Origin of the sequence: Actinomadura rayongensis (genome assembly GCF_009831215.1) — a bacterium.
Taxonomy (GTDB): domain Bacteria; phylum Actinomycetota; class Actinomycetes; order Streptosporangiales; family Streptosporangiaceae; genus Spirillospora; species Spirillospora rayongensis.
On sequence record NZ_WUTW01000004.1, the window covers coordinates 170,344 to 227,104 of the forward strand.

Below are 56,761 nucleotides of genomic sequence, written 5' to 3' on the forward strand. Positions count from 1 at the left end.
GCACGTCCACTGGTCGCAGGCCACCTCCCTGCATGCGGGCGGGGCCACCGCGTTCGTGGGCGCGCTCGTGTTCGCGTTCGCCGGCTTCGGGCTGGGCTGGACGAACATCGCCGCCGACTTCAGCCGCTACCTGCCCCGGTCGGCCTCCGGCCCGAAGGTGGTGGGCTGGACGACGCTCGGCGCCAGCATCGCGCCCGTCGTCCTCGTCCTGGACGGCCTGCTGCTCGTCGGTTCCAACCCCGACCTCAACGACAAGATCGCGGCGGACCCCATCGGCGGGCTGGCGGGGATCCTCCCGACCTGGTACCTCGTGCCGTTCGTGGTCGTCGCGCTGCTCGGGCTGATCGGCGGGTCGGTGCTGAACATCTACTCGTCCGGCCTGGCGATGCTGAGCATCGGCGTCCGGGTGCCGCGCCACGTCGCGGTGCTCATCGACACGGGGCTGATGGTCGTTGGAACGATCTATGTCGTGTGGTTCTCGTCCGGCTTCCTGCCGGTGTTCACGGCGTTCCTCATCACGCTCGGCGTCCCGATCGCGGCCTGGTCCGGGATCTTCCTGGCCGACCTGCTGCTGCGGCGCGGCCCGTACTCCGAGACCGACCTGTTCGACCGCGACGGCCGCTACGGCGCGGCCAACCCCGCCGCCCTCGCGATCCTCGCCGCCGGCGCGGCCGTCGGCTGGGGGCTCGTGGTCAACGCCGGGGCGTCCTGGCTGTCCTGGCAGGGCTACCTGCTCGGGCCGCTCGGCCTCGGCGGCACGTCCGGCACCTGGGCGCAGGCCAACGTCGGCGTGGTCGTCGCGCTCGCGATCGGGTTCCTCGGCTACCTGGCGCTGTGCGGACGGCGCGTGCGGCGGCAGCGCGCCTGAGCCCCCGGCCTCTCTGGAATCGATTCCACAACCGTTACCGAACGCTCCCACGAAAGGTGCGACGACCGTGACCCTCCGTTTCCCTGAAGGATTCCTGTGGGGCGCGTCGACCGCCGCGTACCAGATCGAGGGCGCCGCCGCCGAGGACGGCCGGCGGCCCTCGATCTGGGACGACTTCGTCCATGCCGGGCACGCCCGGCACGGCGAGACCGGCGACGTCGCCGCCGACCACTACCACCGGTCCGCGTCCGACCTCGACCTCATGGCCGACCTCGGCATGACGGCCTACCGCTTCTCCATCGCCTGGACCCGGACCATGGACGACGACGGCGCCGTCAACCAGAAGGGCCTGGACTTCTACCGGCGGCTCGCCGACGGGCTGCGCGAGCGCGGCATCGAGCCGTTCGCCACCCTGTACCACTTCGACCTCCCGCGCCGGCTCGGCGAGCGCGGCGGCTGGCTGGACCGCGACACGGCGTACCGGCTCGCCGACCACGCCGACCTCGTGTCCGGCGCGCTCGGCGACCGGATCGGGCACTGGATGACGGTGAACGAGCTGTTCGTCGAGACGTTCCTCGGCTACGCCACCGGCGACTCCCCGCCGGGCCGCGAGAGCACGGGCGAGGCCGTCGCGGCGTCGCACCACATGCTGCTCGGCCACGGGCTCGCGGCGCAGGCCGTCCGGGCGAACGGGGCGGGCGAGGTCGGGATCGTGACCTCGTTCTCCCCCGTCCGCCCGGCGACTGCCGACCCGCGCGACGCGGAAGCGGCGCGCCGGATCGACGGCCTCGTCAACCGCTTCTACCTGGACGCCCTGTTCCGGGGCGAATACCCGGCCGACCTCATGGCCCACTACGCCGACCTGAGGCCCGGGTTCACGGCCGTGCGCGACGGCGACCTCGACGTCATCTCGGCGCCGCTCGACTTCCTCGGCCTGAACTACTACTTCTCCCGGACGGTCGCCGCGTCCGGCCGCGACCTCGGCCCGGACTGGGTCGAGACCCCGCTGAGCACGCGAGTGGAGGCCGAACTCGGGGCGCGGGACGTCGTGCGCGCCGGAGAGACGCTCACCGCGATCGGCTGGCCCGTCGACCCCGGCGGCCTCACCGAGCTGCTGCTGCGGCTCCGCGCCGACTACGGCGACGTGCCGATCTACATCACCGAGAACGGGCTTCCGCTCGGCGACTACGTGACGCCGGACGGCCGCGTCCACGACCCCGAGCGGATCGAGTTCCTGCGCCGCCACCTGACGGCCCTGCACGCGGCCGTCGCGGCGGGCGTCGACGTGCGCGGCTACCTGACCTGGTCGCTGCTGGACAACTTCGAGTGGGGCAGCGGGTACGCGCCCCGGTTCGGGCTGACGTTCGTGGACTACGGCACCCAGCGCCGCATCCCGAAGGACAGCTTCCACTGGTACCGGGAGGTGATCGCCCGCAACGGGCTCTGAGTCCGTTCACTCAGGGGCGGTGCGGCCGGGCGCGAGCAGCGCGACGCCCACGCCCGCCGCGGAGACGGCGGCGGCGGCCCATTCGGCGGGGACGAACCCGGCGAGGAACCGGTCCGGCGAGCCGTAGCCTCCGTGCGCGGCGAAGACGGCCGCGACGAGCGCGATGCCGAAGACGCCCGCGACCTCGCCGACGGCGCTGTTGGTCCCGGCGGCGACGCCCGCCTCGTCCGGCGGCACCGCCGAGACGACGAGCCCGGCCACGGTCGGGAAGCACAGCGCGATGCCGATCCCGGCGACGATCAGCGGCAGCACGACCGTCCCGTACCCGGCGTCGGGCGCGGCGACGGCCGCCAGCCAGCCGAGCCCGGCCGCCTGGAGCGCCAGCCCGGCGGCCATGAACGGGCGGAACCCGAGCCGGTCGGCGAGCGCGCCCGCGACCGGCGCGACGAGCATCGGCATCGCCGTCCAGACGAGGATCCGCAGCCCCGCCTGCAACGGCGAGTAGCCCATGCCGGTCTGGAACAGCTGCGCGATGAGGAACAGCGACCCGATCAGCGACACGCGCTGGAAGAACGCCACCCCGTTGGCCGCGGCGAACCCCCGGTCGCGGAAGTACCGCAGCGGGAGCATCGGCTGCCGGGCGCGGCGCTCCCACGCCACGAACGCCGCCACCAGCGCGGTTCCGACCGCGAGCGCCCCGACGACCTGCACACTCCCCCACCCGGCGGACGGCGCCCGCACCGGCCCCCAGGTCAGCGCGAACAGCCCCGCGCCCGCGAGGACGAGCCCGGGCACGTCCAGGCGCGACCGCGGGCCGCGCGACTCGGTGAGCAGCAGCGCCGACAGCGGCATCAGCGCCAGCCCCACCGGCACGTTCAGCCAGAAGATCCACTCCCAGGACACGCCCTGCACGACCACGCCGCCGACCAGCGGCCCGGCCGCGACGCCGAGCCCGGTGACGCCGCCCCAGACGCCCACCGCCGCGCCCCGCTTCGCGGCCGGGAACGCGGCGGTGATCAGCGTGAGCGTCAGCGGGAGGACGACGGCGGCGCCCGCGCCCTGCGCGACCCGGGCGGCGATCAGCGCCCCGGCGGTCGGCGAGAGCGCGGCGGCGGCGGACGCGGCGGTGAACAGCCCGACGCCGGCGACGTACGCGCGGCGGCGCCCGAACCGGTCGCCGAGGGCCGCGCCGGTCGGGATCAGGCACGCGAAGACGAGGTTGTAGGCGTTGACGGTCCATTCCAGGTCCGCGAGGTCGGCGTCCAGCTCGACCCGCATGACCGGCAGCGCGGTCGCGACGACGACCACGTCGAGCGTGGTCAGGAACACCCCGAGGGACGCCAGCGCCAGCGTCCACCCCGGGCGGGACGGTCGATCGTCCATCACCCCTCCAAACATTTAGCCGATTGGCTGAACGATCGCATGGCCACTAACATTTCGCAATGTGGCTGAACAAGTTGAGGCGCTGGACCTGACCTACGCCGCGCTGGCCCACCCGACCCGCCGCGCGATCCTCGAACGCGTGCGCGCCGACCCGGTGCGCGTCACCGACGTCGCGCGGGAGTTCCCGATGGCCCTCGCGACCGTGTCCAAGCACATCCGCGTCCTGGAGCGCGCCGGGCTGGTGCGGCGCGACGTCCACGGCCGCGACCACTACCTCAGCGCCGCGCCCGGCCCGCTGGCCGAGGCCGAGGCGTGGATCGCCCGCTACACCGCGTTCTGGGAGCGGAGCGCGGACGCGCTCGCCCGCCATCTGGAGGAGGACGCATGACCGACGGGGCCGTCCGGGTCACCCGGACGCTCAGGGCCCGGCCGGACGACGTCTTCGCCGCCTGGACCGACCCCGACCGCCTCCGCCGCTGGCTGATGCCCGGCCCCGGCACGGTCGCCGCGGCCGTGACCGACCCGGTGCCCGGCGGGGGCTTCCGGTTCGCGAAGCTGTTCCCGTCCGGCGTGGACGAGGTCACCGGCGAGTACCTGGTCGTCGATCCGCCGCACCGGCTCGTGTTCACCTGGCGGTCCCCCGGCACGACCGGCGGCCGGGACTCGGTGGTGACCGTCACGCTCCGCCCGGACGGCGACGGCACCGCGATGACGATCCTCCACGAACGCCTCCCGGCCGAGTCCTTCCGAAGCGGCGCGCGCGGCGCCTGGACGGCCGTCGCGGCGAACCTCGACGCGCACCTGACCACGACCGGATGAGGCCATGACAGGGCCGCTGGGACGCGGTTAGGCTCTCGGCAAGTGAGCGTCTATCCCTGGATCGCTTGGTTCGCGTTGCGCCGGCAGGCCGCCTACCTCGCGATGGCGCTCGCCGAGGGGCTCACGAACGCGTTCTTCGGGCTGCTGCGGGCGTTCATCCTCATCGCGCTGTGGCGCGAGCGGCCCGCGCTCGGCGGCTGGGACGCGGCCGACGCCGTCACGTTCTCCTTCGTCACGCAGGCGCTCCTCGGGGCCGTCCAGGTGTTCGGCGGGCTGGACCTGACGGCCCGGATCCGCAGCGGCGACGTCGCCGTCGACCTGTACCGCCCGGTGAGCCTCCAGGGCTGGTGGCTGGCCGACGACCTCGGCCGCGCGACGGGCACGCTGCTGCTGCGGTCGGGTCCGCCGCTGCTGTGCGGGGCGCTCGTGTTCGGGCTGCGGGTGCCGGGGCCGGGCCGGATCGCGCTGTTCGCGGCGTCGTTCGTCCTCGCCGTGCTGGTCAGCTTCGGGCTCCGCTACCTGGTGGCGCTGTCGGTGTTCTGGCTGCACGACGACCGGGGAATCCAGCCGATCGCGCTCGTCCTGACCCTGTTCTTCTCCGGGATGACGGTGCCGCTCGTCGTGTTCCCCGACCCGCTGCGCGCGGTCGCCGGGACGCTGCCGTGGTCGGCGCTCGTCCAGGTCCCCGGCGAGGTGTTCCTCGGCCGCGGGAACGCCGCCGGGGCGCTCGCCTTCCAGGCCGCGTGGGCGGCGGCGCTGCTGCTGGCGGGCGCGGCCGTCACCGGCGCGGCGCGGCGGCGGCTGGTGGTGCAGGGTGGGTGACGCGCTGCGCGCCTACGGGACACTCGCCTGGGCCTGGCTGCGCGCCGCCGCCCAGTACCCGGTGTCGATGGTGCTGCTCGGGCTCGCGTCGGCCGCCGTCGCCGGGCTGGACGCGGCGGGGATCGGGCTGCTGTTCTCCCGCGTCCACCGGCTCGGCGGGTTCGGCGCCGCGCAGGTGCTGTTCCTGTACGCGACGTCGCAGCTCGCGTTCGTGCTGTCGGACGCGCTGCTCGGGAACGCCGACCTGCTCGCCCGGCACGTCCGGGAGGGGACGTTCGACGCGATGCTGCTGCGTCCGGTGAGCCCGCTCGTCCAGGTCGCGACCGAGGAGTACAGCCCGCGCCGGTTCGCCAAGCTGGTGCTGCCCGCGGTGCTGCTGGCGATCGTCCTGCCCCGGCTGGACACCTCCTGGACGGCGGGCCGCGTCGCGATGGTCCCGGTCATGGTCGCGTCCGGGACGGCGATCTTCTGCGGGCTCTGGGTGCTGGTGGCGTCGGTGCAGTTCGTCCTGCTGGAGAGCCACGGCGCGGGCAAGGCCCTGACGTTCGGGGGCTCGTTCCTCACCCAGTACCCGATGAGCGTGTTCGCGCGGGACTTCGTGCGCGGCGTGACGTTCGCCGTCCCGCTGGCGTTCGTGAACTGGCAGCCCGCCCTGTACGTCCTGGACCGTCCCGACCCGCTCGGGCTCCCTGCGGCGACGCGGCTGGCGTCCCCGGCGGTCGCGGTCGCGGTGTGCGGGCTCGCGGCGCTGGCGTGGCGGGCGGGGCTGCGCCGCTACCGATCGACGGGGAGCTGACGATGATCGAGGCCGGGGACGTCCGCAAGACCTTCACCGTCCGCGAGCGCACCGGACGGCTGCGCCGGACGCGGCGGCGCGTGAGCGCGGTGGACGGCGTGTCCTTCACGGTCGCGCCGGGCGAGTTCGTCGGCTACCTCGGCCCGAACGGCGCCGGGAAATCCACGACGATCAAGATGCTGACCGGGATCCTCACCCCGACGTCCGGGACGATCCGGGTCTGCGGCCTGGACCCGTCCCGCCAGCGGACCGCCCTGGCCCGCCGCCTCGGCGTCGTCTTCGGGCACCGCACGACGCTCTGGTGGGACCTTCCGCTGCGCGACAGCCTCGCGCTCGTGCGGCGGCTGTACCGGGTGGAGGCGGGCGCGCACCGGGAGCGGCTGGACGAGCTGACCGCGCTGCTCGACCTCGGCCCGTTCCTCGCGACGCCCGTCCGCCAGCTCAGCCTCGGCCAGCGGATGCGCGGCGACCTGGCCGCCGCGCTGCTGCACGCGCCCGACCTGCTGGTCCTGGACGAGCCGACGATCGGCCTGGACGTCGTCAGCAAGGCGACCGTCCGCGCGTTCCTGGAGCGGCTGAACACCGAGCGCGGAACGACGATCCTGCTGACCACGCACGACCTCGGCGACATCGAGCGGCTGTGCCGCCGCGTCATGATCGTCGACCACGGACGGCTGGCGTTCGACGGCTCGCTGGACGCCCTGCGCGCCACGGCCGGGTCGGGCCGGATCCTCGTGGTGGAGCTGGCGCGCCCGGAGCCGCCCGTCGCGGTGGACGGCGCAGCGGTCGAACGCGTCGAGGGCCCCCGCCAATGGCTGCGCCTGCCCGGCGACGCGAACGCCGCCTCCGTCGTCGCGGCCCTCGCCGCACGCCACGAGGTCCGCGACATCGCCCTGCGCGAACCCGACATCGAGGAGATCGTCGCGCGCCTCTACCAGGGCGAGATCCCCTACACGGCCGCACACTGACTCAGGCGCGGACGGCGGCGAAGCGCAGTTCGAGGCCGTCCAGCAGCGCGGTCAGGCCGGTCTCGAAGGCCGCGGCGTCGATCTCCTGCTGGCGCTCGGCGAGCAGGTGCGCCTGGTCGAGGCGGGGGTAGGCGCCCGCGTAGACGGCCGCGTCGTCGGGGAAGCCGCCCGCGAACGTGCCGAGCGCCGAGCCGGTGATGAAGTAGCGCAGCAGCGCGCCGACGCGGGTGGCCTCGCGGCGCGGCCAGCCCGCGTCCACCAGGCCGCCGAAGACGGCGTCGGCGAGGCGCAGCGCGTTGGGCCGACCGCCCCGGGGCTGGCCGATCGCGGGGACGACGTTCGGGTGGGCGGCGAGCGCGGCGCGGTAGGAGCGCGCCCACGCCTCCAGGGACGCCCGCCAGGACGGGCCGGGGAACATCGACAGGTCCACCTCGCCGAGGACGGCGTCCACGACGGCGTCCAGCAGGTCGTCCTTGGTGGCGACGTGGTTGTAGAGGGACGGCCCGCTGACGCCGAGTTCCGCCGCGAGCCGCCGGGTGGACAGCGCCTCCAGGCCCTCGGCGTCCACGAGGTCCAGCGCCGCCGCGACGATGCGGGCGCGGCTGAGCAGCGGTCGACGCGGCCGGGCCACGGGTCACCTCCGAACCGGAAACTTGCGGCGCTAGTTTAGCGTGCTAGCCTGCGACAAAACTCGCATTGCTAGTTTTCGGGAGCCGTCATGGACCTGGGACTGTCGGACGAGCAGGAGGCCCTGCGCCGCCTGGCCGCCGAGTTCGTGGACCGGGAGATCGTCCCGCACGCCGCCGCGTGGGACCGCGCCGAAGAGGTCGACCGGAGCATCGTCCCCCGGCTCGGCGACCTCGGGTTCCTCGGTATGACGCTGCCCGAGGAGCACGGCGGTTCCGGCGGCGACCACCTGTCCTACTGCCTGGTGCTGGAGGAGCTGGGCCGGGGCGACTCGGCGGTGCGCGGCATCGTGTCGGTGTCGCTCGGCCTGGTCGGCAAGTCCATCGCCGCCTACGGCACCGACGAGCAGAAGCGCGACTGGCTGCCCCGCCTGACGTCCGGCGACGCGCTCGGCTGCTTCGGCCTCACCGAGCCCGGCACCGGCTCGGACGCCGCGAACCTCACCACCCGGGCCGTCCGCGACGGCGGCGACTGGCTGCTCACCGGCACCAAGATGTTCATCACCAACGGCACCTGGGCCGACGTCGCGCTCGTGTTCGCCCGCACCGGCGGGCCTGGGCACCGGGGCGTGACGGCGTTCCTCGTCCCGACCGACGCCGACGGGTTCGACGCCCGCGTCATCCACGGCAAGCTCGGGCTGCGCGGCCAGGCGACCGCCGAGATCGTCCTGGACGGCGTGCGGGTCCCCGACGCGGCGCGGCTCGGCCCCGAGGGCAAGGGCTTCACGGTCGCGATGAGCGCGCTCGCCAAGGGCCGCATGTCGGTCGCGGCGGGCTGCGTCGGCATCGCGCAGGGCTGCCTGGACGCCGCCGTCGGCTACGCCAGGGAGCGCGACCAGTTCGGGAAGCCGATCGCGTCGTACCAGCTCGTCCAGGAGCTGCTGGCGCGGATCGCCCTGGACGTGGACGCCGCGCGGCTGCTGACCTGGCGCGTCGCCGACCTGATCGACCGGGGGCAGCCGTTCGCGACCGAGTCGTCCAAGGCCAAGCTGTTCGCCAGCGAGGCCGCGGTGCGCGCCGCCAACGACGCGCTCCAGGTGTTCGGCGGCTACGGGTACATCGACGAGTACCCCGTCGGCAAGTACCTGCGCGACGCCCGGGTGATGACGCTCTACGAGGGCACGAGCCAGATCCAGACCCTGCTGATCGGCCGCGCGCTGACCGGGGTGAGCGCGTTCTAGGGCCGTCTGGCACGATGGGGGCGTCGGCAGCCCGGCCGCCCTCCCCCGGAGACCGCCATGGACCGTGAACGCGTCATCGCCACCGACACCCCCGCCGAGACCCTTCCCGACATCGTCCCGGACGCCGGCCCGCCCGCCGGGCACCCGGCCGCGCGCGAGCTGACCGCGATCACGGCCGTCCAGGACGGCCCGCCGCACCGGCTGTGGCTGGACGAGGACGCCGGCCTGCTCCTCCACCTCGCCCCCGGCGCCCCGGCCTTACGGCGGATCCCGGTGCGCGACCCCGGCTGGAACCGCACCCTCGCCGCGCTGATGGAACGTCCGCTGGAACGGCTGGCCGCGCCCGGACGGAACTACCGCGGCCGGGCGCAGGCCGCCGCCGACCTCGGCGCGCTCGCCGACCTGTTCCGCGCCCGGCTCGTCCGGCTGCGGGCGGCCCGCGACGACCCGGCGGCGATCGTCCGGGCCGCGCTGGACCAGATCGCGCGGGCGCGCGACGAGGAGGACCGGGCCCGCCGCCGCGCGTTCCTCGGCTGGTACCTGCGGCACGCGTGCGGCGACGGCCCGGACGCCGTGGCCGCGGCGGCGGCCGTCGTCGGCGACGAGCCGGTCGGCGCGCTGCTGACGGCCTGGCCGGACTACTGCGCCGAGGTCAAGGCGATGGTGGCCGACGATGACGACGACCTGGACGAGTGGCCCGCCGCCCGGCGCCGCGCCCTCCGCCGGTACCACGAGTTCCGGACCGTCGGCCGGCGGCTGGACGGCGCCCGGGTCGCGGCGCTGCGCGCGGCCGTGCCGGACGCCGACGTCGGCCCCGGCCGCCTGCTGTTCGACCGGATGATCGACCCGGACCGCGAGGACCTCGGCTGGGACCCCGGCCGCGTCTTCGGCGACGGCTTCGACGCGGGCCTGTCGTTCGACCAGCGCGGCCCGCGCAGCGTGCGGTTCCGGCTGCCCGGCGCGCTCGCCCGGCGGGTCGAGCCGTACCGGATCCTGTTCGGCGTCGCGCTCGCGATGCGGGACGGCGACGTCCTCGTCGAACTCGAACGCTACGAGGAGGACCGGGAGACCGAGTACGCGGGCACCGACCCGGCGCCGTGGCTGGCCGAGCTGCTGCCGCTGCGCGCCGCGCTGCTGGACGGCGACCTGCGCGCGCTGCACCTGGCGTGGGCGCACGGCGCGCAGGAGGGCCACAACCGGGACCGGGCCGTCCGCCCGGCCGGCGCCCCGGCGCTGGACCCGGACGCGTTCACGCCCGAACTCCACGCGCTGGACCGCTTCCTCAACGCCGCTCCCTGACCGCCGCGACGATCAGTCGTCGCCCGTCCAGCGCAGGACGACGAAGGGCGCGTGGCGGGACGGATGGTGCACGCGCTCGCGCGTGATGCGGTACCGCGCCCGGCCGCCGAACGCCTCGGTGGGATCGGGGACCTCGACGGCGCCGACGTCCTGCTCCACCCGGACGAGCGCGCCGTGGTACGGCCCGTCGAGGCAGAGCGCGTTCCGCTCGCCGGTGATCACGTCGCGGTGCCGCCGGACGGAGACAGAGAAGGCTCACCCATGGCGTTAATTTACCCGCTCACCGGTGAGTCGCAGGACCCGGGGAAAGAATCAGGGGATCGACGGTGATTAGGCCGGATCGCGGCGCATGACGATCATCGCGACGTCGTCCTCGCGGTGCCCGAACTCGGCGATCACCCGGTCGCTGAACCGTTCCAGGTCCTCGTCCACGCCGACGGCCACGCCGCGCAGCCGTTCCAGGTTGTCGGCCAGCGAGACCCCGCGGTCCTCGATCAGCCCGTCGGTGATGAGCATGACCGTGCCGCCCGGCGGCACGACCGCCTCCTCGATCTCGATCCGCTCCGCCGGGAACCCGAGCAGCAGGCCGCCGCCCCGGCCGTAGCTGGCCGCGCCGTCGGCGACGAACAGCGGCGGGAGGTGCCCGGCGCTCGCCACCCGCAGCCGTCCCGTCGCGGGGTCCAGCGTCATGAGGCAGACGGTCGCGGTCTGGTCGTCGTGGTAGCGCTGCATCACGCCGTTGAGCAGCCGCAGGATCGTCTCGCCGTCGTGGCCCTCGTCGGCGAACGCCCGCAGCGCGTGCCGGATCTCGGCCATCACGGTCGCCGCGACCAGCGAGTGCCCCTGCACGTCCCCGATCGCGATGAGGACGTGGTCGCCGCGGTCCAGCACCTCGTAGAAGTCGCCGCCGACCTCGGCCTGGTCGCTCGCGGGCTCGTACCGGACGGCGAACTCCCACCCCGGCACCGACGGCCGCCGCGCGGGCAGCAGGCTGCGCTGGAGCGTCAGCGAGATCAGGTGCTGCTCGGTGAAGGACCGCATGGCCTCCATCGCGAGGGCGAGCGTCTGCCCGAGCTGGCGCAGCAGGTCCAGGTCCTCCTGGCCGGGGACGCCCTCGACGTGGATCGCCACGCAGATCGGCGGCCGGCCCCGCTTCACCCGCGACAGCACGAGCGCGACGTCGCCGTCCACCACCGTGTCGGGGACGAGGGCCTTCCAGCGCGGGCCGTCCAGCGGCAGCACCTTCGTCCCGGTGGCCTCGCCGAGGTCGGTCAGCGACGTGAGCCGCTCGAACCGCTCCGGCGAGCAGTGCCGGAACTCCGGGCCCGCGCGGTGCCCGACCGTCCGGCGGACGCGGCCGTCCGGCGGCATCAGGAACACCGACGCGGGCACGTCGAAGATGTCGTAGGCGCTGTCGGCCGCGACGAGCGCCAGCTCCTCGAACGTCTCGGCGGCGTTGACGGCCAGGGAGTGCCGGGTCAGCGCGGCCGTCCGCGCGGCCAGCCGCTCGGCGCGGCGCAGCGCCCCGTAGTACCGCAGCATCGCCTCGACGGTCGCGAGGAACTCGGTCGGGTCGATCGGGTCGGTGAGGTAGGCGTCGGCGCCGCGCCGCAGCCCGTGGGCGCGGTCGGTGGTCTCCACGGCCGTCGCGGAGATGTGGATGACGGGCGTGGACGCGGTCGCGGGATCGGAGCGGATCCGCTCGCAGACCTCGACGCCGCTCATGTCGGGCAGCCGGACGTCCAGCACGACGAGGTCCACGGCGTGCTCGGCCAGCCGCTTCCAGGTCTCGGCCGCCGACGCCGCCTCGACCACGGTGTGCCCGGCGCGGCGCAGCCAGCTTCCGATGATGTAGCGCTTGGTGTCGTTGTCGTCGACGACCAGCGCGGTGACCGATTCGTTCCGGCTCACGTCGCTCCTCCTCCTTCCGCGCGCGGCAGTACCAGTGTGACGGTCGTGCCCTCGCCGAGCACGCTGTCCAGCAGCAGGTCGCCGCCCAGGATCCGGGCGAGCCGCCGCGCGTACGCCAGCCCCAGGCCCGTGCCGCCGCCCCCGGCGCCCGGCACCTGGTAGAACTCCTCGAACACGCGCTCGCGGTCGGCCTCGGGGATGCCCCGGCCGGTGTCGGCGACGACGAAGACGACCCGTCCCGGCTCGGCCCGGACGGTCGCCCGCACCTCGCCCGCGTCGGTGAACTTCAGCCCGTTGGCCAGCACGTTCCGCAGCACGCGCGTCAGCATGGTCTCGTCGGTGACGAGGACGTCCGGCGCCCGCGCGGTGTCCACCACCAGCGCCACGCCCGACTGCTCGGCCATCGGCGCCAGCAGCCCGGCCAGCCGGTCGAGCAGCGCGGGCACGTCCACCAGGGCCGGATGCGGCTCCAGCAGCCCGCGCTCGGCCTTGGCCATGTCCAGCAGCTCGTTGACCAGCGACAACATTGTCGCACCCGCTTCGGTGATCAGGCCGAGCTGGTGCCGCTGCTCGGCGGTGAGCGGGTCGGCGGCCGGGTCCAGCAGCAGCCGGGCCAGCCCGATGATCCCGTTCACCGGCGTCCGCAGCTCGTGGCTGATCGTCGCCCAGAACCGGCTCTGGGCCTCGCTCGCGTCGACCAGCAGGTCGGACTTCTCCTCCAGCTCGGCGTACAGCGCGACGACGCCCCGGTTCGTCTCCTCCAGCTCGGCGGAGATCTCGTTGTAGAGCGCGAGCACGCCCCGGTTGGTGTCCTCCAGCTCGGCGTTCAGGGACCGCAGCTCCTCGCTCTGCCGCCGCACCTCCGCCAGCGCCTCGACCAGGTCGGCGTTGCGGGTGCGCAGTTCCTCCAGCGCCGGGAGCGGCACGAGCCGTTCCAGCCGGACGCGCAGCGGGCCGAGCACCGCCGGGCCGGGGCGGCGTGCGCCCGGCGGCAGGCGCTTGACGAGCCGGACGTTCGCGTCGTCCTCGACGACCTCGTCCATCAGCCGGACGCCCGCCCGGACGCCCGAGCCCGACGGCCCGCCGCCCGGCCCGCGCGCCAGGTCGATCACCAGCGCGCCGTCGTCGAGCCGGAACGTCACCGCCGCGCCGCCGCCGGACTGGAACAGGTCGCGGCCCATCTCGCTCAGCGCCGTCGCGACGCGGACCTGGTCCGGCGCGTCCAGCCCGACGGCGACGGCGACCGCCCGGCCCGCCTGGCGCAGCGCGACGACGCCCGCCTCGTCCACGACGTCGAACCGCAGGAGCACGACGGCCGTCATCGCCGCCTCGCCCCGATCACCAGCACCGAGCGGTCGTCGTGCCGCGTCCCGGCGTCGCGCAGCAGCGCCGCCGCCGCGAGCAGCGGGTCCCGGCCGAGCAGGTCCGGGCGGGACGACAGGTCCCACCGGTCGGTCAGCCCGTCGGAGTGCAGCACCACCGCCGCGCCCGTCGGCAGGTCGTACACGTGCTCGCGGAACCCGCGGCCCCGCACCCCGGCGATCCCGGGCGTCGAGATCATGCCCTGGCGGCGGCCCGGGGCGACGACCCAGCCCGCGACGTTCCCGAGGCCCGCGAACACCACGCGGCGCGCCGCCGGGTCGACGGTGACGGCCGCGACCGCGCCGCCGCGCGTCCCGGCCAGCGCCCGGTGGATCCGGTCCAGCAGCGCGCCCGGCGCGGTCGGCGCGTCGATCCCGCGCACCGCGCGGACCGCCTCGGCCGCCGCCCGCGCGGCGAGCGGCCCGTGCCCGAGGCCGTCGCACAGGATCGCGTGGACGACGCCGTCCAGCTCCCGCGCCGCGTAGGCGTCGCCGCACTCCTCCTCGCCGTCCAGCGGCCGGGTCAGCCCGGCGAACGGCGGGTCGGCCGGCGGCGCGCCGCCCGGCTGCCGGAACCGCGCGAACAGGATCGTGCCCTCGCCCGGACGGGACTGCAGGCCCGCGTCGTCGGCGAGCCGCCCGATCATGCCGAGGCCGATGCCGAGCGAGCCGCTGGTGGACACGCCGTCGCGCAGGGACTCGGGCACGTCGGCCATCCCGGGCCCCCGGTCGACGCTGACGAACTCCAGCGTGGCCCGCTCGCCGCCGCGCACCACGCGCACCAGCATCTCGCCGCGTCCGGCGTGCTTGACGAGGTTCGTCGCCGCCTCGGTCGCCGCGAGCCGCACGTGCTCCAGGCGCTCGTCGGCGAACCCGAGCCGCTCGGCCAGCGCCGTGGCCCGGCGCCGCACCCCGGCGGGCGCGCTCGTCTCCTCCACCCGCGCCCACACCGACTCGCCGGCGGACGGGCTGACCGACCAGCCGCCGGTCAGCGCGGCCACTTGGTCACCGTCACGGTCGTGCCCGCGCCGGGCTCGGTGCGCAGCTCGAACTCGTCCACCAGGCGGCGCGCGCCGGGCAGGCCGAGGCCGAGGCCGCCGCCGCTCGTCCAGCCCTCGGTGAGCGCCTGGTCGACGTCGGGGATGCCCGGACCGTCGTCGGTGAACGTGATGCGGACGCCGGGGCGGCGGCCCGCCCGCGCGGCCGACTCCACCCGCGCCGACCCGCCGCCGCCGTGGATGAGCGTGTTGCGGGCCAGCTCGCTCGCCGCGGTGACGATCTTGGTCTGGTCGACCAGCGACAGCCCGGCCGCCGCGGCGGCCGTCCGCACGAGCTGCCGGACGCGCACCACGTCGTCGTTGGACGCGATCGTGATCTCGCCGCCCGTCGTGTCGGGCGTCACCGGCCGTCCGCGCCGGGCACGGCCACGCCGAGCAGACGCATGCCCTTTTCCAGGTCCAGGGCGGTGCGCACACCGCCCAGCGACAGGCCGAGCTCGACCAGCGTGATCGCGACCGCCGGCCGCATCCCCACCACGACGGTCTCGGCGTCCATCAGCCGGGACATCGCGGCGATCGTGGCGAACATCCGCCCGATGAAGGAGTCCACGACGTCGACGGCGGTGATGTCGATGATCACGCCGCGCGCGCCGGTCCGGGTGATCCGGTCGGCCAGGTCCTCCTGGAGCGCGAGGACGGTCTGGTCCTCCAGGTCGATCTGGATCGAGACCAGCAGCACGGCGCCGATCTTGAGAATCGGCACGCGGTCCATCAGTCGCCGTCCTCGATGCGGACGCCGCGCCGGCGCAGCGTGTAGGCGAGCGCGTCCGCCAGCGTGGCCTTGGTGACGATGTCGCCGAACTCGATGCCGAGGCCGACGATCGTCTGGGCGATCTGCGGGCGGATGCCGGAGATCACGCAGTCGGTGCCCATCAGCCGCGCCGCCATCACGGTCTTGAGCAGGTGCTGGGCGACCTCGGTGTCCACGGCGGGCACGCCGGTGATGTCGATCACCGCGAACTCCGAGCCGGTGTCGACCAGCATCTGGAGCAGCGACTCCATGACGACCTGGGTGCGGGCCGAGTCCAGCGTGCCGACGAGCGGGACGCCGAGGATCCCGTCCCACAGCTTCACCACCGGCGTCGACAGCTCCAGGAGCTGCTCCGCCTGGTCGACGATCACCTGCTCGCGCTCGGCGGCGTAGGTCTCGAAGGTGACGAGGCCGAGGTCGTCCACGAACGCGGAGAACGGGACGAAGCCCGCATATCCGGCGCCGTCGGCCTCGATCGCCTCCAGCACGGCCTGCTTGAGCGCGAACACGCCGACGGCCGTCTCGGTCGGACTGAAGCCCTGCCGCGCCCGGCCGCGCGAGATCTCCGCCAGCGCGGCCCGCAGCTCGCCGCGCTCGGCGCCGTCCGCGTCGTCCAGGGCGCGGACGAGCAGGTCGAACAGCTCGGCCAGCTCGGCCCGCAGCTCCCGCTCGGTGATCCGGCCGCGCACGTTCCCTGCGACCAGTTCCACCCACCGGTCCAGGACGCGCCCGGCGTCGGCCCGCAGGAGCTTCGCCATCGGGGCCGTCGCACCCGCCGCCTCTGTCGCCAAACCCCGCTCCTCCGCCATTTCGTCCGTTCTGTCCGGACACGCTCTCCGGCGGGAAGCGTACCGCCCGCCGGAGACCGTCCGGTCCGACGTCCTTCTCTCCACCTCGTGCGTTTTCACACCTCTCGCCAGGGAACACTTCCCGATCCGCACGTCCCGGAAGCCTGCGGTTGCCCCGTGCGTCCCGAGGGCATCATCCGGACGGTCCCACCCCAGGGAAGGCGGGTCACGCCGTGATCGAGGAACAGGCGCCCCCGGACACCGTCGTGCCGCCGGGCGACAAGCGGTACCCGGCGCTCAGCCGGGGGTTCAACCAGCGCTGGATCGCCGCGCCGGAGTACGTCCGGCTCGTCCGGTCGCCGGAGGAGGTGCGCGTCGCGCTGGCCGACGCGCTGCGCGAACGCCCGCGCGACCCCCGGCGCACCCGGATCACCGTCCGGTCGGGCGGGCACTGCTACGAGGACTTCGTCTGCGGCGACGACGTCCGCGTCATCCTCGACGTCAGCCCGATGTGCGGGATCGCGCACGACCCCGTCATGGACGCCTACATGGTCGAGGCGGGCGCGACGAACTGGCACGTCTACAGCCATCTGTACCCGCTGAGCGGCACCGCGCTGCCGGGCGGGTCGTGCTACTCGGTCGGGCTCGGCGGGCACATCACCGGCGGCGGGTTCGGGCTGCTGTCCCGGCAGCACGGGCTCACGGTCGACTACCTGTACGCGGTGGAGGTCGCGGTCGTCGGGGCGGACCGGTCGGTCCAGCTCGTCACCGCCACCCGCGACGACGACGGCGACCTCGGCGAGCTGTTCTGGGCGCACACCGGAGGAGGCGGCGGGAACTTCGGGATCGTCACCCGGTTCTGGTTCCGGGACCTGCCCGAGCCGCCCGAGCGCGTCCTGCTCACCGGCCTCGCCTGGGACTGGGCCGACTTCACCGCCGAGGACTTCACCGCCCTGCTCACGGCGTACGGCGAGTACTTCCGCGACCACCAGGACCCGCGCGACGCGTCCGGACGGCTGTTCGCGCTGCTCAAGCTCAACCACGTCAGCAACGGGCAGATCGGGCTCATCGCCCAGGTCGACCTGGACGACGGCACCGGCGCGGACGCGATGACCGAGTTCCTGGAGGCCGTGGACGGCCGGATCCGTCCGCCCGCCGGGGCCATGTTCGCGCCGATGGGCGAGCACGCGCCGGTCGCGCACGCCGCGCTCCCCCGCGTCATGCCCTGGCTGACGGCCACGCAGGCGCTCAACGCCAGCGGGGAGAACCGCTGCGGGAAGTACAAGTCGGCGTACTTCCGCGAGCCGTTCGGCGAGGGGCACATCGCGGCCATGTGGGATTACCTCGGCCACGAGAAGTTCCGCGACTACCGCAATTCCCAGGCGCTCATCCAGGTGGACTCCTACGGGTCGGCGATCAACACGCCCCGGTACGACACGGCCGTCCGGCAGCGCGACTCGATCCTCAAGCTCCAGTACCAGGTGTACTGGACGCGCGGCGATCCCGCCGAGGCCCACCACGTCGACTGGATCCGGCAGACGTACCGGGCGACGTTCGGCGACACCGGCGGCGTCCCGGTCGTGGGGGACGTCACCGACGGCTGCTACATCAGCTACCCGGACGCCGACCTGAGCGACCCTTCGTGGAACGCCTCCGAGCAGCCTTGGTCGACGCTCTACTACAAGGACGGCTACCGGCGGCTGCAGCGCGTCAAGGAGCTGTGGGACCCGCTCGACGTGTTCCGGCATCGGCAGTCCGTCCGGCCCCGCGCCCGCTCCCCGCACGCCGCCGGACGGTAGGGTTGCGGGGTTTCGTTCGTCGGCGGGCGTCGTGCCGGGAGGGCCATGAGGCGGGAGTGGCTGCGGGTGCCGATCGGCCCGCAGGCCGCCCGGTGGGCCACCCGCCGCCCGGAGCGGACCGTTCTCGCGGTCGTCCACAACGTGACGTCGTTGACGCGGCTGCTGGACGTCCTCGACGTCTTTTCTCCCGATCCTCGGGTGCAGGTCGTCTTCACCTGGACGGGGTCGTCGCCTTTCACACACGACGTCTCGGGTTTTCTCGCCGATCTCGGTTCGCTGGTCGTCCCGTGGGACCAGGCGCTCGCCGAGACGTTCGACCTCGCGGTGACCGCGAGTTATGGCGGGGATCTGCACCTCGTCCATGCGCCGATCATCGCCGTTTCGCATGGAATTGGCTACAATAAAACGCTCGCCACAGAACACAGAACACAGAACACAGAACACAGAACACAGAACACAGAACACAGAATCCGGTGTTCGGCCTTTCGGCGGAATGGCTGCTGGCGGACGGGCGGCTCGTCCCGTCCTCGATCGTCCTGTCGCATCCCGAGCAGCGCGTCCGGCTCGCCCGCGCCTGCCCCGAGGCGGTGGACGCGGCCGTCGTCGCCGGGGACCCGTGCTTCGACCGCATCCTGGCGAGCCTGTCCCACCGCCGCGCCTACCGGGCCGCGCTCGGCGTCCCGGACGGCCGCCGGCTCGTCCTCGTCAGCTCCACCTGGGGCCCGCGCTCGCTGCTCGGCCGCGCGCCCGGGCTCGTCGCGCGGCTGCTCGCCGAGCTTCCGGCGGACGAGTACGCGGTCGCGGCGGCGCTGCACCCCAACATCTGGCACGGCCACGGCCCCTGGCAGGTCCGGGCGTGGCTCGCGGACGCCCTGCGCGCCGGGCTCCTGCTGCTCCCGCCGCGCGACGGCTGGCGGGCGGCGCTCGTCGCGGCCGACGCGGTCGTCGGGGACCACGGCTCGGTGACGTTCTACGGCGCGGCGCTGGACCGTCCCGTCCTGCTCGGCGCGTTCCCGCACGACGACCTGGACCCGGACTCGCCCGTCGCGGCGTTCGGCCGCACCGCCCCGGCTCTGGATGCGGACCGCCCGCTGCGCCCGCAGCTCGACCGCGCCGTCGCCGAGCACACGCCGGGCCGGTACGCCGAGGTCACCGCGTCCACGACGGCCGTGCCGGGACGCTCCGCCGCGCTCCTGCGCACCGAGATGTACCGATTGATGGCCCTGGACGAGCCCGCCGCGCCGCCGGTCGTCCGCCGCCTGGACGAGCCCGGACGCCCGGAGTCCGCCGACGTCACGGCGCTGCTCACCGAGGTCGCGTGGCGCGGCGCGACGGCCGTCCTGCGGCGCCTGCCCGCCGCCGTCGCGCTCGACCGCGCCGACGCGGCGAAGGGCCACCTCGCCACCGACCTGCGCGAGACCGACGAGCGGCTGCTGAAACTGGCCGACGTCCTGCACGGCGGCCCCGCCGACGACCCCGCCGACGTCCTCGCGGCGTTCCCCGGCTGCCATGTGGCGGCGTCGGGCCCGGTGGACGGCGCGTGCCGGATCCGGGTGCGCGACGCGCCGCCGCTGACCTGCCGCACGGACGCGCCGGGCCTCGCCGCGTCGGCCGTCTACGCCTGGCTGGCGGCGGGCCGCCCCCTCGCCGCGCTCCCGAAAACGGCCGTCCTCGTCACCGGGACGGAACGCCGCACGGCGACGTTCACCTGCTGAGAACGTCCAGCCGCACCCGGACGGCCTCCGCGCGCGGCTTCCCCGCCAGCAGCTCCAGCGCGGCTTCCAGCGCCGCGACGGCGGTCGCGCGGTCGCCGTCCCGCTCGGCGAGCGCGCTCAGCGTCTCCAGCACCGTCGCCCGCTCGGCCGCGTGCCGTTCGGCGGGCAGCAGCTCCAGCGCCGCGTCCAGTGCCGCGCGGGCCTCGGCGGACCGTCCGGCGCGCACCAGCGCCTGCCCGAGGTCCCCCAGCGCCTTGCCCGCGTTGTAGGTGTCGCCGAGCGCCGTGAGCAGGTCGTGCGCCCGCCGCAGATGCGCGACGGCCGCGTCGTGATCCCCGGTCGCGCCGAGCGCGCGGCCCCGGTGCCGCCAGGCCAGCGCGACGGCCCGGTCGTCGTCGGCCGCCTCGCTCATCGCGAGGTTCAGCCGCAGGTTGTCGGTGAGCAGGTCCAGGGCCTCGGCGGCGAGGTCCGGGCGCGTCGCCGTCAGCGCGGGCGGCTCCTCGGCCCCGCACCGCCGGAGCTGGAGCAGCCCCAGCGACTCGACGGCGGTGGCCTCGCCGCGCGCGTGCCCGGCGGCCCGGTCGGCGGCGCGGGCGGCGGTGAACGCGGCGGCGGCCTCGTCCGGACGGTCCAGCTCCAGGTAGGCGAAGCCGAGCTGGCAGCGGACCCGTCCCTCGAACCGGGCGTCGGACGCGTGCGGCGCGACCGCCGCGGCCCGCCGGTGCGTGTCGAGCCAGTGCTCGTAGTGCTTGCGCTGGAAGCACAGCGCCCACTGCGCCTCGACGAGCTGGACGGCGAGATCCGCCCACCCGCGGTCCGCCGCCGCCCGGACGGCCGCCCGCAGCTCGGCCCGGTGCCCCTCCAGCCACGCGCCCGCCGCGTCCGGGCCGAGTTCCGGCGGACGGCCGAGCAGCGGCGCGAACGCGGGACCGAGCCGCCACCGGCCCGGCATGAGCGCGTGGTCGGCGACGGCGGCGCGGTGCAGGTACCAGCCGAGGAGACGGCGCAGCGCCGCGTCCCGTTCGGCGGGCGCGGCGAGCGCGCGGGCGTGGTCGCGGGCCAGCTCGTGCAGCCGGTACCGGCCGGGGGCCGCCTCGGTGATCAGCCCGGCGCGGCGCAGGTCGTCCAGCAGCGGGACGGAGTCGGCCGCACCGGTCAGCGCGGCGGCCGTCTCCACCGTGACCTCGGCGCCGAACAGCACGCCGAGCGCCCGGTACAGCGCGGCGGACGGCTCCGGAAGCTCCTCGTACCCGGTCGACAGGACGGCGGTCACGGCGTCCCGTGTGCCCGGCCCGGCGGGCGTCAACCGCCGGATCTCGTGCGCGACGTCGGCGGCCGGGCGCGACGCGAGCCGGCTCCCCGCCGCGCACAGGCTGAGCGGACGGCCCGCGCACAGCTCGGCGAGCGCGTCGAAGGCCGCGTCGTCGGCGCTGGCGGGCTCACCGGCGAGGTCGCGCAGCAGGCTGCGGGCCGCGTCCCCCGCCAGTGGCGGCACCGGGACCTCCACCGCGCCGGGCAGGTTCGGCAGCGGCTCGCGCGCGGTCACCGCGAGGACGCTCCCCGGCGCGGCGGGCAGCAGGCTCCGCACCTGCGCCGCGACCGTGACGTTTTCCAGCAGGACGAGCGCGGGCTTTTCGCTGGTGCGCGTCCGGAAATGCCCGACCATCTCCGGGAAGGCGCGCGGAATGTCGGCGGCGGGCATCCCGAGCGCCCGCAGGAATCCGCGCACGACGTCGTCGGCGGTGCGCGGTCCGCCGAGCGCCATGTCGTCCCAGAAATGCGGGCCCTCGGCCGTTTTCCCGAGCGTTTTCAGCCACCGGTACGCCAGTTCGCTCTTGCCGATCCCGCCCGGCCCGGTGAGCACGACGACGAGCGGCGCCCCGGCCCGCACGGCCCGCTCGTGCGCCCGTTCCAGGCGGCGCAGCGGCTCCTCGCGGTCGGTGAAGTACAGCGTCGGCGCGGGCAGTTGGCGGGGCAGCGGGACGGCCGGGGCGAGGGAGCCGATGTTGATGTCGCGCCCTTGGATGACCAGATGGGCGGACGACGCGTCGATCCGGTTGTGCGTGCCGTCGCCGGGCTGGGACACGTCGACCTCCGCTTGAAGACACGAGCCGTCCCGCACGATACCGCGAAATACGGGGCCCGTTTCGGTCGTTGTTTCCGCTCGAATTACCGTCCGTCCCTTTTCCCGGCTACGCTCGGACGGCGATGACACCGGGAATGACGACGCGGACGCTCGGGCCGTACTTCGCGTTCGAGACGGACGGCCCGGAACCGGGCTGGCGGACGCTCGGCGCGCTGTTCGCCGACGTCCCGTGGACGGCGCGACGGGTCGCGGACGTCGCGGACGTTCTCGGCACCGAGGACCTGCGCGTCGCCGCGTCGATCTGGCAGCTCGGCATGGCCGCGCGGCTGTGGAGCCCGGTGGTCGGCGCGCTCGTCGCCGAGGGCGTGCTCCTGGACCTGGACCCTGGACGGGTGTGGTGGCGGCCCGTCGCGTCCGGGCCGCTGCCGCTGCGGATCCCCGCGCCGACGGTCCGCGCGGGGACGTCGACCGCCGACGTCGCCGACGTCATGACCGGCCTGCTGGACCCGCTGGCCGCGCTCACCGGACGCGTCGCGCGCCTCGCGCCGGGCCTGCTGCGCGGGAACGCCGCGTCCGCGCTCGCCGGGGCCGTCCGGACGGTGTCCGCCGCCCGCCCCGACCTCGCCCCCGCCGCGCACGACCTCGGCCGCCGACTGCTCGGCCACGGGACGCTGCGCGGCACGGGAACGTTCGCCGACGGGTCGTTCCGCCGCCGGAGCTGCTGCCTCTACTACCGCGTCCCGGGCGGCGGGACGTGCGGCGACTGCCCGCTGACGGGCCGTCCGGTCACGCGCGCCTGACGCCCACGCCGACGAGCCCGGCGAACCGCTCGGTGTCGGGCGGCCCCGGCTCGGGACGCCACGCGTTCGGCCCGACCAGCCCCGGTTCCAGCAGCTCGAACCCGGCGAAGAACGACAGGATCTCGGCGCGGGTGCGGGCGCCGAGCGGGACGTTCGTCCCCTGGTAGACCCGCTCGGCCCGCGCCATCTCGTCCGGGAAGGCGTCCGAGGCGAGGTGCGACAGGACGAGGTGGCTGCCGGGCGCGCACGCGTCGCGGCAGGTCGCGACGATCCGGGCCGTCTCGGCGGTGTCGGCGACGAAGTGCAGGACGGACACGAACAGGATCGCGACCGGCTCGCGCAGGTCCAGCAGCTCGTTCACGTCGGGGCGCGCGAGGATCGCCTCCGGCTCGCGCAGGTCCGCCTCGATGAACCGGACGCCCGGCGCCGTCGCCAGCAGCGCCCGCCCGTGGGCCGCGACCGCCGGGTCGTTGTCCACATAGACGACGCGGGCGCCGGGCCCTACCGCCTCGTGGACGTTCTCGCGCGTCGGCAGCCCGGACCCGAGGTCGAGGAACTGCCGGACCCCGGCCGCCGCGGCCGTCCGCACCGCGCGCCCGAGGAACGCCCGGTTCAGCCGCACGCCGCGCAGCACCTTCCCGCCGGAGATCCGGACGATCTCGTCCGCGCTCTCCCGGTCCGCCGCGAAGTGGTCCTTGCCGCCTAACCAGTAGTCGTACATACGGGCGATGTTGGGGGTGTCCATACCCGATTCCTACCGGACGGCCGCCCATTCCGCGTCCAAACGGGCGCGGTCGGCCGGATCCGCGCCGGGCCACATCCGCAGCACCTCCCGCAGGCTCCACGCGCGGACCTCGGCGAGCCGGGTCGGCGTGCCGTGGACGTCGTCCTGCTCGACCAGGCGGAGTTCGGGCGTCGCGCAGCGGATCCGGTCGAAGTCGAACGGCGGGACGATCTCGTCGCGGCGCGCGGTGACCATCGCCAGCGGGACGGTCAGCGAGCGCAGGTCGTCCTCGCCGAGCGGCCAGTCGCGCAGGTGCTCGAAGACCTCCTCGGCGGGCACGCGGGTCAGGTGCGCGAGCGTGTCGCGCGTGGAGCGCGGAATCTGCGCCTGCCAGACCGGGTCGGTGAAGAACGTGTCGACCGGCGGACCGTTCCCGACGACGCCCCGGATCCGGGGGTCGCGCAGCGCCGCGAGGATCGCCGCGTGCCCGGCGAACCCGGACGCGAGCAGGTACGTCTCGGCGGTCCGGGCGCGGTCGGCGAGCGCGTCGAGAATGGCCGAGAGCTGCCGGTGCGGGGTCTCCCAGTCGTAGCGCAGTGGGTTCTCCCCCACGCCGGGCAGCTCGGCGACGACGCCGGCCAGGCCGAGGTCCGCGACGCGCGGCAGGATCGGCGCCCACAGCTCCTTGGGGCTCTGCAGCCCGCCCACGACGACGAGCAGCGGCCGGGGCTCCGCGCGCGACAGCCCGGTCGTCCAGACGCGGACGTCCACGCCGTCGACCGCCACGGCCTCCGGCTCGATCCCGCGACCGCGCCGCCAGCGGTCGAACGCCTCGACGGCGCGGGTCTGGGCGCGCTTGCGGCCGGGGCCGTCCACGAACGGGAAGCGTCCGCGCAGGTAGCACTGGAGCGCGGCGAGCGGCTCGCCCGCCGCGTCGTAGGCCTCGCCCGCGCGGATCCACTCGTGCGGCCAGGAGCCCGGCTCGTCGCCCGCGTCGGCGACGATGCGGGCGAGCACGGGGCCGTCGCCGGTGTCCGGCTCGGTGACGACGGTGTGGCCCGTCACCAGGCGTTTCAGCTCGTCCAGGTCGTTCACCGGGGCCGTCCTTCCGCAAGCGCGCGGACGGCGCGCCCCGCCCGCGGTCCCGACGTCGCGCGACGTCCGGTCACGCTAGGCGGCCCATCTTAAGGAATTCTGAAGTGGATTGGTAGGAAATACTAGGGTGAGGGCATGTCCGACGTCTTCACCGTGCCCGTCACCGTCCGGGGCTACGAACTCGACACGCAGGGCCACCTCAACCAGGCCGTCTACCTCCAGTACGCCGAGCACGCCCGCTGGGAGTGCCTGCGCGCGGCGGGCGTCAGCCTGGACGCGCTCCGTGCGACCGGGGCCGGGCCGGTGGTGCTGGAGACGACGGTCAAGTACCGGCGGGAGCTGCGCGGCGGGGACGCGGTGACGGTGAGCTGCCGGTTCACCGCCGAAAACGGAAAGACGTTCCGGATCGTCCAGGAGATCGTCAAGGCGGACGGGACGCTCGCGGCCGAGGTGACCGGCGTCGGCGGCCTGCTCGACCTGACCGAGCGGCGGCTCGTCCCCGACCCGGCCGGACGGCTGCGGAGCCTCGCGTCCGATCCGGCGGTGCTCGGTCTGTAGCTCGGTCTGTAGCGGCCGTCCCGGACGGCGGACGTTCACCCGCCGACCGTAAGCTTTCCGTCATGTCCCCCGGCGGTCCGCCCTGCAACTGCGTGCTGTGCCACGACTACGGCGACCGGCACCGGATGGACACGTTCCTGCTCCGGACGATCGTGCACATCAGCGAGTACGGCTGGAGCGTCGTGCTCGTCCAGCCCGGGCGCGACCGCCCCGGCTGGGCGTACACGATCGGCCTGTGGCACAGCCACCGCACCCCCGAACTCGCGATGTTCGGCGCGGACGTCTACGAGACCGAGGAGATCCTGAACACGCTGGGCCGCGCGTCCGCCGCCGGCGCGGGCCCTCTGGACGGCGAGCGCCGCCCCGACACGGTCCGCGGCCACGACGCCGTCTTCCGCTCGGTGGACGCCCGCTGGTACCACCCGCTGTTCCCCGGCGCGGTGTCGTTCCACCGCCGCCCGCCGCTCCCCTTCCTCCAACTCGTCTGGCCCGACGAGTCGAACGCCTTCCCCTGGGACCCGGACGCCGAGCGCGACACCCAGCCCTGGACCTGGCTGCCCCCGGCCCACCACCCCCCGTCCCCCTGGCTCCCCTGACGGCGTCAGGTGCGGACGGCGGTGGCGAGGACCAGGACGAGGGTCAGGGCGGCGCCGAGGCCGTGGACGAGGACGGCGGCGGCCGGGAACGGCGCGCCGCGCGCGTGGCGGCCGTCGGGGCCGACCAGCCAGCGCGTGAACAGGACGAAGCCCTGGAGAGCGGTCGCGACGAGGACGGCGAAGGCCGCCCAGGCGCACCAGCGCGTCCCGGCGGTCAGGTGGACGGCCCATAGCGCGAAGCCCGCCAGCGCGGCCGGGGGGTGACCGCCGAGCAGCAGCAGCGGATGGCGGGTCACCTTCGCCGCCGGGCCGCGCAGCCCGCCGTCGCGGACGAGCCGGGCCAGCAGGTGCGCGCCGGTGGCGGCCGTCAGCAGCCAGGCGATGAGCGCGGCGACGTCCACGGCCCTCCCTCCCCGGCGGCGCCGAGGGCCAGTGTGCCGCGCGGCGGCGGCCGGGCACGGCGGTTCCGGCGAAGTCGGGGTCGATCAGCGCAGCCGATACCGGAGGAAAAGGACGCCCTCATCCTCGTACACGGCGGCCGGACGTACCGGGATCTCTTCGTCCAACGCACCCAGAAGCGGCGTGTGGTGGGTGCTTCCGTGCAGCGCGGGCGCGAGGTTGAGGCACAGCTCGTCGACCAGCCCGGCGCGCACCAGGGACGTCGTCAGCCCGGGGCCGCCCTCGCACAGCAGCCGGTCCAGCCCGTGGTCGTCGCGCAGCGCCCGCACGGCCGCGCCGAGGTCCACCGCGTCCTCGCCCGCCACCACGACGGGCACCGGGAGCCAGCGGCCGGACAGCGCGGACGCGCACGTCACCACGAGCGTCGGCGTCTCGGCGGCGGTGAACAGCGGCAGCGTCCAGTCCAGGTCCAGCGACCGGCTCACCACGACGATCGGCGCGGGCGGGCCGCCCCGGCGCTCCCGCAGCTCGGCGCTCAGCCGCGCCGGGCCGAGCCGCCGCGTCCGGACGGTCGACGCCCCGACGAGGATCGCCCCGGCGAGCGCGCGCAGCACCCGGAACACGCGGAAGTCGGCGGCGCCGCCGAGGCCGTCGGTCCAGCCCTCGGCGTCGGTGACCGTCCCGTCGACGCTCGCGACCATCCCGATCCGCAGCGGCGGGACGCCCGCGCCGTACTCGTCGTAGGGGTCGACGGACGCGGCGGGCGACGGGAGGAGACGGCGCATGACCTGCAAGGTTAGCCGAGCCCCGGTGCGGCGTTCTGTCGGTGGCAGGGCGCAGGATGGACGCATGGACCTGCCGATCAGCCTGCCGCTCGAACCGATGCTCGCCAAGGCCGTCGCGACGATGCCGGAGGGCGACGTCCTGTACGAGCCGAAGTGGGACGGTTTCCGGTGCATCGTCTTCCGCGACGGCGACGAGGTCGAACTCGCCAGCCGGGGCAAGAAGCCGCTGACCCGCTACTTCCCCGACGTCGTCGAGGCGGTGAAGCGCGAGCTGCCCGAGCGCTGCGTCGTGGACGGCGAGATCGTCATGCGGCACGGCACCCGGCTCGACTTCGACCGGCTCCAGCAGCGCATCCATCCGGCGGCGTCGCGGATCCGGCTGCTGGCCGAGGAGACCCCGGCGTCGTTCGTGGCGTTCGACCTGCTCGCGCTCGGCGACGAGAACCTGATGGACGTCCCGCTCGGCGAACGGCGCCGGCGGCTCACCGAGGCGCTGGCCGGCGCGAACCCGCCCGTCCACGTGACCCCGGCGTCCGACTCGCACGCGCTGGCGCTGCGGTGGTTCGAGACGTTCGAGGGCGCGGGCCTGGACGGCGTCATCGCCAAGCCCCTCGACCTGCGCTACCAGCCGGGCAAGCGGCTGATGTTCAAGGTGAAGCACGAGCGCACGGCCGACTGCGTGGTCGCGGGGTTCCGCTGGCACAAGTCCGGCCCGATCGTCGGGTCGCTGCTGCTCGGCCTCTACAACGACGACGGGCGGCTCCAGCACGTCGGCGTGTCCGCGTCGTTCACGATGAAGCGCCGCGCGGAGCTGGTGGACGAGCTGGCCCCCTACCGGATGGACGACTTCACCGGCCATCCGTGGGAGGAGTGGGCGCGGCAGTCCGAGGCCACGGCGGACCGGATGCCCGGCGCGATCTCGCGCTGGTCGGGCGGCAAGAACCTGGACTGGGTGGCGCTGCGGCCCGAGCTGGTGGTGGAGGTCGCCTACGACGCGATGGAGGGCGACCGGTTCCGGCACACGGCCAGGTTCCGCCGGTGGCGGCCCGACCGTGTGCCGGAGTCCTGCACGTACGGGCAGCTGGAGGTGCCCGTCGCCTACGACCTGGACGCGATCTTCTCCGATCCGCATCCCCGGCCGGAGTGATCAGACCGGCTGGGTCTCGTTCGCGATCGTCTCGCGGATGATCTGCTCGTCGGTGCGGCGGTCGGCGGCGCGCACCGACTCGTACGGGCGCAGGTACGTCCGGTGGACGCCGGGCACCCGGTCGTGGATGACGAAGGTGGCCTTGGTGGACGCGGCGGCGGTGTGCGTCCGGACGGTCGGAACGGTCCGGAAGTCGGCCTTGATCTGGTCCTTGCCGATCTTCGTGATCACGTAGCCGCGCTGGTTGTTGTAGAACTTCAGGTGCGGGTTGATCTTGAGGTACGGGTGGTCGGCGGGGTCGGAGTCCCGGCCGTCGCCGCCCGAGGTGATCGACGAGCAGACCAGCTCCGACCCGACGGTCCTGGAGTGCGGGTCGTCGTAGTTCAGCTTGAGGTCGCTCGCCCAGTGCGCGTGGACGTCGCCGGTGAGCACGACGGCGTTGCGGACCTTGGCGTTCACCCAGCCCCTGGTGATGCGGGCGCGGGACGCGACGTAGCCGTCCCAGGCGTCCATGCTGGTGATCTTGGCGGGGCCCGCGTCGCTGTCGCGCTGGGCGAAGAAGACCTGCTGGCCGAGGATGTCCCACCGGGCGGCGGACCGGCGGAAGCCGTCCACCAGCCACTTCTCCTGCCGGGCGCCGGTGATGGACCGGCTCGTCGCCGCCGCCTCCGGGCAGTTCTTGTTGCCGTCGCCGCACGCCTGGTCGTCGCGGAACTGGCGGGTGTCGAGCATGTGGAAGTTCGCGAGCCGTCCCCACGCGACGTTGCGGTAGAGCTGCATCCCGGCGCCGCGCGGGATCGACGTGCGGCGCAGCGGCATGTTCTCGTAGTACGCCCGGAACGCGGCGGCGCGGCGCCGGACGAAGTCGGCCGTGTTCGGGGTGTCCGATCCGGCCTCGGGGACGTCCCCGGCCCAGTTGTTCTCGACCTCGTGGTCGTCGAACACGACGAGCCAGGGCGCGACGGCGTGCGCGGCCTGGAGGTCGGCGTCGGCCTTGTACTGGGCGTGCCGCTGCCGGTAGTTGGCGAGCGTGACGGTCTCGGGCCCGGCGTGGTCGCGGACGTTGCCGCCCGGCGCCACGTAGGTGCCCTTCTTGTACTCGTACTGGTAGTCGCCGAGGTGCAGGACGAGGTCGGGGTGCTGCTCGGCGAGCCGCCGGTACGACGTGAAGTAGCCGTGCTCGTACTGGGCGCACGACACGAACGCCATCACGAGCGCGGACCCGAACGTGTCGGCGCGCGGCGCGGTGCGGGTGTGGCCGGTGCGCGAGAGGAACGTTCCGGTCTTGAACCGGTACCAGTACTGGGCGCCGGGCCGCAGGCCGTGGACCTCGACGTGGACGCTGTGCGCGGACGCGACGGACGCACCCACCGTCCCCCGCTTGACGATCTTCTTGAAGCGCGCGTCCGAGGCGACCTGCCACTCGACGGTCACCGTGCCGGACGGCATCCCGCCGAGCCCGTTCTCGGCCAGCGGGTCGAGGGCGAGCCGGGTCCAGAGCACGAACCCGTCGGGCGCCGGGTCGCCGGACGCGACGCCGAGGGTGAACGGGTTCTTCTTCAGCGCCCGGCTGCGCAGCGGCGCGGCGTCGGCGGTTCCGGGGAGCAGGAGCGGGCCCGCCGCCGCGGTGCCCGCCGTGAGCCCGGTCGTGACGAGGAAGGATCTACGGTCGAACGACTGGGGCGTTTCGGCCATCAGGGCGACCTTTCGGTGTCCGGGGTTGATCACCGGACAGCCTCACCAGGGCCGATGGCCAGCACATTGTGCATGGGTGTCCGCTTCCTCAACACGAGAGATCGAGTACGCGCGGACGATGCTACGCTGAGAGTTCGTCTCGACGAGCGACAACACACCCAGCTTGATGAGGAGATTAGCAGACATATGCGAGCCGGTCAAGTCAAGCCCCCGTCCGGAAATAATTCCGAAGCGGCCCGTGCCGCGGCCCTGGCCACCGAGCAGCAGCAGGTCGCACGTGTCTACGCCCGTCTCGACGCCGAGCGCCGCACCGCCGAGCACGCCGTCGCGGCCGGACCCGGCCAGGGCGGCGGCGCGGGCTTCCAGGCCAAGGTGGAGCGGGAGACGGCCGTGACCGAGGCCGCGCGCCGCCTCGCCCGGCTGAACGGCGTCGAGCGCGCGCTCTGCTTCGGCCGCATCGACCACCGCGGCACCGCCGAGGAGCCCGGCGACACCTTCTACATCGGCCGGATCGGCCTGCGCGACGACGACCGCGAGCCGTTGCTCATCGATTGGCGCGCGGCGGCGGCGCGGCCCTTCTACACCGCGACCGCGAGCGACCCGGGCACGCTCGCGCGCCGCCGCCACCTGCATTTGCGCGACCGGACCGTCCGGCGCGTGGACGACGAGGTGTTCGACCTGGACGGCCTGCGCCCCGGCGACCGGTCGGCGATCGTCGGCGAGGCGGCGCTGCTGGCCGCGCTGCGCCGGGGCCGCACCGGGCGGATGGGCGACGTCGTCGCGACGATCCAGGAGGAGCAGGACCAGGTCATCCGGTCCGGGCTGCAAGGAGTGCTGGTCGTCCAGGGCGGGCCGGGCACCGGGAAGACCGTCGCGGCGCTGCACCGCGCGGCGTACCTGCTCTACACCTACCGGGACGTGCTGGAGCGGCGCGGCGTCCTGATCATCGGGCCGAACACGACGTTCCTGCGGTACATCGAGCAGGTGCTGCCGGGGCTCGGCGAGACCGACGTCGCGCTCGCGACCGTCGGGGAGCTGTACCCGGGCGTGCGGGCCGTCGCCGAGGACGCGCCCGCCGTCGCCGTCGTCAAGGGCGACGCGCGGATGGCCGGTCTGATCGAGACGGCCGTGCGGGAGCGGCAGCGCGTCCCCGACGGCGGGCTGACCGTCGACGCGGACGGGCTGACGCTGCACGCCGACGAGGACGCCTGCCGCCGCGCGCGGGACCGGGCGCGGGCGCTGCGCGCGGCGCACAACGTGCAGCGGCGGATGTTCGTCAACGAGGTCCTGGACGCGTTGGCGGCCGACCGGGCGCGGCAGTACGACGCGCTCGCCGACGAGCCGATCGAGCAGATGAAGCGGGAGGGGAACGTCCCGGCATGGCTGCTGGAGCTGATCGTCAACGCCGACGAGAACCCCATCCTGGACCCCGAGGACGTGCGGCTGTCCAAGGAGATGCTGTGGGAGCAGCCCGCCGTCCGGTCCGCGATCGACGCGCTGTGGCCGGAGCTGACGCCCGAGCGCCTGCTGACGACCCTGTTCGCCGACCCCGCCGCGCTGCGCCAGGCGGGTGGCGCGTTCGATGCTTCCGAGCTGGAGCTGCTGCACCGCGACCCGTCCGCGCCGTGGACGGTCGCGGACGTCCCGCTGCTGGACGAGGCCGCCGAACACCTTGGGCACGACGACCCGGAGGAGCGCGCCCGCGCCCGCGCCGCCGCCGCCGAACGCGCGGCCGACGAGCGGTACGCGCGCGAGGTGCTGGAGTCGGCGGGCGTCGACGCCGACCTGGTGGACGCCGCCGAGCTGGCCGCCCGCAACGCCGACGACGGCCCGCAGCGGACGACCGCCGAGCGCGCCGCCGCCGACCGCTCGTGGGCGTACGGCCACGTGATCGTGGACGAGGCGCAGGAGCTGTCGGCGATGGCGTGGCGCGCGGTGATGCGCCGCGTTCCCACCCGCTCTTTGACGGTCGTCGGCGATGTGGCGCAGACCGGGAGCCCGGCGGGCGCTGCGTCCTGGGGCGAGATGCTCGACCCGTACGTGCCGGGCCGCTGGCGCGAGCACCGGCTGACCGTCAACTACCGGACCCCGGCGGCGATCATGCGCCTGGCGACTCGTCTGCTCGCCCAGGTCGCCCCCGACCAGACCCCGCCGGCCCCGGTCCGCGACGACGGCCCGCCCCCGGCCCTGATCCCCGTCTCCCCCGCCGACCTCCCCACCCGTCTCCCCGAACTCGTCACCGCCGAGCTGGCCGAGATCATCAGCGAGGGCGACGACACGGCGGGCCGCCTGGCCGTCATCGTCTCCCCGGCCCACCACGCGGCCGTCCTCGCGGCCCTCCCCGAAGCCGGCGCGGGCACGACCCCCGAAGCCCTGGACGCCCCCGCCGTCGTCCTCACCCCGTCCGAGGCGAAGGGCCTCGAATTCGACTCGGTGATCGTCGTGGACCCGGCGGGGATCCTGGCGGCGTCCGCGCGCGGCGGCCAGGACCTCTATGTGGCCCTGACCCGCCCCACCCGCCGTCTGACGATCGTCCACGACGACGACCTTCCCGACGTGTTGGGCTGATCCGCGCGTCCCCGTCCGGCGCTCGGCCGGACGGGGACGCTCACGGCCACAGGTTCATCAGCGCGGCCGTCACCACGCCCCCGGCGCCGCCCTCCAGGACGGCGCGCAGCGAGTTCCCGAGCGCGCGCAGCCGTCCCCGGTCGGGCGCGGGCTCCTGCGCCTCGGCGACGATCCGCTCGGCGATCTGCCGGGCGATGTCCTCCGACGGGCCGAGGTCCAGTTCCGGCAGCCGGTCCCGGACCGTCCGCGCGAAGGCGGCCAGCGCCTCCGTGTCGTCGCCCGCCGCGTTCATGACGACGTCGTTGCCGTCGCCGACGACGATCTGCGCCCGCTGCACCGGGCCGTCGATCCGCACGCGGTGCCCGCGCGGTTCCCGCTCCGTCATTCGTTGCCCTCTTCCTCTCACGGGGTCGCGCTCGGACGCGGCTGGACGTGGAGCGCAACGTCGGTCTTGCGGCCCGACGCCCACTGTGAGATGTGGACGTCGAGTCTCCCGTTCCGCGCGTCGTCGGGCACGTGGAGCATGAACTCGATCGTGCCGTCGTCGCGTGCGGACGTCGTGAGGCCGAAGCCGGAACAGCTCCACTCGACGTTCCAGCCGGGAGCGAAGCCGGTCCCGGTGATCGTGACCGTGTCGCCGGGATGCACGGGGTCGCGGTCGGCCCGGGCGGCAAGTCGTCCGATCCCCTGCACCGGCCGGTAGTGCGCGGTCGCGGCGGCCTCGCGTTTCGAGGTCAGCCCTTCGGCATGGACCATCACATTCCGGTTCCCGTTCGCCCATCCGTCGCCGAACACGGCGACCGCGACGCCCGAGGCGTTCGCCTCGGCATCGCCGCCCGCGCCGCCGTGCCCGTAGCGCGTCATGCCCATGTAGAAAATGACGGTTTCGCCGGGTTTGAAGCCCGACGCGGTCGCCTGGATCGGGTCGCCGAACCGGGGCGCGGACGGGCTCAGCCGCAGCGCCGGAGCGCCGAGGTCGGCCGCGCCCTCGACGGTCAGCGGGGCCGACGCGTCGCGGCCGGACCGCTGCCCCGTCGCCCGGATCGTGTAGCGGCCCGGGTCGGTCGCCGCGCGGACGTCCGCCTCGGCGGTCCCGTCGCGGTCGGCCGTGAGCGTCTCGGCCCGGCCCGACGCCGGTCCCGTCCACGAGAGGACGACCGTTTCGCCCGGTTCCATCCCGCCGACGCGCGCCCCGTAGTGAGCCCCGGCCTTCACCGACGCGACCGACAGGCGCAGCCACGCGTCCGACGGGCTCATCGTCGCGGACGGCGTCGTCCGCGACCAGGACGGCACCGGCGCCGCCACGGGGCCGTGGACGCGCGGCGGGGGTCCGTCGTCGCGCGCGGCGGCGGCCACGCCGAGCCCGGCGACCGTCAAGGCCAGGACGGTCGCCGCGCCGAACGCCACCGGGTGCGCCGACACCACGCCGCCGCCCTTCGCGCCGAGCAGCGCGAGCAGGCCCCCCGCCGCCGCGCCGCCCGCCGCCGTCGCGCCCGCCAGGCCCAGCACGCGCTTGCGGACGTTCTCCTCGTGCCGGAAGTAGTGCAGGTCGTCGGCCGAGTTCAGCTCCCGCGCGGCGACGAGCCCGAGCGCGAGGACCGTCCGCCACGACCCCCAGCGCAGCGACCGCTGGAGCGCGGGGGCGGCGGCGCGGGCGAGGTCGCGGGCCGCCTCGTGCGCGCCGCGCTCGACCGCCGCCGCCAGCAGCCGCGTCACGACCGCCGCCTCGTCGGCGATCTCGCGCGCGGACGCCGTGGCCGCCCAGTCCGCGAGCCGCCGGAAGTACAGCGCGAGGTCGTCGGCGGACGGGCTCGGCCGGTCGGTTCCGTCGTCGTCGGGCGGTGGGACGCTCCGGTACGCGCCCCGGGTGGGCACGGCGAGTTCGGCGGCGGCCAGCCGCTCGAGGATCCGGCCGGCGTCCTCGGCCTCCGCGCCGGTCAGCGCGGCGAGCAGCGCGGCCGACAGCGGCGCGGCGTCCAGCAGCGACAGGACGAGCAGGGCCTCGCGGGCCGCGCCGTCCAGCCCGTCCACCAGCGCGCGGGTCACGACGGCCGGGTCGGGCTCGAACGCGGGCCCGCCGTCCGCGCCGCGGGCCGCGTCGACGGCCCGGCGCAGCGCCCGCGGATGGCCGGACGCGGCCCGGCACAGGTCCCGTGCGGGCGCGCGCTCCTCGTCCCGCAGCGAACGGCCCAGTTCCGCCTCGATCAGGGCGAGCGCGGCGTCCTCGCCGAGTCCGGTCAGTTCCAGCGACGCGCCGCTGCCGCCCAGGCACGGACGGCGCGTCGCGAGGACCAGGTCGCCCCCGGGCGTGGCGGCGAGCAGCCGGTCGACGTTCTCCGCCGAGCCCGCGAAGTCGTCGACGAGGAACAGCGCGTCCACCTCGCCCATCAACCGGCCCAGCCGCGCCGGGTCGGGCTGGTAGTCGTCCGCGTCATAGCAGGCGACGAACAGCTTGCGCAGCACGTCGTCCACCGGAAGACCCGACGCCGACAGATACACCACGTGCCGTCCCGCGGCGCGGCGGGCCTCGGCGAGTTCGCGCAGCAGCGCGGACTTGCCGACGCCGGGCACGCCCCGAATCTCGACGGGCCGGTCGGCGGCGAGCCAGGCGTCCACCCGCGCGATCTCCACGTCCCGGCCGTGCGGCATAGCGCCCGTGCGAGGCAACCGATCCCCGCCAAGCTCGTCCCGAAGCGCCACCGGAGGCGGGCCGCCCCGGTGGACGGTCACCGTGGAGCCCTTCGCGGCGTTGATGACGCAGTTGTAGTCGCCGACGACGACCTGGCCGTCGACACGACCGGTCCTGACCTTCGCCATGGCATCCGTTCCCGGCTGGGCCGCGAGTCGAGAGCCACCCATGCTCGCAGCGCGCCCACCGGCCGGCGCCCACGTGGCCGCATCCGGAAACGCCGCCGACGCGTTCCGGCCGCCGCCAACCTCCCCAAGCCCCCACCCCGTCACGGCACCGCGGTGGCCGGGCCGCGCGGGACCAGCGCGAGAGCAGCGCGAGACGCCGAGGGGACCCGGCGGCCCGTCGGGTCGGCGCAGGCGCGGAGCGGCCCGTCCGGCGGCGCAGGCGCGAAGCGACCCGCCGGCGGAAGCCGACGCCGACCGTGGGCAGCGCGGGACGTCGGCGGGAGTCGGTGGCCGGGCTGGGCGGCGCGGGGGCGGGCGTCCGGGGCGGGCGTTCGCGCGTGGTGTCGCGGGTGGGTCAGGCCCCGGACGGGGACGGGATGTCGGTGCGGTCCAGGCCCGTGTCGGCGTAGGAGACCGGGTCCTCGATGGGTTCCAGGTGGGTCAGGACGGTGATGTGCGGGAGGGCCGTGCGGAGGGCCGCTTCCACCTCTTCGGCCTTGTCGTGGCCGCGTTGGACCGTCCAGGCGCCCGGGACGAGCAGGTGCAGCGACACGAAGCCTCGGCTGCCCGACTGGCGGGTGCGGACGGCGTGGAAGGCCACGCCCTCGCGCTCGAAGGCGGCCAGGACCTCGTTGATGCGGTCCTGTTCGTCGGTGTCCAGGGCGCGGTCCATCAGGCCCGCGCCCGAGCGGCGGATCAGGTCCGTGCCCGTCCGGACGATGTTGACCGCTACCGCCAGCGCGATGAGCGGGTCCAGTTGGGACCAGCCTGTCAGGGCTACTGCGCCTACCGCCGCTACGACGCCTACCGACGTCCAGACGTCGGTGAGCAGGTGTTTTCCGTCGGCCTCCAGGGTGATCGAGCGGTGGCGGCGGCCGGCGCGCACCAGCAGCAGGCCCACCGCGAGGTTGAGCACGGACGCGGCCGTCGACACGAGCAGGCCGAGGCCCACCTGGTCGATCGGGTGCGGGTGCAGCAGGCGTTCCACGGCGGTGCCCGCGATCGCGACCGCCGCGACGAAGATCATCATGCCCTCGGCACCCGCCGAGAAGTACTCGGCCTTGGTGTGGCCGTGCGGGTGCTCCTCGTCGGCGGGCTTGCTCGCCCAGCGCAGCGCGCCGAGCGCGACCACGGCCGCGACCAGGTTGACGACGGACTCCAGCGCGTCCGACAGCAGCCCGACCGAACCGGTCACCAGGTAGGCGACGGTCTTCAGCGCGATCGTCGCGACGGCCGCCGCGACCGACAGCCACAGCAGCCGGAACAGTCGGCTCTCCGAACGGTCCATGGCTCAGCCCACGCCCGCGATCGTGCTGCGGCGCTCCAGGTACACGACGTCGCGCCAGACGGACCGACCGCCGAAGTCGTGCCGCCCCATCCGCTCGCGCACGCCGACGTGCCGGAAGCCGAGTTGTTCGTGCAGCCGCAGGCTCGCGACGTTCTCCGGGAAGATCCCGGCGAGGATCGACCAGATCCCGGCCCGCTCGCTGGAGTCGATCACCGCCTCCAGCAGCGCGCGGCCGACGCCCCGCCCGCACGCCTTCGGATGGACGTACACCGAGTTCTCCACGACGCCCCAATACACCGGGCGCCCGGACGTGGGCGCGAGCGCGACCCAGCCGAGCACCTCGGCGCCGTCGAGCGCGACGAACCGGTGGTCGGGCAGTTTCCCGGCCGAGAACTCGGCCCAGTCCGGCGCGGCGTCCTCGAACGTCGCGTTCCCCCCGTCGATGCCGTGCTGGTAGATCGCGAGCACGTCGGGGCCGTGCTCGGGAAGCATGGGCGCAATCTCCACGCCGTTCACTTTACGGACGTCCGCCACCAGCGCGAACCCCGTGTCCAGACTGTGGATAACTCCTGTCTCAGGCGCCCAGCGCGGCCATCGTGCGGCGGAGTTCGGCCGTCAGGACGGCGCCCGCGGCGGCCGGGTCGCCCGCGCGGACCGCGGCGACGAGGTCCGCGTGCGCGGCGGCCCCGTGGACGGCGTCGTCGGCGCGCGCGTCGATCATCCGGACGAGGTCGAGCAGCCCGTCCCGCAGTACCGGGACGAACCCGGCGAACAGGTCGGCGAGCAGCGGATTTCCCGCCGCCGCGACGACCGCGGCGTGCAGCGCGATGTCGGCGTCGACGAACTCCTCGTCGGTGCCGTCCGCGACGGCCGCCGTCCGGGCCGCGAGCGCCCGGTCCAGCGCGGCGAGGTCGGCGTCCGTGCGCCGCCGCGCGGCCCGTTCCGCCGCCCCGACCTCGATCATCAGCCGGATCTCGTAGACCTCGGCGACCGAGGCGCGGCGCAGCCGGTCGCGCCAGTCCTCGTCCGGCTCGGCGGCCAGCACGAACACCCCGGCGCCCTGCCGCGCGCGCACCAGCCCGGCCCCGGCGAGCGCGCGGATCGCCTCCCGGACGGTGGACCGGCCGACGCCGAGGTCGCGGGCGAGCGTCGTCTCGCCGGGCAGTTTCGCGCCGACCGGCCAGCGGCCCGCCGCGATCTGTTCGCGCAGGTGGGCGATGGCCTGTTCGACCAGCGGGCTGGGACGGAGCGGAGCCACGTGCGACCCTTCAGGTTGTCTGAGGAGCTGAGTTGTGCCTATCCTACCGTCGATGTCGCAGCGCGTTCTTCTTCTCGGTCGCCGCGGCGGGGCCTGAACCGACCGGCACCCCGCCGCGGGGTCCGGCGCTGCCGGTCGTCCGAGCCACGACCGACGAGGAAGAACCCATGTTCCCCAGTCTGCGCACCCCGACCGGGCCCGTCGCCGACGACGCGCCCTTCTGGAATCCACAGCGCGCGAGTTCCATGCCGTCCCATCGGTACCGGTCGGTGTACGACCGCGTCCCGGTACCCGAGTTCGAGCGCGCCTGGCCGACCCGGCGGCTGGAGACGCCGCCGCTGTGGGTTCCGGTGGACCTGCGCGACGGCAACCAGGCGCTGGCCGACCCGATGGACCCGGACCGCAAGCGCCGCTTCTTCGACCTGCTCGTCACGATGGGCTTCAAGGAGATCGAGGTCGGTTATCCGTCGGCCAGCCGCGACGACTTCGCGTTCGTACGGCACCTGGTGGAGAGCGACGCCATCCCGGACGACGTCACGATCGTCGTTTTCACCCCCGCCCGACACGACCTCATCGAGCGGACGTTCGCCTCGATCGAGGGACTGCCGCGCGCGGTCGTCCACCTCTACACCGCGACGGCCCCGACCTGGCGCGACGTCGTCCTGCGGCGCGGGCGCGACGAGCTGCACCGGCTCGTCCTGGACGCGGCGGCGCTGGTCGCGCGGCTCGCCGGGGACCGGCCGGGCGTCCGGTTCGAGTTCTCGCCCGAGGTGTTCAACCAGACCGAGCCCGACTACGTCCTGGCGGTCTGCGACAGCCTGACCGAGCTGTGGGACGCGTCGCCGGACCGTCCCGTCATCCACAACCTGCCCGCGACGGTGGAGATCGCGTCCCCGAACGTGTACGCGGACCAGATCGAGTACATGCACCGCAATCTGGCCCGTCGCGACGCGGTCATCCTGTCGGTGCATCCGCACAACGACCGGGGCACCGGCGTGGCGTGCGCGGAGCTGGCCGTCCTCGCCGGGGCGCAGCGAGTGGAAGGGTGCCTGTTCGGTAACGGCGAGCGCACCGGCAACGTCGACCTGGTGGCGCTGGCGCTGAACCTCCATGCGCAGGGCGTCGATCCCCGGATCGACTTCTCGGACATCGACGTCATCCGCGCCACGGTCGAGCACTGCAATCGGATCGGCGTGCATGAACGGCACCCGTACGGTGGCGACCTGGTCTACACGGCGTTCTCCGGGACGCACCAGGACGCCATCAACAAGGGCCTCGCGCACCACGACGAGCAGGCCCGCGCCCTCGGCGTCGCCCCGGACGAAGCGCCGTGGAACGTCCCGTACCTGCCGATCGACCCGCACGACGTGGGACGGTCGTACGAGGCCGTCATCCGCGTGAACAGCCAGTCCGGCAAGGGCGGCGTGGCGTACGTGTTGAAGACCGAGCACGGGTTCGACCTGCCGGTCCGGCTGCGGGCCGAGGTCTCGCGGCGCGTCCAGGCGGCGGCCGACGACAGCGGCGCGGAGGTCTCCGCGAAGGAGATCGGCGACCTGTTCCGCGCCGCGTACGTGGACGTCGCCGGACCCGTCGCGGTGGTCGACGCCGCGGACGGCTCGGTGACCGTCCGGATCGGGGACGCCTCCCACACCGGCACAGCGGACGATCCGGTCGCCGCGCTCGTCCGCGCCCTGCGCGCCGCCGGGACGGACGTCGAGGTCACCGAGCACGCCGTCCGCGCGGGCGTCGCCTACGCCGAGTGCCGGGTGGCCGGCCGCACCGCGTGGGGCGCCGCCCCCGCCCCGCTCACAGCGGTGCTGAACGCGGTGAACCGCCTGCTCGGCTAGCGGCGGCGACCCCGGCGGCGCACCGGACGAACGCGGCCAGCTCCGGCGACCGCGCGCCCTCGGCCCAGGCCAGGACGAGCGTCGTCGGCGGCGCGTCGGTCACCGGGACGGCCGTCAGGTCCCGGCGGAGCTGGTCCTGGAACGACTCCGGCACGACCGCCACGGCGCGGCCGAGCGCGACGAGCTGCGACAGATGGCCGGTCTCGGTGACCTCGGGACCGGCCGCGTCGCCGGGCGGCGACCCGGGGTAGCGCGGGACCGGCTCGCCGCGCAGGTCGTCCAGCCGGACGGCGGCGCGCCCCGCCAGCCGGTGGCCGGGCGGCAGCAGCACGACCTGCCGCTCGACCAGCAGGTCCTCCCAGGCCAGGCCGGTCAGGTCGTTGCGCGGACGGTGCAGGAGCGCGGCGTCGGCGCGGCCGTCGCGCAGCATCTCGGCCCGCTCGCCGAAGCTGAACCGGACGTCCACCGGGACGGCGCCGGGCAGCGCGCGGTAGGCGTCCAGGACGTCGCGCAGCAGCCCGCCGCCGTCCCCGCCGGGCTTCATGACGAGGACGAGCCCCGGTGCTGCGGCCCGCCGGGCGCGCCGCACGGCCGCGTCCGCCGCGTCCAGGACGGCGCGGCTCTCGCGCAGGAACACCGCGCCGGCGCGGGTGAGCGCGACGCGGCGGCTCGTCCGTTCCAGCAGCGGGGCGCCCACCTGCCGTTCCAGCTTCTGGACGGCCCGCGACAGCGGCGGCTGGGCGATGCCGAGCCGTTCGGCGGCCCGGCCGAAGTGCAGTTCCTCGGCGACCGCGACGAAGTACCGCAGCTCGCGCATCTCGACCATACTTTGAAGGTATCAATCGGCGTCGCATCGGTGTTGGTGCCCGGAGCGTCGCGTGGTGGTCTTGGGGCCATGACCGAACATCGGATCGCGCTAGTGACCGGCGCGAACAAGGGCATCGGGTACGAGGTCGCGGCGGGGCTCGCCGCAGGGGGCATGACCGTCCTGCTGGCGTCGCGGGACCCCGAGCGCGGCGCGAAGGCCGCCGCCGACCTGGGCGGGCGCGTCGAGCCGATCACGCTGGACGTCACCGACGACGCGTCCGTCGCCGCCGCCGCGCGGCTGGTCGCGGACCGGTACGGCGTGCTGGACGTGCTCGTCAACAACGCCGGGATCTCCGGCGGTCACGCGCCCGCCCGGCCGGGCGACGCGGACGTCGCGGCGCTGCGGGACGTCTTCGAGACGAACGTGTTCGGCGTCGTCCGCGTGACCGAGGCGCTGCTGCCGCTGCTCCGGCGCTCGTCCGCCGGACGGATCGTCAACGTCGGCAGCGGCGTCGGCTCCCTGACCCGGATGAGCGACCCCGCCGACTACCTCACCCGCCTTGCGCCGAACGTCGGCTATGCACCGTCCAAGACCGCGCTCAACGCGCTGACCGTCCAGTACGCCAAGGAGCTGCGGCCCCACGGCGTGCTCGTCAACACCGCCGACCCCGGCCCGTGCGCGACCGACTTCGCCGCCGGCGTCACGCAGCACCTCGCGGGAGGCTCGGCCGCCGCGCCGCACCCCGGCTTCTCCCGCACCGCCGCCGACGGCGCGACGATCGTCCTGCGGCTCGCCACCCTGGACGACGACGGCCCGACCGGCGGTTACTTCAACGAGGCCGGCCCCGTCCCCTGGTGACTAGTCGCGGCGGGCCTTGCTCGGCTGGACGCGGCGCGGCTCGCCCTCCATCTTCGGGTAGTTCGGCGGGTAGGGCATGTCGCCGAGGCCGTGGTCGTTCTCGTCCCGGTCGGCCATCTCCAGCAGCGGTTCGAGGGAGAAGGCGCGGTCGTCGATGGCGGCGTGGACGTCGCCCAGCTCGGCGAACCGGGCGGGCATCGTCGCGATCGTGAAGTCCTCGGTGGCGACGTCGGGCAGCTCGTCCCAGGTCACCGGCGCCGACACCGTCGCGGCGGGCACCGGACGGACGCTGTAGGCCGACGCGATCGTCCGGTCGCGCGCGTTCTGGTTGAAGTCCACGAAGATCTGCTCGCCGCGCTCCTCCTTCCACCACTTCGTCGTGATCTCGCGCGGCGCGCGGCGCTCGATCTCCCGGCCGAACGCCAGCGCCGCGCGGCGGACCTCGGTGAACGTCCAGCGCGGCTCGATCCGGACGTAGATGTGGACGCCGTTCTTGCCCGACGTCTTCACGAAGCCGGTGTAGCCCAGCTCGTCCAGCAGGTCGCGGGCGGGGCCGAGCGCGACCCGCACCGCGTCGGCGAACCCGGTGCCGGGCTGCGGGTCCAGGTCGATCCGCAGCTCGTCGGGACGGTCGACGTCATCGGCGCGGACCGGCCACGGATGGAACGTCAGCGTCCCGAGGTTGGCCGCCCACGCGATCACGGCCGTCTCCGTCGGGCACACCTCGTCGGCCGACCGGCCGGACGGGAAGTCGATCCGCGCCGTCGCCACCCAGTCCGGCGCGCCCTTCGGCACGCGCTTCTGGTAGAACGCGTCGGCATTGCGCCCGTCGGCCCGCGTCGCGAGCCGCGCGCCCTCGAACACCCCCGACGGCCACCGCTCCAGCGTCGTCGGGCGGTTCCGGGTGGCGCGCAGGATCCCGTCGCCGACCGCCAGGTAGTACTCCACCACCATCCGCTTGGTGAAGCCGTGCTCCGGGAAGTAGACGCGGTCGGGGTTGCTCACCTTGACGAGCCGCTCCCCGACCGGGATCTCGATGAAGGGCGAAGCCATAAGGGCACGTTAACCCACGGGTCCGACGTTTCCCGGGACCGCCCTCGGCCGCCGCCGCGCCCGGCCCGCGAGGTACCGTCGGACGCATGGAGAAGATCCGCAAGACCGACGCGGAGTGGCGGGCGCAGCTCAGCCCGGAGGAGTTCCACGTCCTGCGCGAGGCCGGTACCGAACGTCCGTTCACCGGCGAGTACACCGACACCAAGACCGTCGGCGTCTACCGCTGCCGCGCGTGCGGCGCCGAGCTGTTCCGCTCGGACGCCAAGTTCGACTCGCACTGCGGATGGCCGTCGTTCTTCGAGCCCTCGAAGTCCGAGGCGGTCGTCCTGCTGGAGGACAACTCGCTCGGCATGACGCGCGTCGAGGTCCGCTGCGCCCGGTGCGACTCCCACCTGGGCCACGTCTTCCACGGCGAGGGCTACGAGACCCCGACCGACGACCGCTACTGCATCAACTCGGTCTCCATGACCCTGGAGCCCGCCGAGTGACACCCGCGCCGCGCGACCCCCGGCGGGGTCGCGCGGCGCGGCTGGGCGATCCCCGGCGGGGTCGCGCGGCGCAGGTGGGCGATGCCGCGCGCGGACGGACACCCGCCCGGAAGCGCAGGTCAACGACGAGCACGCGGCGTGCGCGGGGTTACGGGAGGGACGCGACGAGTTCGCCGATCTCGCGGCGGCGGCCGGTGTAGAAGGGCACCTCCTCGCGGACGTGCAGGCGGGCGCGGGAGCCGCGCAGGTGGCGCATCAGGTCCACGATGCGGTGCAGTTCGTCGGCCTCGAAGGCGAGCATCCACTCGTAGTCGCCGAGCGCGAAGGACGACACCGTGTTCGCCCGCACGTCGGGGTAGCCGCGCGCCATCTTGCCGTGCTCGGCGAGCATCGCGCGGCGCTCCTCGTCCGGCAGCAGGTACCAGTCGTAGGACCGCACGAACGGGTACACGCACACGTACGCGCGGGCCTCCTCCTCGGCGAGGAACGCCGGGATGTGGCTCTTGTTGAACTCGGCGGGCCGGTGCAGCGCCATCTGCGACCACACCGGGTCGCTGGCGCGGCCGACGGACGTCCGCCGGAACCGGGTGTAGACCTCCTGGAGGTCCTCGGCGGTCGGCGCGTGCCACCAGAACAGGTAGTCGGCGTCGGCGCGCAGGCCCGAGACGTCGTAGGCGCCGCGCGTCACCACGTCCTTCTCGGCGGCCTGGTCCAGGACGGCCTGGACCTCGGCCGCGTCCCGCTCGCCGAACTCACCGGGCGTCCTCACTCGGAAGACCGACCACATCGTGTAGCGGATGACCTGGTTGAGGTCCCGCGCCTTCGGCCTGGCCGGCTGCTCGCTCATGCTCGTCTCCTCGACGTTCCAGGAATTCCAGTATCCGCCCGGCCGCCGCCTCGGCGGACGCGACGCAGGCGGGGATGCCGACCCCGTCGTAGGCGGCGCCCGCGACGGCCAGGCCGGGCTGGGCCGCGACGGCGGAGCGGATCCGCGCCACCCGGTCGCCGTGCCCGACGTTGTACTGCGGGAGCCCGCCGCCCCACCGCGTGACGCGGGCGTCCACCGGAAGCTCGGTCACCCCGGACGTCCGGGCGAGTTCGGCCAGCGCCGCCGCCTTCAGCTCGTCGTCGCCGCGCTGCAGCGCCCGCTCGTCGCCGAACCGGCCGATCGAGCACCGCACCGCGACCAGGCCGGGCGCGCGGTCGCGCAGGTGCGGCCACTTCACCGAGCTGTAGGTGACGGCCTTGACCTCCCGCCCCTCGACGGCGGGCACGAGGTATCCGCTGCGGGACGGCGCCTGCGGGAACGCCGTCGGCCGGTAGACGAGCGTCACGATCGCCATGCTCGCGTACTCGATCGCCGACAGCGCGCGGGCGGCGCCCGGGACGTCGTCGGCCAGCAGCCGCGCGGCGGGCGCGGCGGGCAGCGCGAGCACGACCGCGTCGGCGGTGAGCACCTCGGGGTCGCGCGCGGACCCGACGACGAGCCGCCACCCGTCCGGGCGGCGGCGCAGCTCCCGCACCGGCGCCCCGGTCCTGACCGTGCCGCCGGAGCGCTCCACGGCCGCCGCGACCAGCGGCGGCAGCGTGCCCATCCCGCCCGGCAGCGTCGCGAACACCGGGCCTGGGGACGCGGGCGCGGCGGCCCGCACGCTCCGCACCGCCGTGATCAGCGACCGGTGGGCGCGGGCGGCGGACGCGACGGCGGGCAGCGCGGACTCGAACGACAGCAGATCGGCCCGGCCCGCGTAGACGCCGCCGAGCAGCGGTTCGACCAGCCGGTCCACGACCTCGCGGCCGAGCCGGGCCCCGACGAACCCCGCGACCGACACGTCCCGGCCGCGCCGGGTGGCGGGCAGCGCGAGGTCGAGCGGGACGCGGGCGAGCCCGGCCGCCGACAGCACCCCCGACGACGCGAGCGCGCCGAGGTCGGCGGGCACGCCCATCACCTGCCCGGCGGGCAGCGGACGCAGCGCGCCCCGGCTGAGGATCGCCGACGAGGCCGCCCCGGGATGGACGAGGTCCGCCCCGAGCGCGCCCGCCAGCGCCACCCCCTCGGGCCTGCGGGCGAGCATCGACTCGGCGCCCTCGTCCACGGGGAGCCCGGCGACCTCGCTGATCCGGAGCTTTCCGCCGACGCGCGGCGAGCCTTCCAGGACGGTCACCCGCACGCCCCGCGCGGCGAGCGACCGGGCCGCGGCGAGGCCCGCGATCCCGCCCCCGACGACGGCGACATGCGAGCTGGTCATGCCTCCAGCCTTCCAGACGCCGCCGCGTTCCGCGCACCGGGTCGCCACCTGTGGATAACCCCACACGGCGGCGGACGGACGTCAGCGCGCCGACAGCTCGTGGACGAACTCGGTGAGCCGCGTCAGCTTGTCGGGGTCGGTGCCCGGGTGGACGCCGTGCCCGAGGTTGAAGATGTGCCCCTCGGCGGCCTGCCCCTTGGCCAGCACGCGGCGGGCGCGGCGCTCGACGATCTCCCACGGCGTGAACAGCGTCGCCGGGTCCAGGTTGCCCTGCAGCGCCTTGCCGGGGCCGACGCGGCGGGCGGCCTCGTCCAGCGGGACGCGCCAGTCCACGCCGACGACGTCCGCGCCCGCCTCGCCCATCATCGGCAGCAGCTCGCCGGTGTTGACGCCGAAGTGGATGCGCGGGACGCCGTACTCCGCCACCGCGTCGAAGATCCGCCGCGAGTAGGGCAGGATCGACGTCCGGTAGTCCACCGGCGCGACCGCCCCGGCCCAGGAGTCGAAGAGCTGGACGGCGCTCGCCCCGGCCTCGATCTGCAGCCGCAGGAACGTGATCGTGATGTCGGTGAGCCGTTCCATCAGCTCGGCCCACAGCTCGGGCTCCCCGTACATGAGGGCCTTGGTGCGGTCGTGGCTCTTGGACGGCCCGCCCTCCACCAGGTAGGACGCGAGCGTGAACGGCGCCCCCGCGAACCCGATGAGCGGCGTCGCGCCCAGCTCCCCGACCAGCCCGCGCACGGACTCGGCCACGTAGCCGACGTCGCCGGGCTCCAGCGGACGCAGCACCGACAGCCCGCCCTTGTCCCGGATCGGGTCGGCGATGACCGGGCCGACGCCCGGCTTGATGTCCAGGTCGACCCCGACCGCGAGCAGCGGCACCATGATGTCGCTGAACAGGATCGCGGCGTCCACGCCGTAGCGGCGGACGGGCTGGAGCGTGATCTCCACCACCATCTCCGGGCGGCGGCACGCCTCCAGCATCGGCACGCCCTCGCGCACCCGCAGGTACTCGGGCAGCGCGCGGCCCGCCTGGCGCATGAACCACACCGGGGTGCGGTCGACGGCCTCACGTCGGCAGGCTCGCAGGAAGGGGCTCTGCCGCAGGGCCTCGGACGGCGCGGGCGCGAGAGTGGAATCGGCACGGTGGTCTGCCACCCACCGATCGTCCCACGAGGGGCCGGGTGATCGGGTACGACCCCCGGCGCTGAACGAAGTTCCGGACACGCCGAGCGAAGTCCCGCATTCTGTCGTCCCGGCGTGCGAACGTGATGCGTGTCATAGCGAGGGAGGCCCCCGTGTTCCGCTTCACCTGCGGTGATGAACGCCCCGCGGCGCCCGGCCGGCGCCCTCTCGCACCCGTCCCCCGCCCCCTGCCGTGCCACGCCGATCGGGCCGCGGCCTGACGGCCCGGTCCTTGAAACGAAAACCCCGTGTTGTGCCTGCATCCCCACTCACTCCCCCGATGGCCCCGGCGGTCCGGCCCGTGCCGCCGCCCGGTGCGGCCATGACCCCGCCCATGAACCCGCCCATGAACCCGCCCATGAACCCGCCGCCCGACCGCCGCCCCGCCGAGGCGGCCGTCCCCGACGAGTTCCGCCGCGCCGCCGACACGCTGCGCTCCGTCCTGTCCGGCCCGCCGCTGCGGCCCGAGCTGGACCTGGAGGAGATGCCCGCGCCCCAGCGCCTCGCCCCGTACGCGGCGGCGCTGTCGGGCAGCGTGTGGCGCGACGACGACACCGAGGCCGCCACCGGGCGGCTGATCCTGCTGTACGACCCGGCCGGCCGCGAGGGCTGGACGAACGGGTTCCGCGTCGTCGCCTACATCCAGGCCGACCTGGAGCCCGACATCGCCGCCGACGAGCTGATCGGCCCGGTCGCGTGGAGCTGGCTGCTGGAGGCGCTGGAGCCCGCCGGGTACGCGGGCGAGTCCGGGACGATCACCCGGGCCGTCTCGGAGAGCTTCGGCGACAAGAGCGGCGAGCCGTCCACGACCGAGCTGGAGCTGCGCGCCTCGTGGTCGCCCACCGGCGACGACCTCGCGGGGCACGTCGCCGCGTGGTGCGAGGTCATGTGCACGACGGCGGGGCTGCCCCCGGCGGGCGTGAGCGCGCTGCCGGACCGCGAGGGCGGTTTCGGGCGTTGAGCGACGTACGGTAGGAGACGTGGGTAGTACAGCGTCCGAGACCGATGCGGCCGGCGAGAGCACCGCGACGACGCCCGTCGCCGCGGCCGTCGAGGCCGTCCCCCTGCTGGAGCCGCGCGAGGGCGTCCCGCCGGTGCTGACCGCGCCCGCCGAGCTGGAGCGCGCCATCGCGGCGTTCGCGGCCGGGACCGGTCCCGTCGCGGTCGACGCCGAGCGGGCCTCGGGCTACCGCTACGGCCAGCGCGCGTACCTGATCCAGCTCCGCCGGGCGGGCGCAGGGACGGCCCTGATCGACCCCGTCGCGCTGCCCGACCTGTCCGGCCTGGACGCGGCGCTGGCGGGCACCGAGATGGTGCTGCACGCCGCGAACCAGGACCTCCCGTGCCTCGCCGAGGTCGGGATCGTCCCGCACCGCCTGTTCGACACCGAGCTGGCCGGGCGGCTGCTCGGCTACCCGCGCGTCGGGCTCGGCTCGATGGTGGAGAACGTCCTCGGGTTCCTGCTGGAGAAGGGGCACTCGGCGGCCGACTGGTCGACGCGCCCGCTCCCCGAGGACTGGCTGAAGTACGCCGCGCTGGACGTGGAGCTGCTGGTCGAGCTGCGCGACGCGCTGCACGAGCAGCTCGCGGCGGCCGGCAAGCTGGACTGGGCCGTCGAGGAGTTCGAGGCGATCCTGGACGCGCCGCCGAAGACGCCGCGCGCCGACCCGTGGCGGCGGACGTCGGGGATCCACCGCGTCCGCAACCGGCGGGCGCTCGCGATCGTCCGCGAGCTGTGGGAGACGCGCGACCGCATCGCCCAGGAGCGCGACCTGTCGCCCGGCCGGGTGCTGCAGGACGCCGCGATCATCGAGCTGGCGACCAACCCCCCGCGCACCCCGGCGGAGCTGCAGGCGCTGGCGTCCATGCGGAACCGGGGCGCGCGGCGGCACCAGTCGCAGTGGCTGCGCGCCGTCCACCGGGCGCGGGCGCTGCCCGACCAGGCGCTGCCCGAGGCGAGCGTCCCCGGGGAGGGCCCGCCGCCCGCGCACCGCTGGGCCGAGCGCGACCCGGTCGCGGCGGCGCGGCTCACCGCGGCGCGCGCGGTCGTGACGGGCCTGGCGGAGGAGCACGGGATGCCGGCGGAGAACCTCGTCCAGCCGGAGGCGATCCGGCGGCTGGCCTGGACGCCGCCCGCCGAGCCGTCGGCCGCGACGGTCGGGGACGCGCTGCGCGGCCTCGGCGTGCGGGCGTGGCAGATCGGGCTGGTCGCCGAGCCGCTGGCCGCCGCGCTGGCCAAGCCGTCGCCCGCCTCGTGAGGCTGTGACGAACGTCCCGTAGGTCCGGTTTGCCACTGGCCTTGCCCCGGCCGACGGTAATAAGGTTTGGTTTACCTAAGTCTGTCGTCCGGGGAAGGATCCGCGCCGATGCTCGGCAACTATCTCATCGGCCTGCGCGAGGGCCTGGAGGCGGCGCTCGTCGTCACGATCCTCATCGCCTACCTCGTGCGGACCGGCCGCCGGGACGCGCTGCGGCCGGTGTGGGCCGGGGTCGGCGTCGCCGTCGCGCTCAGCGTCGGCTTCGGGATCGCGCTGTCGGCGGCGTCGGCGGAGATGCAGTTCAAGACGCAGGAGTTCTTCGGCGGGACGCTCTCGATCCTCGCGGTCGGGCTCGTCACCTGGATGGTCTTCTGGATGCGGCGCACCGCCCGGTTCATGAAGGCCGAGCTGGAGGGCCGGCTGTCGGACGCGCTGAGCGTCGGGCCGGTCGCGCTCGCCGTCGTCGCGCTGCTCGCCGTCGGCCGCGAGGGGCTGGAGACGGCCCTGTTCCTCTGGACGAACATCAACAGCTCCGCCGACGGGTCCGCCGTCCCGATCACCGGGGCGCTGCTCGGGCTCGCGACGGCCGTCGTCATCGGCTACCTGCTGTACCGGGGCGGGCTCAAGCTCAACCTGACGCGGTTCTTCACCTGGACGGGCGCGGCGCTGATCGTCGTCGCCGCCGGGGTCTTCGGGTACGGGTTCCACGACCTCCAGGAGGCGGACGTCCTGCCCGGCCTGACGTCGGTCGCGCTGCGGCCCGGCCTGTTCTTCGCCGACTACGGGACGTTCGGGGACTGGGTGCAGCACCTGCTCCAGGGCGTCCTCAACGTCACGCCGCAGATCACGTGGCTGCAGCTCGCCATGTGGGCCGCCTACCTCGTGCCGGTGATGACCGTGTTCCTGTGGAGGTCGGGGACGCCCGCGCCCAGGTCCCGGCCCGCCGCGCAGCGAACCGAGAGCGCCGCGTCGTCCTGACCTACAGGTCCGGCAGGGGGTCGCGGGGCAGGCTGTCGGGCTCGAACGCCTCGGCGTCGGCCGCGTTGACGACCGGGACGTACTGGTCGTCGATCTCGAAGTACGAGCCGTCGAACTCGAACACGCCCTCGCCGGGCCGCACCGGGCCGATCCGCGACTCGCGCGGATAGGTGCCCCAGACGCTCTTCGGCTTCTCCCGGCCGAGGCCGCCGGTGGTGAGGACGCTGATCTGGTCGTCGGTCACCACGAAGAAGAAGCCCGCGCCGCCGCCGCGCGCCGCGGCCGGGAACAGATAGCGGATACCGTCCCCGACTCCGAGGAACTCGCGGCAGCGGTCGCGCGCCGGGCGTGACACGGGCATGGCGGACGGGCACCTCCCCCGAAATCGGACGGCATCGGCCAGCCCCATCATGCACCGGACCCGCCGGACGTGACCAGTGTCCGTGCGGCGTACCTGTCCGGCCGATCTGGGACGTCCGCGCCGTGTTCCGTTCTCATAACCGTTGCCGGTCGTTCATGGGGCGTCCGGGCGTTGCCGCGCGGAAGTTTCACAGCACTCGCGGACGGACTTCCCGCGCGTCGTTCCGGCGTTCTCCGCCGGAACCTGTTGCCCAGGTGACAAATCGGGTGCCAGAAGACATGAACCAATCTCAATACAGACGTCCGTACATGCCGCAATAATCCGTTCGGTGTCCAGCCAAACTGGGGCGCCGCCGTCCGACGACGACGTCCGGCTGACCGAAGCCCTCCGCGCACGGCGTCCAGGGGCGGTCGGCCACGTCTACAACGTTTACGGCCCTTGGCTCTTCGCCTACGCCCAGGAGATCATCGGGGACCGCGACCAGGCCGTCGAGGCGGTGCGGGCCGCCCTGCTCACCGCGCGCTCGCAGCCCGACCGCATCCCGCCGCCCGAGCAGTTCCAGCACTGGCTGACCGACCTGGTGCGGGCCGAGTGCCGCAAGGCCGTGGCGGACGCCGCGGACACGCCGGAGCCGTCCGCGCCCGCCGACCCGCCCGCTCCGTCGCCCGCGGCCGAGACGCCCACGCCCGCCGCCCCTGCCGCGCCCGCCGCGCCGTCGGCGCCGGAGGAGGCGTTCGACGAGCCGCAGGAGCGGCAGAAGCGGCTGCGGATGCGGGCGATGCGCGCGCTGCTGCCGAAGAAGGCCACGCCTCCGCCGCCGCCCGCGCCGCCCGCCGCGCCCCCGGCCGCCGAGCAGACCCCGGCGGACCGCGACCCGGCGCCGGACCCGTCCGCTCCCCCGCCGCCGCTGCGGTCGCCGCTGGCGTTCCGTCCGATCCCGGTCGTCCAGCCCGGCCCCGAGTCGCGCCCCGCGCCGCAGGACACGCCGCCCGCCGCGCGTCGTCCGGCGCCGCCGCAGGACACGCCGCGCCGCCCGGCGAGCACGTTCGGCGCGTCCGCGTCCGCGGAGGTGCCGCTGTTCAGCGCCGTCCCCGAGGTCAGCGACCCCGAGACCCCCAGCGCGGGCGCCTCCCTGTGGGACGACGAGCCCGCACAGCCCGCCGACCGCCGGGACGACCCGCCGTTCCACGCGGCCCCCGTCCCGACGGCCCTCCCCTACACCGACGCCGACGTGGAGGCCGAAGAGGCGCTTCTCTTCGACGCGTCCCCGCCCACCGCGCCGCCCGTCCCGGAACCCCCGGCCGCGCCGCCCGCCGTCACGGCCTTCGACCTCCCGCGACCGACCGAGCCCGCCGAGCCGGTCGCCGAAGAGGCGGTCGAGACACCGCCGACGGCCGACACCGCGACCGACATCCCCGTCGTGGACACGCCCGCCGCCGAGACACCGGACGTCCCGGCGGAATCGCCCGCGCCGCCCGACGCCGAGAGCACCCCGGCGGCTGCCGCCACCGTGTTCGACGTGCCTGTGGCCAAGGCCCCCGACGCGGATGCGCCTACGGAAGAGGACCCGTCCGCAGCGACCGCCGCTGCGGGCCCCCTGGAGTCCGAAACGCCGGTCGCGGACGCGCCCGAGAGCGAGACCCCCGCGCCGACCGATGAGGCCTCACCCGAGGCCCCGGTCGCGGACGCGCCCAAGGGCGAAACTCCCGCGCCGGAAGACGAGGACTCCTCCGCGAAGACCGGCGCCGCCGTTGCGGCGGGCGCGGGCGTCGCGTTCGGGGCGGGCGTCGCTGCGGGCGCCTTGGCGGCCGAAGGCGCCGAAGCTTCGGACGCGGATGCGTCCAAGAGCGAGACCCCCGCGCCGGCGGACGAGGACTCCCCCGCGAGTGCCGCAACCACTGCGGACACGGGCGCCGTCGCGGACGCCCCGGCCGAAGGCTCCGAGGTCGGCGCTCCGGGCGCGGACGCGCCCGATGGCGACGCTCCCGCACCTGCGGACGAAACGCCTGCCGCCGACGACACGTCCGCACCCTCGGGCGAAACGCCTGCCGGTGCGGCTCCCGTGCCCACGGACGAGACGGCTCCGGCTGACGCCCCCACCGCTGCGAGTGAGACGCCTGCCGCTGAGGCTTCCGCGCCTGCGGACGCGACGCCCGCGAGCGACGCACCCGCGCCTGCGGACACCACGCCTACGGGCGACGCTTCTGCGCCTGCGGACGAAACGCCTGCTGGTGAGACGCCTGCGGGCGAGACGCCTGCGGGCGAGACGGCTGCGGGCGAGACGGCTGTTAGTGAGACGGCTGTTAGTGAGACGGCTGCGGGTGGCGTGGCTGCTGGTGCTGCGTCCGGGGCGGGCGTGGACGCGCCTGTGGCGGATGAGCGGAATGCGGACACCGCGCCCATCACGGTCGTCGATCTGCCTGTGGCGGGGGCGGGCGCGCCAGAGGCGAAGCCCAGTGAGTCCCCGGCGGGCGGGACGCCGATCTTCGCGCCGAGGCCGCCGGCCGGTGGCGCGGGCGACGACGGGCCGGACGGCTCCACCACCGTGCTTCCGGTTCCGCCGGGGGACGAGGAGAAGAAGCGGCGGCGGCCCGCCGCGCTCGGCGTCGGGCAGGCGCGGCTGCTGCTGGTCGCCGGGGCCGTGCTCCTGGTGATCATCCTCGGGCTCGTCGTGCTGCTGCCCGGCGACGGCGGCAAGCCCCGGGAGGGGGCGGCGAGCCCGGTGGCGACGCAGAGCCCGGACGTCCCGACGCTCACGCCGTCCCCGGCACCGTCGCCGAAGAAGGCGGAGAAGAAGCCCACGGGCAAGAAGAAGAAGCCGGCGCCGAAGAAGAAGAGTTCGCCCAAGAAGAAGCGGTCGGGCGGCGGCGGGCACGGACGCCTGTCGGTCAACTCGGCCGGCTGCCAGGGCGTCCACGCGACGTCGCTCGGCGCGACGTGCCGGATCGTCGTCACCGCGCGCGGCGGGACGGTCCGCTGGTCCGTGCGGGGCGTCTCGGGCCGCATGACGGCGTCCGGCGGCGGCACGCTGCGGTCGGGCCAGTCGGCGGGCGTGACGGTCCGGATCTTCGCGCCGGTCAGTTGCGCGTTCGGCGGCAGCGGGCGCGGCACGGTGTCCTTCTCGCCGAGCGGCGCGGGGTCGGTCAGCTACCGGTGCCGCTTCGGAGGGTTCTGAGCCTTACCCTCGCTTAACGCCCGGCGCGCCATGCTCGTCCCGTTCAGGGAGGGGACTGGCATGCGCGTGCTGATCGTCGAGGACGAGCGGGTGCTCGCGGACGCGATCGCGGAGGGCCTCCGGGAGGAGGCCCTCGCGGTGGACGTGGTGTACGACGGGGACGAGGCGCTGGAGCGCACGTCCCACACCGACTACGACGTGATCGTCCTGGACCGGGACCTGCCGACCGTCCACGGCGACGACGTCTGCCGGGACCTGGCCGACCGGCGGCACCCGGCCAGGATCCTCATGCTGACGGCGGCGGCGGACGTCACCGAGCGGGTGGACGGCCTGTCCCTCGGCGCCGACGACTATCTGCCGAAGCCGTTCGTGTTCGGCGAGCTGGTGGCGCGGATCCGGGCGCTCGGCCGCCGTTCGTCGCCGCCCGTCCCGCCCGTGCTGGAGCGATCCGGGGTGCGGCTGGACCCGCACCGGCGTACGGTCCACCGTGACGGCCGCCTGATCCGCCTGACCCGCAAGGAGTTCTCGGTGCTGGAGGAGCTGCTGCGCGCGCAGGGCGGGGTGGTGAGCGCGGAGCTGCTGCTCGCGCGGGCGTGGGACGAGCATCTGGACCCGTTCAGCAACGTCGTCCGCGTCACGATGGCGACGCTGCGCCGCAAGCTCGGCGAGCCCGCCGTCATCGAGACGGTCACGGGTGCGGGGTACCGCCTGTGATGCCGAGGATGAGCGTCCGGACGCGGCTGTCGGTCGTATACGGAACATTGTTCCTGATCTCCGCGGGGCTGCTCGTCGGCGTGACGTACCTGCTGACCGTCCGGGCGATCGACAGCTCGCTCGGCAAGCCCCTCGTCCAGGTGACCTACCGGGGCGACGGATCGACCGTGGCCGACCCGCTGAACGGGGTCAACATGATGGCCACGGCGCAGCGCGAGGTCGACTCCGAGCTCGCCGCGCGCAAGCAGGCCGTCCTGGACAACCTGCTGCGCAGCTCGGTGCTGCTCCTCATCGCCCTCGGACTGCTCGCGGTGCTCATCGGCTACGTGATGGCGGGCCGGATGCTGCGTCCGCTGCACACGGTGACCGAGACCGCGCGCCGCCTGTCCGAGAGCACCCTCCACGAGCGGATCGCGCTCAAGGGCCCGCAGGACGAGATCAAGGACCTCGCCGACACCTTCGACCGCATGCTGGACCGCCTGCACCGGGCGTTCGACGCGCAACGCAGGTTCGTCGCGAACGCCTCGCACGAGCTGCGCACCCCGCTGACGATCAACCGGACGGTCCTGGAGGTCGCGCTCGCCGGCCGCCGCAACCCGCCCGAGACCAAGGCCCTCGCCGAGGTGCTGCTCGGGAACACGGCCCGGCACGAACGCCTCATCGAGGGATTGCTGCTGCTGGCGAAGTCCGAGCGGGAGCTGGCCACGGCGGCGCCGGTCTCGCTGCCGGACGTCGCCCGCACCGCCGTCGACCAGGTCGAGGTCCCGCCCGGCCTGAAGATCACCACCGACCTGGACGACGCCGCGACGTTCGGCGACCCGGTGCTGCTGGAGCGCTGCGCGGTGAACCTGCTGGAGAACGCCGTCAAGTACAACATCGCGGACGGGCGCGTCGAGATCGTCACCGGCCGCGCGGACGGCGACGCGTTCCTGCGGGTGTCCAACACGGGCCGTCCGGTGCCGCCGTACGAGATCGGGCGGATCTTCGAGCCGTTCCGGCGGCTGCGCAACGACCGGACGGGCTCGGCGGAGGGCGCGGGCCTCGGCCTCTCGATCGTCGCGGCGGTCGTGCGGGTGCACGGCGGGACGGTCGAGGCCGTCCCCCGCGACGGCGGCGGCCTGATCGTCACGCTGCGGCTGCACGCGCCCCCCTCGTCAGCCTGACGGCGTCTCGGTCGGCTGGCGGATCACCGGCCAGCTCACCTTGCCCTCGGGCTGCTGCGACTGCCGGGGGCTCGCGACGAGCCACCGGTGGACGACCTTGCCGACGGCGTTGCGCGGCAGCTCGTTGATGAAGTGGACGTCGCGCGGCGCCGCGTACCGGGCGACGCGGTCGCGGACGTGCTGCCGGACGGCCTCGGCGTCCAGTTCCGCGCCGGGCCGCAGCACGACGTAGGCGGCCAGCCGCTGCCCCCAGGTGTCGTCGGGCACGCCGAGCACGGCGACCTCGTGGATCTGCGGCAGCTCCAGCAGCGCGTCCTCGACCTCGCCCGGCACGACGTTCTCGCCGCCGGTGACGACCATGCCGTCCTTGCGGCCGTCCACGAACAGCAGGCCGTGGTGGTCGATGTGCCCGAGGTCGCCGGTGGCGAGCAGCCCGTCCCGGACGGTCACCGGGTCGCCGCTGGTGTAGCCCTCGAAGACCAGTTCGTTGGCCGCGTGGATCTCTCCGATCGTGGAGCGCCCGACGGGCTTGCCCGCGTCGTTGAGCACGGCGATCGAGGTGTTGCGCGGCGCGCGGCCCGCCGTCCGGGGGTCGATGCGCAGGTCGCGCGGGGTCGCGATGGACACCCAGGACGCCTCGGTGGAGCCGTAGACGTTGTAGAGGCAGTCCCCGAAGGCGTCCATGAAGCGGGTCGCGAGGTCGCCGGGCAGCGCCGAGCCGCTCAGCGCGACGATCTTCAGCCCGGACGCGTCGTAGACGTCCCGGACGTCCGGCGGCAGGTCCAGGATGCGCTGGAGCATCACCGGCACGGCGAACAGCACGGTGCTGCCGTACGCGGTGATGGACGCGAGCGTCCGCGACGGGTCGAACCGGCGGTGCAGCACGACCGGCGCCCGCAGCGCCCACGCCATCTGGAGCGCTGCATATCCCCACGTGTGGAACAGCGGCGCCTCGATGATCATGGTGTACCGGGCGCGGAGCGGGATCCGGGACGTCATCGACGCGAGCGGCCACAGCCCCGGCCGGGGCGGACGGCGGGCGCCCTTGGGCCGTCCGGTCGTGCCGGAGCTGAGCATGATCGTCCGGGGTTGCGTGTCCGGAACGGCGATCCGGCTGACCGGCGTGGCGTTGACGATGTCGTTGATCGTCGGCCCGGCGCCGGGGACGGGCGAGCGGTCCGTCCAGACGATCGTCCGGCGCAGAGAGTGCGGGACGGCGCGCAGCAGGTACGCGAACTCGGCGTCGGCGACGATGAGGTCCATCCGCATCTCGGTGAGCACGTTGCGGACCTGCCCGGCGCCGAAGCCGGTGTTGAGCAGGACGACCTCGACGCCGCGCTTGCCGCACGCGACGAGCGCCTCCACGATCCCCCGGTGGTTGCGGCACAGGATCCCGACGCGCGGACGCGGCCCGGTGAGCGGCAGCCCGGCGGCGAGGCGGGTGGTGCGGTCGTCCAGCTCGGCGAAGGTGAGCGTGCCGGAGTCGTCGATGATCGCGGTGCGTCCGGGGTTGCGGGCGGCGGCCGAGACGACGATGCCCGCGAGCGTCGTGCCCCAGCGGCGCAGTTCGCGGATCTGGCGGAAGCCGCCGAGCGGGTTGCCGGAGAAGGCGACGCCCGTCCGGAGCAGGAGGGCCAGCACGTCGCGCAGGAGCCACACCCGGCGGCGAGGCCCCGGATGATAAACGGGCCTGGCGTGCGCCACCGCGACCTCCTCGGCGATTGTGCCGACACGTTACCCAGCCAGCGTCCACTGGACAAGAGTCCAAAACCGGACGTGACACGGCCAGTGGTTACTGACGGGTAGCATCAACGGTTACCAGCGAGTAGCATCTTCGGTGTGGGTACTCGTGCCGTCCGCTCCGGACGGCACGAGGCTCAACCACTCGATCATCCACAGATCGACCCCATTCCCGAGGGAGGGACGACCCGTGCCTCGCACCGCACGTGACGTCGTGTTCGTCGACGGCGTACGCACGCCGTTCGGCAAGGCGGGCCCGAAGGGCCTGTACGCCGAGACCCGCGCCGACGACCTGGTCGTGCGCGCCATCCGCGAGCTGATGCGCCGCAACCCGTCCCTCCCGCCGGAGCGGGTGGACGAGGTCGCCATCGCCGCGA

General features: G+C 74.5%; 53 protein-coding genes (2 of these 53 running past the window's edge). 26 read left to right on the forward strand and 27 right to left on the reverse strand.

Going from position 1 to position 56,761, the window contains the following annotated elements:
- On the forward strand, positions 1-868 hold the 3' portion of the coding sequence (locus GQ466_RS30925; RefSeq protein ID WP_202420809.1) for a purine-cytosine permease family protein. It extends 599 nt beyond the left edge of the window; only the last 868 of its 1,467 coding nucleotides appear in the window; its start codon lies beyond the left edge, outside the window; it ends in the stop codon at positions 866-868.
- A 67-nt stretch (positions 869-935) separates the two neighbouring features.
- Positions 936-2,315, forward strand: a complete 1,380-nt coding sequence (locus GQ466_RS20035; RefSeq protein ID WP_337193550.1) for a GH1 family beta-glucosidase — start codon at positions 936-938, stop codon at positions 2,313-2,315.
- Positions 2,316-2,321: 6 nt separating this feature from the next.
- Here the strand turns inward: GQ466_RS20035 and GQ466_RS20040 are convergent, their stop codons facing one another.
- Positions 2,322-3,698 (reverse strand): DHA2 family efflux MFS transporter permease subunit, encoded by a 1,377-nt coding sequence (locus tag GQ466_RS20040; protein WP_202420810.1) that lies wholly within the window; start codon positions 3,696-3,698, stop codon positions 2,322-2,324.
- 61 nt (positions 3,699-3,759) lie between these two features.
- Here GQ466_RS20040 and GQ466_RS20045 point away from each other — a divergent pair, with 61 nt between their 5' ends.
- From GQ466_RS20045 to GQ466_RS20065, 5 genes are read left to right on the forward strand one after another with little or no spacing between them, the layout of a single operon-like run.
- The gene (locus GQ466_RS20045; RefSeq protein ID WP_161104526.1) at positions 3,760-4,086 is read left to right on the forward strand and encodes a metalloregulator ArsR/SmtB family transcription factor; all 327 of its coding nucleotides are present in this window, start codon (positions 3,760-3,762) and stop codon (positions 4,084-4,086) included.
- Complete coding sequence (locus GQ466_RS20050) at positions 4,083-4,517, forward strand: SRPBCC family protein (RefSeq protein ID WP_161104527.1); 435 nt, start codon at positions 4,083-4,085, stop codon at positions 4,515-4,517. Before GQ466_RS20045 ends, GQ466_RS20050 begins: the two co-directional genes overlap by 4 nt.
- Before the next feature lie 42 nt (positions 4,518-4,559).
- Positions 4,560-5,339, forward strand: coding sequence for an ABC-2 family transporter protein (locus GQ466_RS20055; protein WP_161104528.1), 780 nt, complete (start codon positions 4,560-4,562; stop codon positions 5,337-5,339).
- On the forward strand, positions 5,332-6,135 hold the full coding sequence (locus GQ466_RS20060) for an ABC transporter permease (protein ID WP_337193551.1): 804 nt from the start codon (positions 5,332-5,334) through the stop codon (positions 6,133-6,135). Before GQ466_RS20055 ends, GQ466_RS20060 begins: the two co-directional genes overlap by 8 nt.
- Positions 6,136-6,137: 2 nt before the next feature.
- Positions 6,138-7,103 (forward strand): ABC transporter ATP-binding protein, encoded by a 966-nt coding sequence (locus tag GQ466_RS20065; protein ID WP_161104529.1) that lies wholly within the window; start codon positions 6,138-6,140, stop codon positions 7,101-7,103.
- Position 7,104: 1 nt separating this feature from the next.
- Here the strand turns inward: GQ466_RS20065 and GQ466_RS20070 are convergent, their stop codons facing one another.
- Positions 7,105-7,734, reverse strand: a complete 630-nt coding sequence (locus tag GQ466_RS20070) for a TetR/AcrR family transcriptional regulator C-terminal domain-containing protein (protein WP_161104530.1) — start codon at positions 7,732-7,734, stop codon at positions 7,105-7,107.
- 87 nt (positions 7,735-7,821) lie between these two features.
- Between GQ466_RS20070 and GQ466_RS20075 the strand changes: the two genes are divergently transcribed.
- Positions 7,822-8,970, forward strand: coding sequence for an acyl-CoA dehydrogenase family protein (locus GQ466_RS20075; protein WP_161104531.1), 1,149 nt, complete (start codon positions 7,822-7,824; stop codon positions 8,968-8,970).
- Between the two features lie 57 nt (positions 8,971-9,027).
- On the forward strand, positions 9,028-10,269 hold the full coding sequence (locus GQ466_RS20080; protein ID WP_161104532.1) for a hypothetical protein: 1,242 nt from the start codon (positions 9,028-9,030) through the stop codon (positions 10,267-10,269).
- 12 nt (positions 10,270-10,281) lie between these two features.
- Here GQ466_RS20080 and GQ466_RS20085 read toward each other — a convergent pair whose 3' ends face one another.
- From GQ466_RS20085 to GQ466_RS20115, 7 genes are all read right to left on the reverse strand, one after another.
- Positions 10,282-10,491, reverse strand: a complete 210-nt coding sequence (locus tag GQ466_RS20085) for a hypothetical protein (protein ID WP_161104533.1) — start codon at positions 10,489-10,491, stop codon at positions 10,282-10,284.
- Positions 10,492-10,599: 108 nt separating this feature from the next.
- Complete coding sequence (locus GQ466_RS20090; protein ID WP_161104534.1) at positions 10,600-12,180, reverse strand: SpoIIE family protein phosphatase; 1,581 nt, start codon at positions 12,178-12,180, stop codon at positions 10,600-10,602.
- Positions 12,177-13,502: a sensor histidine kinase gene (locus tag GQ466_RS20095; protein ID WP_161104535.1), complete on the reverse strand. Its 1,326-nt coding sequence runs from the start codon at positions 13,500-13,502 to the stop codon at positions 12,177-12,179. The genes GQ466_RS20090 and GQ466_RS20095 overlap by 4 nt, the downstream gene beginning before the upstream one ends.
- The gene (locus GQ466_RS20100) at positions 13,499-14,542 is read right to left on the reverse strand and encodes an ATP-binding protein (RefSeq protein ID WP_161104536.1); all 1,044 of its coding nucleotides are present in this window, start codon (positions 14,540-14,542) and stop codon (positions 13,499-13,501) included. The genes GQ466_RS20095 and GQ466_RS20100 overlap by 4 nt, the downstream gene beginning before the upstream one ends.
- On the reverse strand, positions 14,530-14,943 hold the full coding sequence (locus GQ466_RS20105; RefSeq protein ID WP_161104537.1) for an ATP-binding protein: 414 nt from the start codon (positions 14,941-14,943) through the stop codon (positions 14,530-14,532). Before GQ466_RS20105 ends, GQ466_RS20100 begins: the two co-directional genes overlap by 13 nt.
- On the reverse strand, positions 14,940-15,311 hold the full coding sequence (locus GQ466_RS20110; RefSeq protein WP_202420811.1) for an STAS domain-containing protein: 372 nt from the start codon (positions 15,309-15,311) through the stop codon (positions 14,940-14,942). The genes GQ466_RS20105 and GQ466_RS20110 overlap by 4 nt, the downstream gene beginning before the upstream one ends.
- The gene (locus GQ466_RS20115) at positions 15,311-16,141 is read right to left on the reverse strand and encodes an STAS domain-containing protein (protein WP_378186540.1); all 831 of its coding nucleotides are present in this window, start codon (positions 16,139-16,141) and stop codon (positions 15,311-15,313) included. The genes GQ466_RS20110 and GQ466_RS20115 overlap by 1 nt, the downstream gene beginning before the upstream one ends.
- Positions 16,142-16,371: 230 nt before the next feature.
- Here GQ466_RS20115 and GQ466_RS20120 point away from each other — a divergent pair, with 230 nt between their 5' ends.
- Complete coding sequence (locus GQ466_RS20120) at positions 16,372-17,937, forward strand: FAD-binding oxidoreductase (protein WP_337193552.1); 1,566 nt, start codon at positions 16,372-16,374, stop codon at positions 17,935-17,937.
- A 473-nt stretch (positions 17,938-18,410) separates the two neighbouring features.
- Positions 18,411-19,652, forward strand: coding sequence for a hypothetical protein (locus tag GQ466_RS20125; protein ID WP_161104538.1), 1,242 nt, complete (start codon positions 18,411-18,413; stop codon positions 19,650-19,652).
- Here the strand turns inward: GQ466_RS20125 and GQ466_RS32910 are convergent.
- Positions 19,642-21,738 (reverse strand): tetratricopeptide repeat protein, encoded by a 2,097-nt coding sequence (locus GQ466_RS32910; protein WP_161104539.1) that lies wholly within the window; start codon positions 21,736-21,738, stop codon positions 19,642-19,644. The genes GQ466_RS20125 and GQ466_RS32910 overlap by 11 nt on opposite strands.
- A 122-nt stretch (positions 21,739-21,860) precedes the next feature.
- Here GQ466_RS32910 and GQ466_RS20135 point away from each other — a divergent pair, with 122 nt between their 5' ends.
- Positions 21,861-22,538: a (2Fe-2S)-binding protein gene (locus GQ466_RS20135; RefSeq protein ID WP_161104540.1), complete on the forward strand. Its 678-nt coding sequence runs from the start codon at positions 21,861-21,863 to the stop codon at positions 22,536-22,538.
- Here the strand turns inward: GQ466_RS20135 and GQ466_RS20140 are convergent.
- Positions 22,525-23,283 (reverse strand): SAM-dependent methyltransferase, encoded by a 759-nt coding sequence (locus tag GQ466_RS20140; protein WP_161104541.1) that lies wholly within the window; start codon positions 23,281-23,283, stop codon positions 22,525-22,527. The genes GQ466_RS20135 and GQ466_RS20140 overlap by 14 nt on opposite strands.
- Positions 23,284-23,292: 9 nt before the next feature.
- Positions 23,293-24,357 (reverse strand): alpha/beta hydrolase family protein, encoded by a 1,065-nt coding sequence (locus GQ466_RS20145; protein WP_161104542.1) that lies wholly within the window; start codon positions 24,355-24,357, stop codon positions 23,293-23,295.
- Positions 24,358-24,492: 135 nt separating this feature from the next.
- On the opposite strand from GQ466_RS20145, the gene GQ466_RS20150 reads away from it, so the two are divergent.
- Positions 24,493-24,915, forward strand: a complete 423-nt coding sequence (locus tag GQ466_RS20150; RefSeq protein WP_161104543.1) for an acyl-CoA thioesterase — start codon at positions 24,493-24,495, stop codon at positions 24,913-24,915.
- 62 nt (positions 24,916-24,977) lie between these two features.
- Positions 24,978-25,511 carry a DUF4262 domain-containing protein gene (locus GQ466_RS20155; RefSeq protein WP_161104544.1) on the forward strand — a complete coding sequence of 178 codons (534 nt, stop codon included), beginning with the start codon at positions 24,978-24,980 and terminating at the stop codon, positions 25,509-25,511.
- Positions 25,512-25,516: 5 nt separating this feature from the next.
- Here GQ466_RS20155 and GQ466_RS20160 read toward each other — a convergent pair whose 3' ends face one another.
- A complete protein-coding gene (locus GQ466_RS20160) occupies positions 25,517-25,912 on the reverse strand; it encodes a hypothetical protein (protein ID WP_161104545.1) in 396 nt (131 codons plus the stop codon).
- An 84-nt stretch (positions 25,913-25,996) separates the two neighbouring features.
- Positions 25,997-26,695 (reverse strand): dihydrofolate reductase family protein, encoded by a 699-nt coding sequence (locus tag GQ466_RS20165; protein WP_161104546.1) that lies wholly within the window; start codon positions 26,693-26,695, stop codon positions 25,997-25,999.
- 64 nt (positions 26,696-26,759) lie between these two features.
- On the opposite strand from GQ466_RS20165, the gene GQ466_RS20170 reads away from it, so the two are divergent.
- The gene (locus tag GQ466_RS20170; protein ID WP_161104547.1) at positions 26,760-27,842 is read left to right on the forward strand and encodes an ATP-dependent DNA ligase; all 1,083 of its coding nucleotides are present in this window, start codon (positions 26,760-26,762) and stop codon (positions 27,840-27,842) included.
- Here GQ466_RS20170 and GQ466_RS20175 read toward each other — a convergent pair whose 3' ends face one another.
- The gene (locus GQ466_RS20175; RefSeq protein ID WP_161104548.1) at positions 27,843-29,537 is read right to left on the reverse strand and encodes an alkaline phosphatase D family protein; all 1,695 of its coding nucleotides are present in this window, start codon (positions 29,535-29,537) and stop codon (positions 27,843-27,845) included.
- Positions 29,538-29,723: 186 nt separating this feature from the next.
- Between GQ466_RS20175 and GQ466_RS20180 the strand changes: the two genes are divergently transcribed.
- Positions 29,724-32,105 (forward strand): HelD family protein, encoded by a 2,382-nt coding sequence (locus GQ466_RS20180; protein ID WP_161104549.1) that lies wholly within the window; start codon positions 29,724-29,726, stop codon positions 32,103-32,105.
- Between the two features lie 40 nt (positions 32,106-32,145).
- Here GQ466_RS20180 and GQ466_RS20185 read toward each other — a convergent pair whose 3' ends face one another.
- The 5 genes from GQ466_RS20185 to GQ466_RS20205 all read right to left on the reverse strand — a co-directional run bounded on the left by GQ466_RS20185 (position 32,146) and on the right by GQ466_RS20205 (position 37,507).
- Positions 32,146-32,490, reverse strand: a complete 345-nt coding sequence (locus GQ466_RS20185; protein ID WP_161104550.1) for a hypothetical protein — start codon at positions 32,488-32,490, stop codon at positions 32,146-32,148.
- A 17-nt stretch (positions 32,491-32,507) separates the two neighbouring features.
- Entirely contained in the window at positions 32,508-34,922 is a 2,415-nt protein-coding gene (locus GQ466_RS20190) for a P-loop NTPase family protein (protein ID WP_161104551.1), read from the reverse strand.
- A 394-nt stretch (positions 34,923-35,316) separates the two neighbouring features.
- Positions 35,317-36,249, reverse strand: coding sequence for a cation diffusion facilitator family transporter (locus tag GQ466_RS20195; protein WP_161104552.1), 933 nt, complete (start codon positions 36,247-36,249; stop codon positions 35,317-35,319).
- A gap of 3 nt (positions 36,250-36,252) precedes the next feature.
- On the reverse strand, positions 36,253-36,756 hold the full coding sequence (locus GQ466_RS20200; RefSeq protein ID WP_337193553.1) for a GNAT family N-acetyltransferase: 504 nt from the start codon (positions 36,754-36,756) through the stop codon (positions 36,253-36,255).
- A 67-nt stretch (positions 36,757-36,823) separates the two neighbouring features.
- The gene (locus GQ466_RS20205) at positions 36,824-37,507 is read right to left on the reverse strand and encodes an FCD domain-containing protein (protein WP_161104553.1); all 684 of its coding nucleotides are present in this window, start codon (positions 37,505-37,507) and stop codon (positions 36,824-36,826) included.
- A 167-nt stretch (positions 37,508-37,674) separates the two neighbouring features.
- On the opposite strand from GQ466_RS20205, the gene GQ466_RS20210 reads away from it, so the two are divergent.
- Positions 37,675-39,354, forward strand: coding sequence for a 2-isopropylmalate synthase (locus GQ466_RS20210; protein WP_161104554.1), 1,680 nt, complete (start codon positions 37,675-37,677; stop codon positions 39,352-39,354).
- Here the strand turns inward: GQ466_RS20210 and GQ466_RS20215 are convergent.
- Positions 39,314-40,180: a LysR family transcriptional regulator gene (locus tag GQ466_RS20215; protein ID WP_161104555.1), complete on the reverse strand. Its 867-nt coding sequence runs from the start codon at positions 40,178-40,180 to the stop codon at positions 39,314-39,316. The two genes, GQ466_RS20210 and GQ466_RS20215, sit on opposite strands and share 41 nt — an antisense overlap.
- Before the next feature lie 69 nt (positions 40,181-40,249).
- Between GQ466_RS20215 and GQ466_RS20220 the strand changes: the two genes are divergently transcribed.
- Positions 40,250-41,020 carry an SDR family NAD(P)-dependent oxidoreductase gene (locus GQ466_RS20220; protein ID WP_161104556.1) on the forward strand — a complete coding sequence of 257 codons (771 nt, stop codon included), beginning with the start codon at positions 40,250-40,252 and terminating at the stop codon, positions 41,018-41,020.
- On the opposite strand, the gene GQ466_RS20225 is transcribed toward GQ466_RS20220, so the two are convergent.
- The gene (locus GQ466_RS20225; protein WP_161104557.1) at positions 41,021-42,073 is read right to left on the reverse strand and encodes a DNA polymerase domain-containing protein; all 1,053 of its coding nucleotides are present in this window, start codon (positions 42,071-42,073) and stop codon (positions 41,021-41,023) included. It abuts the gene before it with no gap.
- A gap of 86 nt (positions 42,074-42,159) precedes the next feature.
- On the opposite strand from GQ466_RS20225, the gene msrB reads away from it, so the two are divergent.
- Positions 42,160-42,561, forward strand: coding sequence for a peptide-methionine (R)-S-oxide reductase MsrB (msrB, locus tag GQ466_RS20230; protein ID WP_161104558.1), 402 nt, complete (start codon positions 42,160-42,162; stop codon positions 42,559-42,561).
- A gap of 148 nt (positions 42,562-42,709) precedes the next feature.
- Here the strand turns inward: msrB and hemQ are convergent, their stop codons facing one another.
- The 3 genes from hemQ to hemE all read right to left on the reverse strand — a co-directional run bounded on the left by hemQ (position 42,710) and on the right by hemE (position 45,968).
- Positions 42,710-43,408 (reverse strand): hydrogen peroxide-dependent heme synthase, encoded by a 699-nt coding sequence (gene hemQ / locus GQ466_RS20235; RefSeq protein ID WP_161104559.1) that lies wholly within the window; start codon positions 43,406-43,408, stop codon positions 42,710-42,712.
- Complete coding sequence (gene hemG, locus GQ466_RS20240) at positions 43,314-44,810, reverse strand: protoporphyrinogen oxidase (RefSeq protein ID WP_161104560.1); 1,497 nt, start codon at positions 44,808-44,810, stop codon at positions 43,314-43,316. The genes hemQ and hemG overlap by 95 nt, the downstream gene beginning before the upstream one ends.
- Before the next feature lie 81 nt (positions 44,811-44,891).
- Positions 44,892-45,968: a uroporphyrinogen decarboxylase gene (gene hemE, locus GQ466_RS20245; RefSeq protein ID WP_161104561.1), complete on the reverse strand. Its 1,077-nt coding sequence runs from the start codon at positions 45,966-45,968 to the stop codon at positions 44,892-44,894.
- A gap of 373 nt (positions 45,969-46,341) precedes the next feature.
- On the opposite strand from hemE, the gene GQ466_RS20250 reads away from it, so the two are divergent.
- From GQ466_RS20250 to efeU, 3 genes are all read left to right on the forward strand, one after another.
- The gene (locus GQ466_RS20250) at positions 46,342-46,956 is read left to right on the forward strand and encodes a DUF3000 domain-containing protein (protein ID WP_378186537.1); all 615 of its coding nucleotides are present in this window, start codon (positions 46,342-46,344) and stop codon (positions 46,954-46,956) included.
- Positions 46,957-46,975: 19 nt separating this feature from the next.
- Positions 46,976-48,253: a ribonuclease D gene (locus tag GQ466_RS20255; RefSeq protein ID WP_161104562.1), complete on the forward strand. Its 1,278-nt coding sequence runs from the start codon at positions 46,976-46,978 to the stop codon at positions 48,251-48,253.
- A gap of 108 nt (positions 48,254-48,361) precedes the next feature.
- Positions 48,362-49,231 (forward strand): iron uptake transporter permease EfeU, encoded by an 870-nt coding sequence (efeU, locus tag GQ466_RS20260; RefSeq protein WP_161104563.1) that lies wholly within the window; start codon positions 48,362-48,364, stop codon positions 49,229-49,231.
- Between the two features lies 1 nt (position 49,232).
- Here efeU and GQ466_RS20265 read toward each other — a convergent pair whose 3' ends face one another.
- On the reverse strand, positions 49,233-49,592 hold the full coding sequence (locus tag GQ466_RS20265; protein WP_161104564.1) for a hypothetical protein: 360 nt from the start codon (positions 49,590-49,592) through the stop codon (positions 49,233-49,235).
- 328 nt (positions 49,593-49,920) lie between these two features.
- Here GQ466_RS20265 and GQ466_RS20270 point away from each other — a divergent pair, with 328 nt between their 5' ends.
- From GQ466_RS20270 to GQ466_RS20280, 3 genes are read left to right on the forward strand one after another with little or no spacing between them, the layout of a single operon-like run.
- Complete coding sequence (locus GQ466_RS20270) at positions 49,921-52,767, forward strand: RNA polymerase sigma factor (protein ID WP_161104565.1); 2,847 nt, start codon at positions 49,921-49,923, stop codon at positions 52,765-52,767.
- A 60-nt stretch (positions 52,768-52,827) separates the two neighbouring features.
- Positions 52,828-53,481: a response regulator transcription factor gene (locus tag GQ466_RS20275; protein WP_161104566.1), complete on the forward strand. Its 654-nt coding sequence runs from the start codon at positions 52,828-52,830 to the stop codon at positions 53,479-53,481.
- Positions 53,482-53,489: 8 nt separating this feature from the next.
- On the forward strand, positions 53,490-54,644 hold the full coding sequence (locus GQ466_RS20280; RefSeq protein ID WP_161104567.1) for a sensor histidine kinase: 1,155 nt from the start codon (positions 53,490-53,492) through the stop codon (positions 54,642-54,644).
- On the opposite strand, the gene GQ466_RS20285 is transcribed toward GQ466_RS20280, so the two are convergent.
- A complete protein-coding gene (locus tag GQ466_RS20285) occupies positions 54,636-56,348 on the reverse strand; it encodes an AMP-binding protein (RefSeq protein ID WP_161104568.1) in 1,713 nt (570 codons plus the stop codon). The genes GQ466_RS20280 and GQ466_RS20285 overlap by 9 nt on opposite strands.
- Positions 56,349-56,574: 226 nt before the next feature.
- Between GQ466_RS20285 and GQ466_RS20290 the strand changes: the two genes are divergently transcribed.
- Positions 56,575-56,761: the beginning of an acetyl-CoA C-acyltransferase gene (locus tag GQ466_RS20290; RefSeq protein ID WP_161104569.1), read on the forward strand. 1,016 nt of this gene lie beyond the right edge of the window; 187 of the gene's 1,203 nt are visible here — the first part of the coding sequence; its start codon is at positions 56,575-56,577; the stop codon falls past the right edge of the window.

Bases quoted from the DNA above. Each gene is read 5' to 3' on its own strand.
- GQ466_RS20040 (WP_202420810.1), bottom strand. From the start codon at position 3,698: ATGGACGATCGACCGTCCCGCCCGGGGTGGACGCTGGCGCTGGCGTCC.
- GQ466_RS20050 (WP_161104527.1), top strand. From the start codon at position 4,083: ATGACCGACGGGGCCGTCCGGGTCACCCGGACGCTCAGGGCCCGGCCG.
- GQ466_RS20065 (WP_161104529.1), top strand. From the start codon at position 6,138: ATGATCGAGGCCGGGGACGTCCGCAAGACCTTCACCGTCCGCGAGCGC.
- GQ466_RS20075 (WP_161104531.1), top strand. From the start codon at position 7,822: ATGGACCTGGGACTGTCGGACGAGCAGGAGGCCCTGCGCCGCCTGGCC.
- GQ466_RS20080 (WP_161104532.1), top strand. From the start codon at position 9,028: ATGGACCGTGAACGCGTCATCGCCACCGACACCCCCGCCGAGACCCTT.
- GQ466_RS20095 (WP_161104535.1), bottom strand. From the start codon at position 13,502: ATGACGGCCGTCGTGCTCCTGCGGTTCGACGTCGTGGACGAGGCGGGC.
- GQ466_RS20110 (WP_202420811.1), bottom strand. From the start codon at position 15,311: ATGGACCGCGTGCCGATTCTCAAGATCGGCGCCGTGCTGCTGGTCTCG.
- GQ466_RS20135 (WP_161104540.1), top strand. From the start codon at position 21,861: ATGACACCGGGAATGACGACGCGGACGCTCGGGCCGTACTTCGCGTTC.
- GQ466_RS20140 (WP_161104541.1), bottom strand. From the start codon at position 23,283: ATGGACACCCCCAACATCGCCCGTATGTACGACTACTGGTTAGGCGGC.
- GQ466_RS20150 (WP_161104543.1), top strand. From the start codon at position 24,493: ATGTCCGACGTCTTCACCGTGCCCGTCACCGTCCGGGGCTACGAACTC.
- GQ466_RS20155 (WP_161104544.1), top strand. From the start codon at position 24,978: ATGTCCCCCGGCGGTCCGCCCTGCAACTGCGTGCTGTGCCACGACTAC.
- GQ466_RS20165 (WP_161104546.1), bottom strand. From the start codon at position 26,695: ATGCGCCGTCTCCTCCCGTCGCCCGCCGCGTCCGTCGACCCCTACGAC.
- GQ466_RS20170 (WP_161104547.1), top strand. From the start codon at position 26,760: ATGGACCTGCCGATCAGCCTGCCGCTCGAACCGATGCTCGCCAAGGCC.
- GQ466_RS20175 (WP_161104548.1), bottom strand. From the start codon at position 29,537: ATGGCCGAAACGCCCCAGTCGTTCGACCGTAGATCCTTCCTCGTCACG.
- GQ466_RS20180 (WP_161104549.1), top strand. From the start codon at position 29,724: ATGCGAGCCGGTCAAGTCAAGCCCCCGTCCGGAAATAATTCCGAAGCG.
- GQ466_RS20185 (WP_161104550.1), bottom strand. From the start codon at position 32,490: ATGACGGAGCGGGAACCGCGCGGGCACCGCGTGCGGATCGACGGCCCG.
- GQ466_RS20190 (WP_161104551.1), bottom strand. From the start codon at position 34,922: ATGGCGAAGGTCAGGACCGGTCGTGTCGACGGCCAGGTCGTCGTCGGC.
- GQ466_RS20195 (WP_161104552.1), bottom strand. From the start codon at position 36,249: ATGGACCGTTCGGAGAGCCGACTGTTCCGGCTGCTGTGGCTGTCGGTC.
- GQ466_RS20210 (WP_161104554.1), top strand. From the start codon at position 37,675: ATGTTCCCCAGTCTGCGCACCCCGACCGGGCCCGTCGCCGACGACGCG.
- GQ466_RS20215 (WP_161104555.1), bottom strand. From the start codon at position 40,180: ATGGTCGAGATGCGCGAGCTGCGGTACTTCGTCGCGGTCGCCGAGGAA.
- GQ466_RS20220 (WP_161104556.1), top strand. From the start codon at position 40,250: ATGACCGAACATCGGATCGCGCTAGTGACCGGCGCGAACAAGGGCATC.
- GQ466_RS20225 (WP_161104557.1), bottom strand. From the start codon at position 42,073: ATGGCTTCGCCCTTCATCGAGATCCCGGTCGGGGAGCGGCTCGTCAAG.
- msrB (WP_161104558.1), top strand. From the start codon at position 42,160: ATGGAGAAGATCCGCAAGACCGACGCGGAGTGGCGGGCGCAGCTCAGC.
- hemQ (WP_161104559.1), bottom strand. From the start codon at position 43,408: ATGAGCGAGCAGCCGGCCAGGCCGAAGGCGCGGGACCTCAACCAGGTC.
- hemG (WP_161104560.1), bottom strand. From the start codon at position 44,810: ATGACCAGCTCGCATGTCGCCGTCGTCGGGGGCGGGATCGCGGGCCTC.
- GQ466_RS20250 (WP_378186537.1), top strand. From the start codon at position 46,342: ATGAACCCGCCCATGAACCCGCCGCCCGACCGCCGCCCCGCCGAGGCG.
- efeU (WP_161104563.1), top strand. From the start codon at position 48,362: ATGCTCGGCAACTATCTCATCGGCCTGCGCGAGGGCCTGGAGGCGGCG.
- GQ466_RS20265 (WP_161104564.1), bottom strand. From the start codon at position 49,592: ATGCCCGTGTCACGCCCGGCGCGCGACCGCTGCCGCGAGTTCCTCGGA.
- GQ466_RS20275 (WP_161104566.1), top strand. From the start codon at position 52,828: ATGCGCGTGCTGATCGTCGAGGACGAGCGGGTGCTCGCGGACGCGATC.
- GQ466_RS20280 (WP_161104567.1), top strand. From the start codon at position 53,490: ATGAGCGTCCGGACGCGGCTGTCGGTCGTATACGGAACATTGTTCCTG.